The organism is Blastococcus sp. SYSU DS0669, assembly GCF_054050895.1.
In genome coordinates this window covers 1-57,364 of the sequence record NZ_JBJHAE010000002.1, presented here as the reverse complement: position 1 = coordinate 57,364, position 57,364 = coordinate 1, and the positions used below count along the sequence as shown (strand labels likewise).

54 protein-coding genes, 1 tRNA gene, 1 pseudogene and 1 riboswitch (1 of these 57 cut by a window edge) are annotated in these 57,364 nt (G+C 74.9%); of the genes and pseudogenes, 44 read left to right on the top strand and 12 right to left on the bottom strand.

Going from position 1 to position 57,364, the window contains the following annotated elements:
• The 4 genes in view from ACI792_RS02735 to ACI792_RS02720 are tightly spaced (each overlapping or abutting the next) and all read left to right on the top strand, a layout consistent with a single transcriptional unit that may run on beyond the window.
• A protein-coding gene (locus ACI792_RS02735) for an ABC transporter permease (protein ID WP_456601214.1) crosses the window boundary here: on the top strand, window positions 1-575 show its 3' portion. It extends 529 nt beyond the left edge of the window; the window shows 575 of its 1,104 coding nt (coding positions 530-1,104); its start codon lies beyond the left edge, outside the window; it ends in the stop codon at window positions 573-575.
• Window positions 572-1,432, top strand: coding sequence for an ABC transporter permease (locus ACI792_RS02730; RefSeq protein WP_456601213.1), 861 nt, complete (start codon window positions 572-574; stop codon window positions 1,430-1,432). Before ACI792_RS02735 ends, ACI792_RS02730 begins: the two co-directional genes overlap by 4 nt.
• The gene (locus tag ACI792_RS02725; protein WP_456601212.1) at window positions 1,429-2,235 is read left to right on the top strand and encodes an ATP-binding cassette domain-containing protein; all 807 of its coding nucleotides are present in this window, start codon (window positions 1,429-1,431) and stop codon (window positions 2,233-2,235) included. The genes ACI792_RS02730 and ACI792_RS02725 overlap by 4 nt, the downstream gene beginning before the upstream one ends.
• Entirely contained in the window at window positions 2,235-2,858 is a 624-nt protein-coding gene (locus ACI792_RS02720) for an ABC transporter ATP-binding protein (protein WP_456601211.1), read from the top strand. Before ACI792_RS02725 ends, ACI792_RS02720 begins: the two co-directional genes overlap by 1 nt.
• Before the next feature lie 61 nt (window positions 2,859-2,919).
• Here ACI792_RS02720 and ACI792_RS02715 read toward each other — a convergent pair whose 3' ends face one another.
• Window positions 2,920-3,303, bottom strand: a complete 384-nt coding sequence (locus tag ACI792_RS02715) for a hypothetical protein (protein WP_456601210.1) — start codon at window positions 3,301-3,303, stop codon at window positions 2,920-2,922.
• 101 nt (window positions 3,304-3,404) lie between these two features.
• Here ACI792_RS02715 and ACI792_RS02710 point away from each other — a divergent pair, with 101 nt between their 5' ends.
• The 7 genes from ACI792_RS02710 to clpX all read left to right on the top strand — a co-directional run bounded on the left by ACI792_RS02710 (window position 3,405) and on the right by clpX (window position 10,005).
• Window positions 3,405-4,856: an amidase gene (locus tag ACI792_RS02710; RefSeq protein ID WP_456601209.1), complete on the top strand. Its 1,452-nt coding sequence runs from the start codon at window positions 3,405-3,407 to the stop codon at window positions 4,854-4,856.
• Complete coding sequence (locus tag ACI792_RS02705) at window positions 4,823-5,155, top strand: YciI family protein (protein WP_456601208.1); 333 nt, start codon at window positions 4,823-4,825, stop codon at window positions 5,153-5,155. Before ACI792_RS02710 ends, ACI792_RS02705 begins: the two co-directional genes overlap by 34 nt.
• Before the next feature lie 55 nt (window positions 5,156-5,210).
• Window positions 5,211-5,284: transfer RNA gene (locus ACI792_RS02700), tRNA-Pro, on the top strand.
• 96 nt (window positions 5,285-5,380) lie between these two features.
• Window positions 5,381-6,844 (top strand): trigger factor, encoded by a 1,464-nt coding sequence (tig, locus tag ACI792_RS02695; RefSeq protein ID WP_456601207.1) that lies wholly within the window; start codon window positions 5,381-5,383, stop codon window positions 6,842-6,844.
• 299 nt (window positions 6,845-7,143) lie between these two features.
• Complete coding sequence (locus ACI792_RS02690) at window positions 7,144-7,782, top strand: ATP-dependent Clp protease proteolytic subunit (RefSeq protein ID WP_456581708.1); 639 nt, start codon at window positions 7,144-7,146, stop codon at window positions 7,780-7,782.
• 20 nt (window positions 7,783-7,802) lie between these two features.
• Window positions 7,803-8,432 (top strand): ATP-dependent Clp protease proteolytic subunit, encoded by a 630-nt coding sequence (locus ACI792_RS02685; protein WP_456601206.1) that lies wholly within the window; start codon window positions 7,803-7,805, stop codon window positions 8,430-8,432.
• Window positions 8,433-8,730: 298 nt separating this feature from the next.
• Window positions 8,731-10,005 carry an ATP-dependent Clp protease ATP-binding subunit ClpX gene (gene clpX / locus ACI792_RS02680; protein ID WP_456581706.1) on the top strand — a complete coding sequence of 425 codons (1,275 nt, stop codon included), beginning with the start codon at window positions 8,731-8,733 and terminating at the stop codon, window positions 10,003-10,005.
• Window positions 10,006-10,070: 65 nt separating this feature from the next.
• Here the strand turns inward: clpX and ACI792_RS02675 are convergent, their stop codons facing one another.
• On the bottom strand, window positions 10,071-10,991 hold the full coding sequence (locus ACI792_RS02675) for a DUF559 domain-containing protein (RefSeq protein ID WP_456601205.1): 921 nt from the start codon (window positions 10,989-10,991) through the stop codon (window positions 10,071-10,073).
• A gap of 106 nt (window positions 10,992-11,097) precedes the next feature.
• Here ACI792_RS02675 and ACI792_RS02670 point away from each other — a divergent pair, with 106 nt between their 5' ends.
• Window positions 11,098-11,421 carry a DUF1697 domain-containing protein gene (locus ACI792_RS02670; RefSeq protein WP_456601204.1) on the top strand — a complete coding sequence of 108 codons (324 nt, stop codon included), beginning with the start codon at window positions 11,098-11,100 and terminating at the stop codon, window positions 11,419-11,421.
• A gap of 44 nt (window positions 11,422-11,465) precedes the next feature.
• Window positions 11,466-12,389 (top strand): oxygenase MpaB family protein, encoded by a 924-nt coding sequence (locus ACI792_RS02665; RefSeq protein ID WP_456601203.1) that lies wholly within the window; start codon window positions 11,466-11,468, stop codon window positions 12,387-12,389.
• A gap of 30 nt (window positions 12,390-12,419) precedes the next feature.
• On the opposite strand, the gene valS is transcribed toward ACI792_RS02665, so the two are convergent.
• Window positions 12,420-15,005 (bottom strand): valine--tRNA ligase, encoded by a 2,586-nt coding sequence (valS, locus tag ACI792_RS02660; RefSeq protein ID WP_456601202.1) that lies wholly within the window; start codon window positions 15,003-15,005, stop codon window positions 12,420-12,422.
• Window positions 15,006-15,084: 79 nt separating this feature from the next.
• On the opposite strand from valS, the gene ACI792_RS02655 reads away from it, so the two are divergent.
• From ACI792_RS02655 to ndk, 4 genes are read left to right on the top strand one after another with little or no spacing between them, the layout of a single operon-like run.
• A complete protein-coding gene (locus ACI792_RS02655; protein ID WP_456601201.1) occupies window positions 15,085-15,540 on the top strand; it encodes a YccF domain-containing protein in 456 nt (151 codons plus the stop codon).
• A 21-nt stretch (window positions 15,541-15,561) separates the two neighbouring features.
• Window positions 15,562-16,914: a bifunctional folylpolyglutamate synthase/dihydrofolate synthase gene (locus tag ACI792_RS02650; protein ID WP_456601200.1), complete on the top strand. Its 1,353-nt coding sequence runs from the start codon at window positions 15,562-15,564 to the stop codon at window positions 16,912-16,914.
• Window positions 16,911-17,318, top strand: coding sequence for a DUF4233 domain-containing protein (locus tag ACI792_RS02645; protein WP_456601199.1), 408 nt, complete (start codon window positions 16,911-16,913; stop codon window positions 17,316-17,318). Before ACI792_RS02650 ends, ACI792_RS02645 begins: the two co-directional genes overlap by 4 nt.
• An 11-nt stretch (window positions 17,319-17,329) precedes the next feature.
• Complete coding sequence (gene ndk / locus ACI792_RS02640; protein ID WP_269190806.1) at window positions 17,330-17,740, top strand: nucleoside-diphosphate kinase; 411 nt, start codon at window positions 17,330-17,332, stop codon at window positions 17,738-17,740.
• Window positions 17,741-17,849: 109 nt separating this feature from the next.
• Here ndk and ACI792_RS02635 read toward each other — a convergent pair whose 3' ends face one another.
• Together ACI792_RS02635 and ACI792_RS02630 are read right to left on the bottom strand one after the other, a co-directional pair.
• The gene (locus ACI792_RS02635) at window positions 17,850-18,356 is read right to left on the bottom strand and encodes a hypothetical protein (RefSeq protein WP_456601198.1); all 507 of its coding nucleotides are present in this window, start codon (window positions 18,354-18,356) and stop codon (window positions 17,850-17,852) included.
• Entirely contained in the window at window positions 18,353-18,619 is a 267-nt protein-coding gene (locus tag ACI792_RS02630) for a helix-turn-helix transcriptional regulator (RefSeq protein WP_456581697.1), read from the bottom strand. Before ACI792_RS02630 ends, ACI792_RS02635 begins: the two co-directional genes overlap by 4 nt.
• 168 nt (window positions 18,620-18,787) lie before the next feature.
• Between ACI792_RS02630 and ACI792_RS02625 the strand changes: the two genes are divergently transcribed.
• The 9 genes from ACI792_RS02625 to ACI792_RS02585 all read left to right on the top strand — a co-directional run bounded on the left by ACI792_RS02625 (window position 18,788) and on the right by ACI792_RS02585 (window position 29,218).
• On the top strand, window positions 18,788-20,710 hold the full coding sequence (locus ACI792_RS02625; RefSeq protein WP_456601197.1) for a TIGR03960 family B12-binding radical SAM protein: 1,923 nt from the start codon (window positions 18,788-18,790) through the stop codon (window positions 20,708-20,710).
• Window positions 20,710-21,477 (top strand): TIGR03936 family radical SAM-associated protein, encoded by a 768-nt coding sequence (locus ACI792_RS02620; RefSeq protein WP_456601196.1) that lies wholly within the window; start codon window positions 20,710-20,712, stop codon window positions 21,475-21,477. Before ACI792_RS02625 ends, ACI792_RS02620 begins: the two co-directional genes overlap by 1 nt.
• 321 nt (window positions 21,478-21,798) lie before the next feature.
• Window positions 21,799-24,888 carry an Rne/Rng family ribonuclease gene (locus ACI792_RS02615; protein WP_456601195.1) on the top strand — a complete coding sequence of 1,030 codons (3,090 nt, stop codon included), beginning with the start codon at window positions 21,799-21,801 and terminating at the stop codon, window positions 24,886-24,888.
• Between the two features lie 238 nt (window positions 24,889-25,126).
• The gene (gene rplU / locus ACI792_RS02610; RefSeq protein ID WP_456581693.1) at window positions 25,127-25,438 is read left to right on the top strand and encodes a 50S ribosomal protein L21; all 312 of its coding nucleotides are present in this window, start codon (window positions 25,127-25,129) and stop codon (window positions 25,436-25,438) included.
• Between the two features lie 7 nt (window positions 25,439-25,445).
• A complete protein-coding gene (gene rpmA, locus ACI792_RS02605; RefSeq protein ID WP_456581692.1) occupies window positions 25,446-25,700 on the top strand; it encodes a 50S ribosomal protein L27 in 255 nt (84 codons plus the stop codon).
• A 158-nt stretch (window positions 25,701-25,858) separates the two neighbouring features.
• Complete coding sequence (gene obgE / locus ACI792_RS02600) at window positions 25,859-27,379, top strand: GTPase ObgE (RefSeq protein ID WP_456601194.1); 1,521 nt, start codon at window positions 25,859-25,861, stop codon at window positions 27,377-27,379.
• On the top strand, window positions 27,376-28,500 hold the full coding sequence (proB, locus tag ACI792_RS02595) for a glutamate 5-kinase (RefSeq protein ID WP_456581690.1): 1,125 nt from the start codon (window positions 27,376-27,378) through the stop codon (window positions 28,498-28,500). Before obgE ends, proB begins: the two co-directional genes overlap by 4 nt.
• 30 nt (window positions 28,501-28,530) lie before the next feature.
• Window positions 28,531-29,013, top strand: a complete 483-nt coding sequence (locus tag ACI792_RS02590) for a peptide deformylase (protein ID WP_456601193.1) — start codon at window positions 28,531-28,533, stop codon at window positions 29,011-29,013.
• A gap of 37 nt (window positions 29,014-29,050) precedes the next feature.
• Window positions 29,051-29,218: a hypothetical protein gene (locus tag ACI792_RS02585; RefSeq protein ID WP_456601192.1), complete on the top strand. Its 168-nt coding sequence runs from the start codon at window positions 29,051-29,053 to the stop codon at window positions 29,216-29,218.
• Window positions 29,219-29,236: 18 nt separating this feature from the next.
• On the opposite strand, the gene ACI792_RS02580 is transcribed toward ACI792_RS02585, so the two are convergent.
• Genes ACI792_RS02580 through ACI792_RS02565 form a run of 4 tightly spaced genes read right to left on the bottom strand, consistent with a single transcriptional unit; the run spans window position 29,237 to window position 32,547 of the window.
• The gene (locus ACI792_RS02580; protein WP_456581686.1) at window positions 29,237-29,653 is read right to left on the bottom strand and encodes a Fur family transcriptional regulator; all 417 of its coding nucleotides are present in this window, start codon (window positions 29,651-29,653) and stop codon (window positions 29,237-29,239) included.
• Window positions 29,650-30,678, bottom strand: coding sequence for a metal ABC transporter permease (locus ACI792_RS02575; protein ID WP_456601191.1), 1,029 nt, complete (start codon window positions 30,676-30,678; stop codon window positions 29,650-29,652). Before ACI792_RS02575 ends, ACI792_RS02580 begins: the two co-directional genes overlap by 4 nt.
• A 1-nt stretch (window position 30,679) precedes the next feature.
• Window positions 30,680-31,534 carry a metal ABC transporter ATP-binding protein gene (locus tag ACI792_RS02570; protein ID WP_456601190.1) on the bottom strand — a complete coding sequence of 285 codons (855 nt, stop codon included), beginning with the start codon at window positions 31,532-31,534 and terminating at the stop codon, window positions 30,680-30,682.
• A complete protein-coding gene (locus ACI792_RS02565; RefSeq protein ID WP_456601189.1) occupies window positions 31,531-32,547 on the bottom strand; it encodes a metal ABC transporter substrate-binding protein in 1,017 nt (338 codons plus the stop codon). Before ACI792_RS02565 ends, ACI792_RS02570 begins: the two co-directional genes overlap by 4 nt.
• 85 nt (window positions 32,548-32,632) lie before the next feature.
• Between ACI792_RS02565 and ACI792_RS02560 the strand changes: the two genes are divergently transcribed.
• The 10 genes and pseudogenes from ACI792_RS02560 (at window position 32,633) to holA (ending at window position 43,792) form a co-directional block, all read left to right on the top strand.
• Window positions 32,633-33,886, top strand: coding sequence for a glutamate-5-semialdehyde dehydrogenase (locus tag ACI792_RS02560; protein ID WP_456601188.1), 1,254 nt, complete (start codon window positions 32,633-32,635; stop codon window positions 33,884-33,886).
• 25 nt (window positions 33,887-33,911) lie between these two features.
• The gene (locus ACI792_RS02555) at window positions 33,912-34,799 is read left to right on the top strand and encodes an AAA family ATPase (protein WP_456601187.1); all 888 of its coding nucleotides are present in this window, start codon (window positions 33,912-33,914) and stop codon (window positions 34,797-34,799) included.
• Window positions 34,799-36,226 (top strand): vWA domain-containing protein, encoded by a 1,428-nt coding sequence (locus tag ACI792_RS02550; RefSeq protein ID WP_456601186.1) that lies wholly within the window; start codon window positions 34,799-34,801, stop codon window positions 36,224-36,226. The genes ACI792_RS02555 and ACI792_RS02550 overlap by 1 nt, the downstream gene beginning before the upstream one ends.
• Window positions 36,227-36,509: 283 nt before the next feature.
• A complete protein-coding gene (gene nadD, locus ACI792_RS02545; RefSeq protein WP_456601185.1) occupies window positions 36,510-37,253 on the top strand; it encodes a nicotinate-nucleotide adenylyltransferase in 744 nt (247 codons plus the stop codon).
• The gene (rsfS, locus tag ACI792_RS02540; protein ID WP_456581678.1) at window positions 37,250-37,681 is read left to right on the top strand and encodes a ribosome silencing factor; all 432 of its coding nucleotides are present in this window, start codon (window positions 37,250-37,252) and stop codon (window positions 37,679-37,681) included. The genes nadD and rsfS overlap by 4 nt, the downstream gene beginning before the upstream one ends.
• Complete coding sequence (locus ACI792_RS02535; protein WP_456601184.1) at window positions 37,678-38,427, top strand: histidine phosphatase family protein; 750 nt, start codon at window positions 37,678-37,680, stop codon at window positions 38,425-38,427. The genes rsfS and ACI792_RS02535 overlap by 4 nt, the downstream gene beginning before the upstream one ends.
• Before the next feature lie 56 nt (window positions 38,428-38,483).
• Complete coding sequence (locus ACI792_RS02530; RefSeq protein WP_456601183.1) at window positions 38,484-39,377, top strand: DegV family protein; 894 nt, start codon at window positions 38,484-38,486, stop codon at window positions 39,375-39,377.
• 137 nt (window positions 39,378-39,514) lie between these two features.
• Window positions 39,515-40,354, top strand: a complete 840-nt coding sequence (locus ACI792_RS02525; protein ID WP_456601182.1) for a helix-hairpin-helix domain-containing protein — start codon at window positions 39,515-39,517, stop codon at window positions 40,352-40,354.
• A 689-nt stretch (window positions 40,355-41,043) separates the two neighbouring features.
• A pseudogene (locus ACI792_RS02520) lies at window positions 41,044-42,402 on the top strand (ComEC/Rec2 family competence protein); the annotation flags it as partial.
• Window positions 42,403-42,790: 388 nt separating this feature from the next.
• Window positions 42,791-43,792: a DNA polymerase III subunit delta gene (holA, locus tag ACI792_RS02515; RefSeq protein ID WP_456601181.1), complete on the top strand. Its 1,002-nt coding sequence runs from the start codon at window positions 42,791-42,793 to the stop codon at window positions 43,790-43,792.
• 172 nt (window positions 43,793-43,964) lie between these two features.
• Here holA and rpsT read toward each other — a convergent pair whose 3' ends face one another.
• Window positions 43,965-44,225 carry a 30S ribosomal protein S20 gene (gene rpsT, locus ACI792_RS02510; protein WP_091933029.1) on the bottom strand — a complete coding sequence of 87 codons (261 nt, stop codon included), beginning with the start codon at window positions 44,223-44,225 and terminating at the stop codon, window positions 43,965-43,967.
• A gap of 210 nt (window positions 44,226-44,435) precedes the next feature.
• Here rpsT and lepA point away from each other — a divergent pair, with 210 nt between their 5' ends.
• The 4 genes from lepA (at window position 44,436) to ACI792_RS02490 (ending at window position 49,471) form a co-directional block, all read left to right on the top strand.
• Complete coding sequence (lepA, locus tag ACI792_RS02505) at window positions 44,436-46,286, top strand: translation elongation factor 4 (protein ID WP_456601180.1); 1,851 nt, start codon at window positions 44,436-44,438, stop codon at window positions 46,284-46,286.
• A gap of 23 nt (window positions 46,287-46,309) precedes the next feature.
• Window positions 46,310-46,939, top strand: coding sequence for an MOSC domain-containing protein (locus tag ACI792_RS02500; RefSeq protein WP_456601179.1), 630 nt, complete (start codon window positions 46,310-46,312; stop codon window positions 46,937-46,939).
• Window positions 46,940-47,043: 104 nt separating this feature from the next.
• On the top strand, window positions 47,044-47,748 hold the full coding sequence (locus ACI792_RS02495) for an LppX_LprAFG lipoprotein (protein WP_456601178.1): 705 nt from the start codon (window positions 47,044-47,046) through the stop codon (window positions 47,746-47,748).
• A gap of 34 nt (window positions 47,749-47,782) precedes the next feature.
• Window positions 47,783-49,471, top strand: a complete 1,689-nt coding sequence (locus tag ACI792_RS02490) for an MFS transporter (protein ID WP_456601177.1) — start codon at window positions 47,783-47,785, stop codon at window positions 49,469-49,471.
• On the opposite strand, the gene ACI792_RS02485 is transcribed toward ACI792_RS02490, so the two are convergent.
• Entirely contained in the window at window positions 49,449-49,985 is a 537-nt protein-coding gene (locus ACI792_RS02485; RefSeq protein ID WP_456601176.1) for a Clp protease N-terminal domain-containing protein, read from the bottom strand. The genes ACI792_RS02490 and ACI792_RS02485 overlap by 23 nt on opposite strands.
• A gap of 2 nt (window positions 49,986-49,987) precedes the next feature.
• Entirely contained in the window at window positions 49,988-50,221 is a 234-nt protein-coding gene (locus tag ACI792_RS02480) for a helix-turn-helix domain-containing protein (protein ID WP_456581668.1), read from the bottom strand.
• Between the two features lie 63 nt (window positions 50,222-50,284).
• A riboswitch (guanidine-III (ykkC-III) riboswitch) is annotated at window positions 50,285-50,349 on the top strand.
• Between the two features lie 11 nt (window positions 50,350-50,360).
• Between ACI792_RS02480 and ACI792_RS02475 the strand changes: the two genes are divergently transcribed.
• The 4 genes from ACI792_RS02475 to ACI792_RS02460 all read left to right on the top strand — a co-directional run bounded on the left by ACI792_RS02475 (window position 50,361) and on the right by ACI792_RS02460 (window position 57,241).
• A complete protein-coding gene (locus tag ACI792_RS02475; protein WP_456601175.1) occupies window positions 50,361-50,675 on the top strand; it encodes a DMT family transporter in 315 nt (104 codons plus the stop codon).
• 81 nt (window positions 50,676-50,756) lie between these two features.
• On the top strand, window positions 50,757-54,356 hold the full coding sequence (locus tag ACI792_RS02470; protein WP_456601174.1) for a BTAD domain-containing putative transcriptional regulator: 3,600 nt from the start codon (window positions 50,757-50,759) through the stop codon (window positions 54,354-54,356).
• Complete coding sequence (locus ACI792_RS02465; protein ID WP_456601173.1) at window positions 54,353-55,759, top strand: FAD-binding oxidoreductase; 1,407 nt, start codon at window positions 54,353-54,355, stop codon at window positions 55,757-55,759. Before ACI792_RS02470 ends, ACI792_RS02465 begins: the two co-directional genes overlap by 4 nt.
• Window positions 55,760-55,846: 87 nt before the next feature.
• Entirely contained in the window at window positions 55,847-57,241 is a 1,395-nt protein-coding gene (locus ACI792_RS02460; protein ID WP_456601172.1) for an FAD-binding oxidoreductase, read from the top strand.
• Window positions 57,242-57,364 lie beyond the last annotated feature (123 nt).

The following is a 57,364-nucleotide window of genomic DNA, read 5'->3' as shown; positions in this document are numbered from 1 at the left end:
TCCCGGTCGGCACGCTCGCCGAGGACGTCACCCTCCTCGACCGGCTGCACCACCTGGTCCTCCCGGCGCTGACATTGTCGATCGTGGGCGTCGCCCCGGTCGTGCTGCACACCCGGTACGCCGTGGTCGAGGCGCTGGCCAGCGACTACGTCGCCTTCGCCCGCGCGCAGGGGGAGTCGGTGCCCGGGGTCGTCCTCCACCGGGTGCTGCGCAACGCCGCCGCCCCGGCCGTGCTGCTGCAGTTCAGCTCGCTCGGCGAGCTCTTCGGCGGCGCGGTCCTCGCCGAGCAGGTCTTCTCCTATCCCGGGCTCGGCGCCGCCACCACCGCTGCCGCACTCGGCCAGGACGTCCCGCTGCTCCTCGGCATCGTCCTGTTCACCACCGTCTTCGTCTTCGTCGGCAACCAGCTCGGCGACCTCGTCCACGCCCGGCTCGACCCGCGGGTCACCACGGACCTCGCCGCCGCCCGGCGGGGTCGGCGTGCCAAGGCCGCCCCGTACGGGCCGCCGGAGGTCGGGGACCACCGGCCGGCTGCTTCGTCCGACCCCGCCGTCGTCGGGCAGGCGGTGCGATGAGCGCCGTCGTCGCCGAGCCCGCCGCCCGGGCCCGGTTCCTGGGGGACCGCCGCCGCCGGACCCTCGCCTGGGTCGCGGTCTCGTCGCTGGTCGTGCTCGGCGTCTTCGTCGCCGGCGGCCTCGCGGGCGACGCCGCCTCGACCACGGCGCTGGCCGACCGCAACCTCGGTCCCTCGACCGCGCACCTGTTCGGCACCGACCCGCTGGGCCGCGACCTGCTGGCGCGCGTCCTGGCGGGGCTGCGGCTCAGCCTCGTGGTGGGGACGACGGCGGCGCTGATCTCCGCCGTCATCGCGCTGGTGCTGGCCTCCGCGGCGGCGGTGTTCGGCGGCGTCGTCGACCGGGCGGTGAGCTGGCTGGTCGACCTCTTCCTCGCGCTGCCGCACCTGGTGCTGCTGATCCTGCTGGCGTTCGTCTTCGGTGGCGGCACCGAGGCCGCCGTCCTCGCCGTCGCCCTCACCCACTGGCCGACGCTCACCCGGGTGCTGCGCGGCCGGGCGCGGGAGATCGTCTCGTCGGACTACGTCGCCGTCTCCCGGCAGCTCGGGCGCGGCCGCGGCTGGATCGCCCGCCACCACCTGGCCGGGCACCTCACGGGCCACTTCCTCGTGGGCGCCGTCCTGCTCTTCCCGCACGCGATCCTGCACGAGGCGGCGCTCTCCTTCCTGGGGCTCGGCGTCGACCCCGGCGAGCCCTCGATCGGCGTGCTGCTGGCCGAGTCGATGCGCTACCTCAGCGCCGGCGCCTGGTGGCTGGCGGTGCTGCCTGGCCTGTGCCTGCTGGTCGTGGTCAAGCTGGTCGACACGATCGGCGAGAACATCCGGGCGCTGCTGGACCCGCGGAGCGCCCACCTGTGAGCACGTTGCTGGAGGTGCGCGACCTCGAGGTGGACTTCGTCCAGTACGAGCGTGGCCTGCGCCGCCGCACGGTCACCGCGCTGGCCGGCATGGACCTGACCGCAGCGCCGGGCGAGGTCGTCGCGCTGGTCGGGGCCAGCGGCGCCGGCAAGTCGCTGCTGGCGCACGCCGTCCTCGGGCTGCTGCCGCCGAACGCGCTGGAGCGTGGGACGGTGACCTACGACGGCGTGGAGGTCGACCCGGCCGGGCGCAGGGAGGTGGCCGGGCGGGAGATCGCGCTGCTGCCGCAGTCGGTGAGCTTCCTCGACCCGCTCAGCCGGGTGGGCCGCCAGGTGCAGCGGTCGGCCCGGCTGGCCGGTCGTCCGGACGCGCGCCGGGCCGCAGAGGCGGCGCTGGCCCGCCGCGGCCTGGGGCCCGAGGTGCTGCACCGGTACCCGCACGAGCTCTCCGGCGGCATGGCGCGGCGCGTGCTGGTCGCCATGGCCACGATGGGCCGCCCCCGGCTCCTGGTGGCCGACGAGCCGACCAGCGGCCTGCCGGCCGCGACCGTCCGGTCCACCCTCGCGGAGTTCCGCGCGATGGCCGACGACGGCGGTGCGGTCGTGCTGGTCACCCACGAGCTGCTGGCCGCCCTCGAGGTGGCCGACCGCGTGGTCATCTGCCGCGACGGGCGCACCGTCGACGTCGCCGACCCGCAGGCCTTCACCGGTGACGGCGCACAGCTCCAGCACCCGTACACCCGCGCGCTCTGGCAGGCGCTGCCGGTCAACGGCTTCCGGCCGCCCGCGGCGGTGGAGGCCTGATGCTGCACGCCGACGACGTCTGGTTCCGCTACGGCACCGGGCAGCCATGGGTCCTGGCCGGGGTGGACCTCCGCGTCGGGGCCGGGGAGGTCGTGGGGCTGTGCGGGCCGAGCGGCGGGGGCAAGAGCACCCTCGCCCGGGTGCTCGCCGGCTTCGCCGAGCCGGTCCGCGGCCGGGTGACCGTGGACGGGCAGCTGCCGAGGGCCGGGCGCGGGCCGCACCCGGTGCAGCTGGTGCTCCAGCACCCCGAGCGCGCGATGGATCCCCGCTGGACGGTGCGCCAGGTGCTCGCCGCCACGGGCGCTCCGGACGACGACGTCGCCGCGCTGGACCGGCGGCTCGTCGCGCCGAGCTGGCTGGACCGCCACCCGCACGAGATCAGCGGCGGCGAGCTGCAGCGGGTCAACCTGGCCCGGGCGCTGCTGGCCCGGCCGCGCTACCTGGTCGCCGACGAGATCACCGCCAGCCTGGACGCCGTCACGCAGGTGGGCATCTGGGACCTCCTGCTGGGGCACTGCCGGGCGGCCGGGATCGGGCTGCTCGCCGTCTCCCACGACCGGCCCCTCCTGGACGCCGTGGGCGCCCGCGTCGTCGACTGGGAGCCCGTGGACGTCAAGCCCTGAGCTGAGCCTCCGTACGAGGGACGGGTCCTCCGCCGGCCGTCGGACGGTCCCGGGCGCGCGGTCAGCCGGGTCCGCGGTCCTCCGCGGGGTCGAGGTCGACGGTCAGGAGGCGTTGCCGCTCGACCTGGGCCCGCACGGCGGCCAGGTCACCGGCCGACCGCAGCGCATGGGCGAGCGCCCCCGCGCTGTCCGCCCGGGCTGCGCGGGCCAGCGAGTCGAGGAGCTCCTGCAGCGCGCCTCCCCGTTCACCGTGGTGCACCAGCCGGGCGACGTCGTTGACCGTGCTGCGCACGTCCTGCACCAGCAGCGGGAGCTCGCGCACCGTGCAACCGACCAGGACCGCCAGGTCGAGCGGCAGGCGGAGCAGCGCCGTGGTCGCGGGCAGCAGGCCGAACCTGGGCGGCGGAGGGGGAGTGGCCGGGCCGAGGCCGTCGTCGCTCGCCACGGCGGGGCCTCCCTGTCGGGCCGGTGGTACGTCGGGGCCGGGTGCGCGGGCCCGGCCGGCTCCCCGGCAGGCCGGCGGCCCTCGCCGCTACGGTGCCCGATGTGATCGAGACCACCTGGATGGACGCCACCGCGCAGGCCGAGCTGGTCCGCACCGGCCAGGCCACGGCCGCCGAGCTCGTCGACGCCGCGATCGAGCGGATCGAGCGCGTGAACCCGCGGCTGGACGCGGTGATCCGCGAGCGGTTCGAGGCCGCCCGCGCCGAGGCCGCCGGCGACCTGCCGGCCGGGCCGTTCCGCGGCGTCCCGATCCTGCTCAAGGACCTCGGCTGCCACGTCGCCGGCGAGGCGACGCACTACGGCACCTCCTTCCTGCGGGACGCAGACGTGCGCTGGTCCGTCGACAGCCACCTCGCGCAGCGGTTCCGCGCGGCGGGCTTCGTCGTCCTGGGCCGCACCAACGTGCCGGAGTTCGGCACGACGATCACCACGGAGCCGGCCGCGCACCCGCCGGCCCGCAACCCGTACGACACCAACCGGTCGGCGGGTGGCTCCAGCGGAGGATCGGCGGCCGCGGTCGCCGCCGGCCTGGTCCCGGTGGCCCACGCCAACGACGGCGGCGGCTCGATCCGGATCCCGGCGGCGGAGTGCGGCCTCGTCGGGCTCAAGCCCACCCGGGCGCGGGTCAGCCAGGGCCCCGAGGTGGGCGAGGGCTGGGCCGGCGCGACCATCGACGGCGTCGTCACCCGCACCGTCCGCGACACCGCCGCCGTCCTCGACTGCATCGCCGGACCGATGCCCGGCGACCCGTACGCCGCCCCGCCGCTGGCTCGTCCGCTCGCCGAGGAGGTCGGGGCGCCGGTGGGCCGGCTCCGCGTCGGCCTGCTGGACGCCGAGCCGGGGGAGCAGTACCTCGACGACCCCGCGTGCCGGGAGGCGGTGGAGCGCACCGGGCGGCTGCTCTCCGACCTCGGCTGCGACGTCGGGCCCGGGACGCCGGCCGCGATGTTCGAGCCCGAGTTCCCTCGCCGGTTCACGACCACCATCGCGGCGGACGTGGCGCTGACCCTCTCGGCCCTCGAGCGGTCGCTGGGCCGGCCGATCGAGGACGGGGAACTGGAGCCGCGCAACGTCTTCTACCGCGCCGTGGGGCGGAAGCTGTCGGCCGAGGAGTACGTCGGCGCCCGCACGTGGCTCGGGTCGTGGAGCCGCCGCATGGCGGGGTGGTGGGCTCCGGCCGAGCTGGGTGGTCAGGGCTACGACCTGCTGGTCACGCCCACCATCGCGGCGCCGCCGCCGGAGCTCGGCTGGATGACCGCGGCCGGGCCCAGGGAGGAGGGGCGGCGGATCAACAGCCTCATGCCCTACACCGCGCAGTTCAACGTCACCGGCCAGCCGGCGGTCAGCCTGCCCCTGCACCGGACGGCGGAGGGGCTGCCCGTGGGAGTCCAACTCGTCGCCGCCGTCGGCCGGGAAGACCTCCTCGTCCGCGTGGCCGCCGCCCTCGAGGAGGCCGCACCGTGGACGGACCGCCGTCCGCCGGTGTCGGCGTGAGCGGCCCGTACTTCCTGGTGCTGCTGACCGCGGCACCGGGTGGGGAGGCGCCGCTGCCCGACCACGAGGCGTTCGTCGACTCGCTCGTCGACCGGCAGCTGGTGCTGCTCGGTGGCCCGCTCGGGGAGGGGGACGCCGCCTACGTCCTCCGCTGCGGCTCCCTGGACGAGGCGCGCGACGTGGTCGGGGCGGACCCGCTGGTGACCTCCGGCGCGTGCACCGCCGCCGTCACGTCGTGGGACCTCGTCGGGGTGGACCTGCGGCTGGTCGACCCAGACCTGGTCGTCGACGACGGGTGACCGCCCGACCGCGCCCACCCGGCGTCCGGTCGGTCCGCCTAGACTCGGGCGGCCACGGGGTGTGGCGCAGCTTGGTAGCGCACCCGCTTTGGGAGCGGGGGGCCGTGGGTTCAAATCCCGCCACCCCGACCGTGCCCCGACGTCTCTAGACTCGGGGGTCGACCCGGCGTACCGAGATCGAGCGGGCGCATGCAATCCACTGTCTCACCGAGGAGCACTGCCGCTGTGAAGAGCACCATCGAGGAACTGGGCCCCACGCGGGTCCGGATGGCGATCGAGGTGCCGTGGGGGGACCTGGACCACGCCTTCGGTGAGGTCTACAAGGAGCTGGGCAAGCAGGTCCGCGTTCCCGGGTTCCGTCCCGGCAAGGTGCCCAACCGCGTGCTCGACCAGCGCCTCGGCCGCCCCGTGGTCCTGGAGCAGGTCGTCCAGCACGCCGTCCCGGAGATCTACTCCGAGGTCATCCGCGAGAACCAGGTCCGCGTCCTGGGCCAGCCCGACATCGAGGTGACCCGCCTCGACGACAACGACACCCTCGCCTTCACCGCCGAGGTCGACGTCGCTCCGCAGCTCGAGCTGCCGGAGCTGGACTCCCTCGCCGTGACCGTCGACGACGTCGAGGTCACCGACGAGGAGATCGACCAGCAGATCTCGGTCATGCGCGAGCGGTTCTCCATGCTCACCGGCGTCGAGCGCGCCGCGCAGGACGGCGACTTCGTCTCCATCGACCTCGAGGCCACGCTCGACGGCGAGGTCCTCGAGGACGGCTCGACCACCGGCATGTCCTACGAGGTCGGCTCCGGCAGCCTCATGGAGGGCCTCGACGACGCCGTCCGCGGGCTCTCCGCCGACGAGTCGAAGACCTTCCAGACCGCCCTGCTCTCGGGCCCCGACGCCGGCAAGATGGCCGACGTCACCGTCACCGTCCGCTCGGTGAAGGAGAAGGAGCTGCCGGAGCTGGACGACGACTTCGCCCAGACCGCCAGCGAGTTCGACACCCTCGAGGAGCTGCGCGAGGACGCCCGCACCCGGCTGGCCCGCACCAAGGTGATCCAGCAGGGCGCCCAGGCGCGCGACAAGCTGGTCGAGCACCTCATCGAGACCATCGAGGTGCCGATCCCCGAGACGCTGGTCGAGCGCGAGGTGCAGTGGCGGAACCAGGCGTTCGAGCGGGAGCTCGCCCAGGCCGGCATGGACTGGGACGCCTTCCTGCAGATGTCCGGCGTCGACAGCCGCGAGGAGTACGAGGCCGACCAGCGCACGAACGTCGAGCAGGCGGTCAAGACCCAGTTCATCCTGGACGCCATCGCGGACGCCCGTGAGGTCACCGTCGGCAACGACGACCTCTCGGCGCAGATCATGGCGCAGGCCCAGCGCAACCGGATGAGCCCGGAGCAGTTCGCCCAGCAGCTCCAGCAGAGCGGCAACATCGCGGAGTTCGTCGCCGACGTCCGCCGCACCAAGACGCTCGCCCAGCTGCTCGAGCAGACGACGATCACCGACGCCTCCGGCCGCACCGTCGACCTCGACGCCCTGCGGCCCAAGACGGTGCAGGCGGCCGCCGAGGAGACCCCTTCCGAGGAGTCCGAGGAGGCCGCGGCCGAGGGCGACGACATCGCCGTCCAGTCCGTCGCCACCGAGGCCGCCGAGGGGGCGACCGAGGACACCGAGGACGTCAACAAGGCCTGAGAGAAGCCCACGTCCTCCCCGCGACTCGCGAGCTCGCCGCGGGACCCTGGACGGGGCTGAACAGCATCGGCGACGCCGTCCTGCCCACCCGGGCGGGGCGGCGTCGTCGCCGTTCCGGGGCTTCGCTGCGCCGACGGCGAACACCGGCCGCACGGGGAGTGTCCCGTCGCAGGTCCGCGTTAGGGTCGACAGGACTCAGGCGATCACCGGGGGGTAGCCCCTCCCGGAGGGCCGTTCCGGGCCCCGCACCACACGAGACCGACTGCCACGACACGCGTCCTACGGAGGTCACCGCACCCGTGAGCACCACCGACCCGAACCTGGCCAGTGCGCCGCTGCTGCGCGCCAACGGCGGGGGGATGAACCTCGGCGACTCGGTCTACGAGCGCCTGCTGCGTGAGCGGATCATCTTCCTGGGCACCCAGGTCGACGACGTCATCGCCAACCAGCTCGTCGCCCAGATGCTGCTGCTCTCGGCCGAGGACCCGAAGCAGGACATCCACCTCTACATCAACTCGCCCGGTGGCTCGGTCACCGCCGGCATGGCCATCTACGACACGATGCAGTTCATCGACTGCGACGTCGCCACCTACGGCATGGGCCTGGCCGCCTCGATGGGCCAGTTCCTGCTGACCGCCGGCACCAAGGGCAAGCGCTACGCCCTGCCGCACGCGCGGATCCTCATGCACCAGCCCTCGGCCGGCGTCGGCGGCACGGCTTCCGACATCGCCATCCAGGCCGACCTCTTCCGGCGGACCAAGCAGGAGCTGTCGGAGTTGCAGGCCCAGCTCACCGGGCAGACCGTCGAGCGGATCCTCGAGGACTCCGACCGCGACCGCTGGTTCACCGCGCAGGAGGCCCTGGAGTACGGCTTCGTCGACCACGTCGTCAGCCGCGCGACCATGACCGACAGCGCCAACCCGGTCTCCGACAACTGAGCTCCCGAGGACAGACACAGATGAGCTTCCAGATGCCCTCCAGCCGGTACATCCTGCCCTCCTTCGTGGAGCGCACGAGCTACGGCATGAAGGAGTCGAACCCGTACAACAAGCTCTTCGAGGAACGCATCATCTTCCTCGGGGTCCAGGTCGACGACGCGTCGGCGAACGACGTGATGGCCCAGCTGATCACGCTGGAGTCCGCCGACCCCGACCGCGACATCACGATCTACATCAACTCGCCCGGTGGCTCGTTCACCTCGCTGATGGCCATCTACGACACGATGATGTTCGTCCGGCCCGACATCCAGACCGTCTGCATGGGCCAGGCCGCCTCGGCCGCCGCCGTCCTGCTCGCGGCCGGCACGCCGGGCAAGCGCCTGGCGCTGCCGTACTCCCGCGTGCTGATCCACCAGCCCTCCGGCGAGTCCGGCGGTCAGGTCTCCGACCTGGAGATCCACGCCGCCGAGATCGAGCGGGTGCGGGTGCAGATGGAGGAGATCCTGGCCCGGCACACCGGCCGCAGCCAGGAGCAGGTCCGCAAGGACATCGACCGCGACAAGATCCTCACGGCCGCCGAGGCCAAGGACTACGGGATCGTCGACCAGGTGATCCAGAGCCGCAAGCTCAACGCCCTGCCGACTTCGTGATCCGGTACGGGCCGGGGACGCGCGGGACGCGTGTTCGGCCCGTACCGTCGGGGGTCCGAGGGCACGACGGGACAGAAGTGGAACGGCCTCCGGCGATCCGGGTGAGTCATTGCCCGACCGCATCGGAGGCGGCGGGTACGTTCGGCGAACGCCCGATCCCCGGCCTGCATCGCCGGGAGGAGAGCTTCGCGGGGCAGCCTGTCAGCGAAGCCGAGCAGCGGCGCAAGACAACCAAGCAGGGTCCAACCCGCGGGTACCTGGCACCAGGACCGGCGACTGTCGAGGTGGAGGTCAGCAGGTGGCACGAATCGGTGAGAGCGGTGACCTGCTCAAGTGCTCGTTCTGCGGGAAGAGCCAGAAGCAGGTCAAGAAGCTCATCGCTGGCCCCGGGGTCTACATCTGCGACGAGTGCATCGACCTCTGCAACGAGATCATCGAGGAAGAGCTCTCCGAGTCCTCGGACCTCAAGTTCGACGAGCTGCCCAAGCCCAAGGAGATCCACGACTTCCTCGACCAGTACGTCATCGGCCAGGACAAGGCCAAGAAGACGCTCTCGGTCGCGGTCTACAACCACTACAAGCGGATCCAGGCCGGCGGTGACCGCGCCTCCCGCGAGGACGCCGTCGAGCTGGCGAAGTCCAACATCCTGCTGATCGGCCCCACCGGCTGCGGGAAGACCCACCTCGCGCAGACCCTGGCGCGGATGCTCAACGTGCCGTTCGCCATCGCCGACGCCACCGCCCTCACCGAGGCCGGCTACGTCGGTGAGGACGTCGAGAACATCCTGCTGAAGCTGATCCAGGCCGCCGACTACGACGTCAAGCGCGCCGAGACCGGCATCATCTACATCGACGAGGTCGACAAGATCGCCCGGAAGAGCGAGAACCCGTCGATCACCCGCGACGTCTCGGGCGAGGGCGTGCAGCAGGCGCTGCTGAAGATCCTCGAGGGGACGACGGCGTCGGTGCCGCCGCAGGGTGGCCGCAAGCACCCGCACCAGGAGTTCATCCAGATCGACACCACGAACGTGCTGTTCATCGTGGGCGGGGCCTTCGCCGGCCTGGAGCAGGTCATCGAGGCCCGCGCGGGCAAGCAGGGCATCGGCTTCGCCGGCGAGATCCGCGGCAAGCAGGAGATCGAGGACGCCAACGCCTTCGCCGAGGTCATGCCCGAGGACCTGCTGAAGTTCGGCATGATCCCCGAGTTCATCGGCCGGCTCCCGGTCATCACCAGCGTCCGCAAGCTGGACCGTCAGGCGCTGATCAACATCCTGACCCAGCCGAAGAACGCCCTGGTGCGCCAGTACCGGAAGCTGTTCGAGCTCGACGGCGTGGAGCTGGAGTTCACCGAGGACGCGCTCGAGGCCGTCGCCGACCAGGCGATCCTCCGCGGCACCGGTGCCCGCGGGCTCCGGGCGATCATGGAGGAGGTGCTCCAGTCGGTCATGTACGACATCCCCAGCCGCGAGGACGTCGCCTCCGTGGTGATCACCAAGGAGGTCGTGCTGGAGCACGTCAACCCGACGATCGTGCCGCGCAAGCCCACCCGCGCCCCCCGCGAGAAGTCGGCCTGACCCGACGCGCAGCTGGCGTTGCACGCCCGAGGCCCAGAACCCACGCGGTTCTGGGCCTCGGGCGTTCACCGGGCAAGCCGCGCGAGGACCACGGCGACGATCTCGCGGCGGCAACCCTCCGGGTCGCTCATGAGGCGGGCGTAGCTGAAGCGCAGCACGACCCAGCCGAGCGCCGCCAGTGCCGTGTCGCGGCGGAGGTCCCGTTCCCGCTGCTCTCGGCTGCCGTGGAAGGCTGCCCCGTCCAGCTCGACGGCGACCCGGGCCCCGGGCCACGCGGCGTCCAGCCGCACCCACCTGCCACTCGCCAGCCGCACCGGGTGCTGGCGCACCGGCAGCGGCACGTGGGGTGGGCCGGGGAGCACCCGCAGGGCACCCCAGATCTCCAGCTCGCTCTGGCAACCGTCCGCGAGGAGGTCGAGGAGTGCGAGCAGCGGCGACCGGCCGGGATGGCGTGGTCGCCGATCGGACTCCCGGCGCAGCGCCTCAGGGTGGACGTCGCGGCGACGTGCCCCCTCGATCAGCGCCTGGCGCACGACGGGAGCCTCCTGGCGGCTGCGCGGGTTCCGACCGGGGGAGTGCGCGAACGCCCAGGCGTCGACCAGGCTGCGGACCGGCTCGACGACGTCCACGGCACCGTGGCGGACGGTGACCAGGGGACGGGTCGTGCGGTGGGCGACCACGTCGGGCCGTCGCTCCGGTGAGCGCGCGTACGGGACGGTCACGTGCACGGGGCCCGGCTGGGGTGCCGTCATACCGCACGCGGTGACGGCAGACAGGTGGCTGAGGGGACCGTCGGCCCAGAGCGACGCGGCGCGCGACCGGATCGCCCACTCGCCGATCCGGTCGGGGAGCACCAGCACCCCTGGGTGGAGCTGCACCAGGTCCCCCCGGCGCAGCCAACGGGTGACGCTGCTCGCGCTGCTGGCCCGCGCCACGTCGGCTCGCCGGGCGACGCCGTCGGGCAGGAGCGTGGGCAGCCGGTGCACGGCGCAGAGGGTGGCGCACTCGAGGCCCCGGCCGCAGATGCCCTGTGGACCCAGCCCACCGTTGACCGCTGGAGGGTCGAACCGGGCAGCATTCTGGGCCGCCGGCGTGCAACGCTCGCGCGTCGTCGTCCGGACGGCCGAGCAGCTGGCCGACGTGCTGGCCGCCGACCCGCTCGGCCACGTCGCCACCAACCCGGCCCGCTACTCGGTCACCTTCTTCGCCGAGCCGCTGGACCCCGATCGCGTCGCGGCGCTCCCGCCGGCCGAGGGGTGGGAGTACGTGCCGAGGGGCCGGGAGGTGTACGTCTGGCTGCCCGACGGCGTGCAGAGCGACCGCAGGACCGAGCGGACCTGGACGCAGCTGCTCGGCGCCACGGGCACGAACCGCAACTGGAACACGGTGCGCAAGCTGGTCGAGCTCACCCGCTGACCGCCCGACGACCCGTGGCGGCGCCGCGTGGCACATTCGGACGCGTGCGCGCCCTGACCTCCCTGCCCCAGCAGGCGCGGGAGGCCTTCCGGGCCCGCGTCTCCGGTGACCCGACCGGCGCGCCGGACTGGGTCCGCGACATCGCCCTCGTCGGCACCGGCCCCGGCTGGTTCGAGCCCGACGGCGTCGTCTGGCGCGTGCACGGCGACCTCTCCACGCTGGTCGGCGGCGTCGCGGCGCTGCTGGGCCAGGGCGCGCACCCGCTCGCGCTGGCCGGCGTCCAGCGGCACTCGGCCTACCGCGAGGACCCGTGGAAGCGGCTGGCCGGGACCGCCCGCTGGCTGGTGGTCAGCACGTTCGGCTCGGTCGAGCTGGCCGAGCGCGAGGCGGCGCGGGTCCGGGGCATGCACGAGCGGGTCCGCGGCCGGGTCGGAGGCACCCCCTACTCGGCGTCCGACCCGGCGCTGCTGCGCTGGGTGCACCTGGCCTTCACCGACGCCTTCCTCGCCGCCCAGCAGGCGGTCGGCAGCGACCTGACCTGGCGGCTCGGCCGCGGCTGGCCCGACACCTACGTGGGGGAGTGGGCCCGCGCTGCGGAGGAGCTGGGCGCCACCGACCTGCCGCTCACGAGGGCCGAGCTGGCCGAGGCGCTCGCGGCGCACGGCTCCGAGCTGCGGCCCGTCCCCGGGGACCTGCGCGCGTTCCTCGCCGCCCCGCCTGGCCTGAGCGCCCCGGAACGGGTCGTCTACCGCGGGCTGTCGGGTGCGGCGGCGCACGTGGTGTCGCCGTCGATCGCCGGGTGCGCGGGGGTCCCCGGGCGGGGCCGTGGCGGCGCGGCGCAGCTCGCCGTCACCCGCGCCCAGCTGCGGGCGCTGCGCCTGGCGCTCGGCCCGTTCAGCCCGTCCGAGGAGGCGGCGCGCTGGCGGCTCGGCATGGGCCCCGCCCCGGCGTGGGCCGACGCCGGCTGACGGCCGACGACGCCGGCCGTCAGCCCGAGGTCAGCTCTCGGGGACCTCGGCCAGGACGACGTCGACCGTCAGCTCGCCCTCACCCGGCCGCACGACGAGCGTGCGGATCCGGCCGGCGTCCACGAGGTCCGACTGCCCGGCCTCGACCAGGGGCAGCTGGTCGGGCGCCGCCGTGACGGTCGCCGTCTCCACCTCCGCGCGCATCGACTGCTTGGCGTCGGACTTCGCCTTGCGCACCCCGGCCAGCGCCGCCGCCGTCACCGCGACGACCGCCGGGTCGCCGTCGGCCGGCAGCTCCGCGGCGGCCGGCCACGGGGCGCGGTGCACCGAGCCGGTCTGCCACCAGGACCAGACCTCCTCGGTGACGAACGGCAGCACCGGCGCGAACAGCCGCAGCTGCACGTCCAGCGCGATCGCCAGCGCCGCCTGGGCGGAGGTGGCGGCATCACCGGAGCCGTACGCGCGGGACTTCACCAGCTCCACGTAGTCGTCGCAGAACGACCAGAAGAACGCCTCGGCGACCTCGAGCGCCCGCGTGTAGTTGTAGGACTCCAGCGCGGCCGTGGCCTCCTCGACGACGGCGGCCAGCCCGGTCAGCAGCGCCCGGTCGATCGGCTGGGTCACCTGCTCGGCGGTCAGCGAGGCCGAGGCCCCCAGCCCGAGCACGAACTTGCCGACGTTGAGGATCTTCATGGCCAGCCGCCGGCCGACCTTCATCTGGGCCTCGTCGAACGGCGAGTCCGCACCCGGGCGCGCACCGGCGGCCCGCCAGCGGACGGCGTCGGTGCCGTACCGCTCGAGCACGTCGATCGGCGTCGTCGCGTTGCCCTTGGACTTCGACATCTTCTTGCGGTCGGGGTCGACGACGAAGCCGGAGATGGTGGCGTGCGTCCAGGGCACGGTGCCGTGCTCGAAGTGCGCCCGGACGACGGTGGAGAACAGCCAGGTGCGGATGATGTCGTGCGCCTGCGGCCGCTGGTCCATCGGGAAGACCGTGGCGAACAGCTCGGGGTCGGTGTCCCAACCCGAGGCGACCTGCGGCGACAGCGACGACGTCGCCCAGGTGTCCATGACGTCGGGGTCGGCCATGAACCCGCCCGGCTTGCCGCGCTGCGACTCGTCGAAGCCGGGCGGGACGTCGGAGGACGGGTCGACCGGCAGCGACTCCGCGGCGGCCAGGATCGGGCTCTCGAAGTCGGGCTCGCCGGCCTCGTCGAGGCGGTACCAGACCGGGAAGGGGACGCCGAAGAACCGCTGGCGGCTGATCAGCCAGTCGCCGTTGAGGCCCTCGACCCAGTTGTCGTAGCGGTGCCGCATGTGCTCGGGCACCCACTGGATCTCCCGCCCGCGGGCGACCAGGGCGTCGCGCAGGTCGGCGTCGCGGCCGCCGTTGCGGATGTACCACTGGCGGGTCGTGACGATCTCGAGCGGGCGCTCGCCCTTCTCGAAGAACTTGACCGGGTGGGTGATCGGCTTGGGCTCGCCGTCGAGGTCGCCGGACTCGCGCAGCATCTCGACGATCCGCTGCTGGGCGCTGAACACCGTCTTGCCGGCCAGCTCGGCGTACGGCTCCGCGGGGACCTCGGCCGGGGGGTCGGCCAGGATCCGGCCGTCCCAGCCCACGATCGCGCGCGTGGGCAGCTGCAGCTCGCGCCACCAGGTGACGTCGTTGAGGTCGCCGAAGGTGCAGATCATCGCGATGCCCGAGCCCTTGTCCGGCTCGGCCAGGCGGTGCGCCACCACGGGCACCTCGACGTCGAACAGAGGCGTCCGCACCGTCGTCCCGAACAGCGGCTGGTAGCGCTCGTCGTCGGGGTGGGCGACCAGGGCGACGCAGGCCGGGATCAGCTCGGGCCGGGTGGTCTCGATGAAGACGGGGCCGGCGGGGGAGTGGAAGGCGATCCGGTGGTAGGCGCCGGGGCGCTCGCGGTCCTCCAGCTCGGCCTGCGCGACGGCGGTGCGGAAGGTGACGTCCCAGAGGGTCGGTGCCTCCTGCGCGTAGGCCTCACCGCGGGCGAGGTTGCGCAGGAACATCCGCTGGGCCGTGGCGCGGGAGGACTCGGAGATCGTCCGGTAGACGTTCGACCAGTCGACCGACAGGCCGACGCGGCGCCAGAGCTTCTCGAACTCGGCCTCGTCGTCCTCGGTCAGCTGCATGCACAGCTCGACGAAGTTGCGCCGCGAGATCGGCACCTGGTCCTTGCCGGGTTTCGCGGGCGGCTCGAACGACGGGTCGTAGGGCAGCCCCGGGTCGCAGCGCACGCCGTAGTAGTTCTGCACCCGCCGCTCGGTGGGCAGGCCGTTGTCGTCCCAGCCCATCGGGTAGTAGACGTGCTTGCCGCGCATCCGCTGGTAGCGGGCGACGATGTCGGTGTGGGTGTAGCTGAAGACGTGGCCCACGTGCAGCGAGCCGCTGGCGGTCGGCGGGGGCGTGTCGATCGACCAGATCCGCTCGCGCGGCGCGGCGAGCGCGGCCTCGCGGTCGAAGCCGTAGGTGTCCTCGGCCGCCCAGCGGGCGATCCACTTCTCCTCGAGGCCGTCGATGGTCGGCTTGTCGGGTACGCCGACGGTCGCAGCCGGGGCAGTCGTGTCCGGGGTCGCGATGTCGGGAACCATGCGCCCATCCTAGGAAGGGCGGGCAACGAGGCTCCGCCCCGCCGGGGAACGCTGCGCCGGTGTCGTCCGTGGACATGACGTGGACACGCTTCGCCTCCTGCTCAACCTCGTCTGGCTGCTCCTCCAGGGCTGGATCCTCGCGCTGGCCTACCTGCTGGCCGGGGTCATCGCCTGCCTGCTGGTCGTCACCATCCCGTTCGGCATCGCCGCGTTCCGGCTGGCCGGCTTCGTCGTCTGGCCGTTCGGGCGCACGACGGTGCGCGCGCCGGGCGCGGGGGTGGCGTCCGCGGTCGGCAACCTGCTGTGGTTCCTCGTCGCCGGCTGGTGGCTCGCGGTCCTGCACGTCGTCGCGGGCATCGGGTTCTGCCTGACGATCATCGGGATCCCCTTCGGCATCGCCTCGTTCAAGCTCGCCGCCGTCGGGCTCTTCCCGCTGGGCAAGCGCGTGGTGGAGACGGCGCCGCCGGGGAACTGGATGCACGCGGGCGGCGGCGTGGTCGGCGGCGCACCCCCGCGGCGCGCCGCGGCGTACTGAGCGGCTGGCATCCTTGACCGGGTGAGCAGCAGCACCGGTGACATGGCCCGGGTCGAGAAGGAGCTGCTGGCCCGCTGGCCGGAGAGCCGGCTGGAGCCCTCGCTCACCCGCATCTCGGCGCTGGTCGACCTGCTCGGGTCCCCGCACCGCGCGATGCCGGTCGTCCAGGTGGCGGGCACCAACGGCAAGACGACGACGGCCCGGATGATCGACGAGCTGCTGCGCGGCTTCGGCCTGCGCGTGGGCCGGTTCACCAGCCCGCACCTGGAGTCGATCCGGGAGCGCATCGTGCTCGACGGCGAGCCGGTCAGCGCCGAGCGCTTCGTCGAGACCTACCAGGACATCGCGCCCTACGTGCGGATGGTCGATGCCGCCGGCGAGACGCCGATGAGCTTCTTCGAGGTCATGGTGGGCATGGCGTACGCGCTCTTCGCCGACGCGCCGGTCGACGTCGCCGTCATCGAGGTCGGCATGGGCGGCACCTGGGACGCGACCAGTGTGGCCGACGCCCGCGTCGCCGTCGTCACGCCCGTCGACCTCGACCACGCCGAGTACCTCGGCCCCGACGTCGCGACGATCGCGGGGGAGAAGGCCGGGATCATCAAGGCCGACGCGATCGCCGTCCTCGCCCACCAGCAGCCCGGCGCGCTGGACGCCCTCGTCCGCCGCGCCGTCGAGGTGGAGGCGGTGGTCGCCCGCGAGGGCACCGAGTTCGGCGTGCTGGAGCGCCGCGTCGCCGTCGGCGGGCAGCAGGTCCGCCTGCAGGGCCTGGGCGGGGAGTACGAGGAGGTCTTCCTCCCGCTGTTCGGCGCCCACCAGGCGCAGAACGCGGTGACGGCGCTGGCCGCGGTCGAGGCGTTCCTCGGCGCGGGCGCGGCGACCGGGCCGATCGAGCAGGAGACCGTCCGGGCCGCCTTCGCGGCCGTCCGGTCGCCGGGCCGCCTGGAGCGGGTGCGCACCAGCCCCACCGTGCTGGTCGACGCGGCGCACAACCCGGCCGGCATGCGCGCGACGGCAGAGGCGATCCGGGAGTCCTTCGACTTCACCCGGCTCGTCGGCGTCGTCGGCTGCGTGCACGGCAAGGACGTCGCCGGGATGCTCGCCGCGCTGGAGGAGATCTGCGCGGAGCTCGTCGTCACCCAGAACGGCTCGCCGCGGGCGATGCCGGCCGACGAGCTCGGGGCGCTCGCCGTCGACGTCTTCGGCGCCGACCGGGTGAGCGTCTCCCCGCGGCTGACCGAGGCGCTCACCGAGGCGATGGAGCTCGCCGAAGCCGGGCCGGACGACGCGCTGGGTGGCTCCGGCGTCCTGGTGACCGGCAGTGTGATCACCGCCGGCGAGGCGCGGACCCTGATGGCGCGGGGCTCGCGGTGACCGCCCCGGACCCGGTCCGCGCGGCCAAGGCGCTGCGCGGCGCCGCCGCCGCGGTGCTGGTCCTCGAGGGCATCGCCGTGCTCTTCGTGCCGCGCGGCATCGCCCAGACCGACGAGGGCCTCGGCGGCGGCCTGCTCGCGGCCCTGCTCGTGCTGGCCGTCGTCCTCATCCTGGCCAGCGGGATCCAGCGCCGTCCCCGTGGGCTGGCGATCGGGACGGCGCTGCAGGTGCCCCTGCTGGCGACCGGGCTGATCAACGGTGTCATGTGGTTCGTGGCGGGGGCGTTCCTGCTGATCTGGGCCTACCTGCTGCAGGTGCGCAAGGAGCTCATCGGCAGCGCCTTCGGCGACGTCGAGACGCCCGACCGCACCGACGGCGGCGGCGACGCTCCGGCCACCCCGTAGGCTGCCGCCCCGTGACCGAACGCACTCTCGTCCTCGTCAAGCCCGACGGCGTCTCCCGCGGCCTGGTCGGCGAGGTGATCACGCGGCTCGAGCGCAAGGGCCTGCGCCTGGTCGCCGCCGAGCTGCGCACGCTGGACCGCGAGACCGCCGAGACCCACTACGCCGAGCACCGGGAGCGGCCGTTCTTCGCCGACCTGGTGGAGTTCATCACCGGCGGCCCGCTCATGGCGCTGGTCGTCGAGGGGCCGCGGGCCATCGAGGCGTTCCGCGCCCTGGCCGGCGCGACCGACCCGGTGAAGGCCGGCCCCGGCACCATCCGCGGCGACTTCGCCCTCGAGGTGCAGAACAACATCGTGCACGGCTCCGACTCGCCGGAGTCGGCCGCTCGCGAGGTGAAGCTGTTCTTCCCCGACCTGGGCTGAACTGCCGCTGGGATCAGGGAACCTGATCATCGAGCGTCCTCCCTCACCGTGCACCGTGAGGGAGGACGCTGCAGGATCAGGGGGCTGATCGTGGCGTACCCGGCGGCGGTCAGGTGTCGGCGTCGGCCGGCTCCTCGGGCGCGGTCCAGGCCAGGTGCCAGTAGGACAGCAGCCCGGCGGCGAGCCACAGCAGGAACCCGAAGCACAGCGCCAGCGGGACGTGCCCGCTCAGCGCGACGATCGCGACCGCGCCGGTGAAGGCGAGCAGGTGCAGCCCCGTCGCCGGCCACGCCATCGCGGTGAAGGACCGGTCGCGCAGCGACTGCTGGTGCTCGTCGAGCGACCGGGCGCTGCGGTCGAACACCCCTCGGATGCCCAGGTTGAGCAGGGAGTGCAGCGGGATGAACGCGAGCATCCCCACCGTCCAGACGACGAAGAACCACGTCGACCAGCCCTCGGTCGAGGTGGCGCACACGAGCGTCGCGGTGACGAGCGCGGCGAACAGCGCTGCCTCGGCGAGCACCGCCCGGCGCCGGGTCGGGCGGCTGCGCGCCCAGTCGTAGCGGCTGTCGTCGAAGGTCCGGGCGAGGTAGGTCTGCTGCGGGTGCGTGCTCACGGCGTCCTCCTGAGGAGCTCCTCGCTGAGCGAGGGCAGCGGGTCGAGGGAGAAGACCGCCTCGACGGGCAGGTCGAAGAAGCGGGCGATGCGCAGGGCCAGGGCCAGCGACGGGCTGTACTCGCCGCGTTCGACGTAGCCGATCGTCTGCGGGTGGACGCCGACGGCGTCCGCGAGCTCCTTCCGGCTGACGCCGCGGTCGGCGCGGAGCACCGCGATGCGGTCGTGCACCTTGTCCGCCTCGGACTTCGGCTGTCGTCCCATACGACGAAATGTAGCAATAATGCTACGACGGCTCGAGCCTCCGCCCGCCCTCCCTCGTCGCAGCGCGTCCTCCCTCGGCGTCTGCGGTGCGGGAGGACGCTCGACGATCAGGTGACCTGATCGTCGACGGCGTGGGCGGCGGGCGGCGGCGGCTACCCTGGAGGGGTCATGACTGGTGAGACCCTCTACCCCCGCCTCGAGCCGCTGCTGGCCCAGATCCAGAAGCCGATCCAGTACGTCGGCGGCGAGCTCAACGCCCAGACCAAGCCGTGGGAGTCCGCGGCCGTGCACTGGGCGCTCATGTACCCCGACGCGTACGAGGTGGGGCTGCCGAACCAGGGCCTGATGATCCTGTACGAGGTGCTCAACGAGCGCCCCGACGCCCTGGCCGAGCGCACCTACGCCGTCTGGCCCGACCTCGCCGCGCTCATGCGCGAGCACGGCGTCCCGCAGTTCACCGTCGACGGCCACCGCTCGGTGCGCGACTTCGACCTCCTGGGCGTCAGCTTCGCCACCGAGCTCGGCTACACCAACCTGCTCGAGGCGCTCGACCTCGCCGGGGTCCCGCTGCACGCGGTGGACCGCGACGAGACCCACCCCGTCGTCGTCGCCGGCGGGCACGCCGCCTTCAACCCCGAGCCCGTCGCGGACTTCGTCGACTGCGCGGTCCTGGGCGACGGCGAGCAGGCCGTCGGCGACATCACCGACGTCGTCAAGGCGTGGAAGGCCCAGGGCCGCCCCGGTGGCCGCGAGGAGCTGCTGGCCCGCCTCTCGCGGGTCGACGGCGTCTACGTGCCCCGCTTCTACGCCTTCTCCTACGGTCCGGACGGCGCCATCGCCGCCGTCGCCCCCACCCGCGACGACGTGCCCGCCAAGGTGGGCAAGCGCACCGTCATGGACCTCGACGAGTGGCCCTACCCCAAGCAGCCGCTGGTGCCCCTGGCCGAGAGCGTGCACGAGCGGATGAGCGTGGAGATCTTCCGCGGCTGCACCCGTGGCTGCCGGTTCTGCCAGGCCGGGATGATCACCCGCCCCGTGCGCGAGCGGACGATCACCGGCATCGGCTCGATGGTCGAGCAGGGCCTGAACGCCACCGGCTACGAGGAGGTCGGGCTGCTCTCGCTGTCCAGCGCCGACCACTCCGAGATCGGCCAGGTGGCCAAGCAGCTCGCCGACCGCTACGAGGGCACCAACACCGGCCTGAGTCTGCCGAGCACCCGCGTGGACGCCTTCAACGTCACGCTGGCCAACGAGCTCTCGCGCAACGGGCGGCGCTCGGGCCTGACGTTCGCCCCCGAGGGCGGCAGCGAGCGCATCCGGCGGGTGATCAACAAGACGGTGTCCAAGGAGGACCTCGTCCGCACGGTCACCACCGCCTACGCCAACGGCTGGACGCAGGTGAAGCTCTACTTCATGTGCGGCCTGCCCACGGAGACCGACGAGGACGTGCTCGAGATCGCCGAGCTCGCGGTCGAGGTGATCCGTGCCGGCCGCGAGGCCAGCGGGCGCAAGGACATCCGCTGCACCGTGTCGATCGGCGGCTTCGTGCCCAAGCCGCACACCCCCTTCCAGTGGGCCGCCCAGGCGAGTGCGGAGACCATCGACTCCCGGCTCAAGCTGCTCCGGCAGGCGATCAACAGCGACCGCCGCATCGGCCGCTCCATCGGCCTGCGCTACCACGACGGCAAGCCCGGGATGATCGAGGGGCTGCTGTCCCGCGGTGACCGCCGGGTCGGCCGCGTCATCGAGCGGGTGTGGCGCGAGGGCGGGAAGTTCGACGGCTGGAGCGAGCACTTCTCCTACGAGCGGTGGACGAAGGCCGCGGCCGAGGAGCTGGCCGCCTTCGGTGTCGACCTCGACTGGTACACGACCCGCGAGCGCACGGAGCACGAGATCCTGCCCTGGGACCACCTGGACTCCGGGCTGGACAAGGAGTGGCTCTGGGAGGACTGGCAGGAGGCCCTCTCCGAGGAGGAGGTCGCCGACTGCCGGTGGACCCCCTGCTACGACTGCGGCGTCTGCCCGACGATGGGCACCGAGATCCAGATCGGGCCCACCGGCCGCACCCTGCTCCCGCTCACCGTCGTCTGATGGCCCGCCAGCCCGAGGGGCCCCCGCCGCCGCCCACCGTGCAGAAGCTGCGCATCCGCTACGCCAAGCGGGGCCGGCTCCGGTTCGCCTCGCACCGCGACCTCGCCCGCGCGCTGGAGCGGGCGCTGCGCCGGGCGCGGGTGCCGATGGCGTTCTCCGCCGGGTTCAGCCCGCACCCCAAGATCTCCTACCTCGGCGCCGCGCCCACGGGCTCGGCCAGTGAGGCCGAGTACGTGGAGATCGGGCTCGCCGAGCGCCGGGACCCCGAGGCGGTGCGGGCCGCGCTGGACGCCGCGCTGCCGGAGGACATCGCCGTCCTGGAGTGCGTCGAGGCGGTCCAGGGGACCGGCTCGCTGGCCGAGCGGATCGACACCTCCGTGTGGCGGGTGGAGCTGCCCGGCGTGCGCCTGGAGGAGCTCGCCCCGGCGGTCGAGAAGTTCCTGGCGGCCGACGTCGTCACCGTCGCCAAGCGGACCAAGAACGGCCTCAAGGACGTCGACGCGCGCCCCGCCGTCGCCAGCGCGTCGGCGGCGGAGGAGGCAGGTTGTGCCATACTGCACATGGTCGTCCGGCAGGTGACGCCCGCTGTACGACCCGATGACGTGTTGGCCGCCCTGGCTGCCGTCGCCGACCTGCGCCCGCCGTTGCCCCCCCGGGCCGTGCGTGAGGCGCAGGGCCGGCTCGACGACACCGGGACCGTGGCCGATCCGCTCGGTCCTGACCGTGCGGCGCGCACCCGCTGCCAGGGGGAGCACGCGACGGTCTGACCGGCGGACGCCCGGAGACCGCGCGCTGTCGAGCGGCACGGCTGCCAGACGTGACGCGCCAGTCCCGGGTCAGCCCGGCCGGGACGCCCAGACCACCGCAGGACCCGCACCACCGCCCCCGGCGTCACCGGAGACGGGCACCACCGCACACCGGCTCCCTGCCGCGGCAACCGTCGCGCGGGAGCCGCCCACAGACTTCGCAGGGCGAGCCCGTCCGCCGTACCCCGCGCGGCGGCCCGCCCCGCCCAACCCCGTGCTCCTGCGCGGCCGCCAGTCCCTCCGGATCGGCGCCCGGGAGCAGCACAGGAGGCGAGAGCCCTCGTGGCTGACACCGACCACCCGACCACCGAGACCGACGACACCACGGCCGCCGCCGTGCCGCCGGGCACACCGCAGCCCGCCGAGGCGGAGGCCACCGGGATGCCGGCCACCTCCGAGGAAGGGGCTCCGGAGACCGGCGCCACCGACGAGGACGACGAGGCGACGGCGGAGCCCGAGGACGCGGCCGAGCCCGAGCCCGACCCGGAGCCCGAGCCCGCCGGGCCCCGCTTCGGCGCCCAGTTCAGCTCCCCGGAGCCCACCGCGGTCGTCGCCCGCCCGCGCCGCCGGGCCACCCGCCCGGCCGGTGCGGCCGCCCCCGACCCCGAGCCGGTCGATCCGGTGCGTCCGGTCACCGCCGCGGCGATCCCGGCCTTCGTCAGCTTCATGGCACCGCCCGACGACGCACCCCCGGCGCCGCGCCGGCGCAGCCGCCGCCCCGTCGAGTCACCGGACGCCAACGCGGCCGACGACACCGCGGCCGAGCGGTCCGGCGACGAGGACGCCGCCGAGGAGGCGCCCCGCTCCCGCCGCAGCCGCTCGCGCCGCCGCCCCGCCGAGGAGCAGTCCGAGCCGGCCGAGGTCGACACCGACGACGAGCAGACCGAGGACGCCGAGGACCGCGACGAGTCCGGCGAGGACCGCGACGAGGGCGGCTCCTCGAGCCGTCGCCGCCGCCGTGGCCGTCGCGGCCGGGGCCGCGGTCGCAGCGGCGAGGACTCCTCGGACTCCCACGACGACACCCCCGACGAGCGCCCGCGGGTCGAGGACACCGAGGACGAGGACACCTCCGGCGAGACGGCCGACACCGACGAGGACGAGGACACCGAGGACGAGGGGTCGACCGGCTCGGGCACCCGCCGCCGCCGCCGTCGTCGCCGCCGCAGCGGGAGCACCGGCGGGGACGAGTCATCCGACGACACCGACGACGACGACCGCCCGGAGCGGGCCGGCCGCAACGGCCGCCTGACGAGCGACGACGACGTCCGCGGCATCGCCGGCTCCACGCGGCTGGAGGCCAAGCGCCAGCGCCGGCGGGACGGCCGCGACACCGGGCGCCGGCGCACGCCGATCCTCACCGAGAGCGAGTTCCTCGCCCGCCGGGAGGCCGTCGACCGCAAGATGGTCATCCGCCAGCGGGGCGAGCGGACGCAGATCGCCGTTCTCGAGGACGACGTCCTCGTCGAGCACTACGTCACCCAGGCCTCGGCGACCTCCTTCGCGGGCAACGTCTACCTGGGCCGGGTTCAGAACGTGCTGCCCAGCATGGAGGCGGCGTTCGTCGACATCGGCAAGGGGCGCAACGCCGTCGTCTACGCCGGTGAGGTCAACTGGGACGCCGCCGGCCTCTCGGGCAAGCAGCGCTCGATCGAGCAGGCGTTCAAGTCCGGGGACAAGATCCTCGTGCAGGTCACCAAGGACCCGATCGGCCACAAGGGCGCCCGGCTGACCCAGCAGATCAACCTGCCCGGTCGCTTCCTCGTCTACGTGCCCGGCGGCTCGATGACCGGCATCAGCCGCAAGCTGCCCGACACCGAGCGGCAGCGGCTCAAGGACATCCTCAAGAAGATCGTGCCCGAGGACGCCGGCGTCATCATCCGGACCGCAGCGGAAGGCGCCTCGGAGGAGGAGCTCACCCGCGACGTCAACCGGCTCACGGCCCAGTGGGAGGTCATCAAGCAGAAGTCGGAGTCGACGTCGAACGCGCCGACGCTGCTCTACGGCGAGCCCGACCTCGCGATCCGGGTCATCCGCGACGTCTTCAACGAGGACTTCAAGGAGCTCGTGGTCCAGGGCGACGACGCCTGGGACACCGTCGAGGCCTACGTCGCCCACGTCAGCCCCGAGCTGACCGAGCGGCTGACCCGCTACACCGGCCAGGGCGACGTCTTCCACGACCTGCGGATCGACGAGCAGCTGACCAAGGCGCTGGACCGCAAGGTGTGGCTGCCCTCGGGCGGCTCGCTGGTGATCGACCGCACCGAGGCGATGACCGTCGTCGACGTCAACACGGGGAAGTTCACCGGCTCCGGTGGGAACCTCGAGCAGACCGTCACCCGCAACAACATGGAGGCGGCCGAGGAGATCGTCCGCCAGCTCCGGCTGCGCGACATCGGCGGCATCATCGTCATCGACTTCATCGACATGGTGCTCGAGAGCAACCGCGACCTCGTGCTGCGGCGGCTCACCGAGTGCCTGGGCCGCGACCGCACCAAGCACCAGGTCGCCGAGGTGACCTCGCTGGGCCTGGTGCAGATGACCCGCAAGCGGGTGGGCCAGGGCCTGCTCGAGGTCTTCTCCGAGGCCTGCGACCACTGCCGCGGCCGCGGCATCGTCGTGCACACCGACCCGGTGGACGAGAAGCGCCGGGGCGGTGGCTCGGGTGGCAACGCCTCCTCGGGCAAGGAGGCCGCCAAGGACCCGGGTGTCAAGGACTCCGGGAACGGGCGCGGCCGAGGCAAGGAGAGCAAGGAGACCTCCGCCCAGGAGGCTCCCGCCGTCGAGCCGGCCGAGGAGGACGCGCAGCCGGTCCCCGCGGAGACCCCCGCCGGCGACGGCGAGGCGCCCGAGGGTGGCCGCAGCGGCGGTCGCCGCAGCCGTGGCCGGCGCAACCGCGGGCAGTCGGGGGAGGAGCGCGCGGCCGAGGACGCCGCCGTGCTCGCCGGCACCCGCGCCGAGGACGGCGCGCCCGTTGGCGAGCCCGTGGCCGACGGCTCGGCGGACACGGTCGAGGAGGTCGCCCCGGTGGCGCCCGAGCCGCCGCCGGTCGAGGCGTCGGTGACGACGGTCCCGCCGCTGCCCGGCACCACGCCCGCAGCGGCGGCGACAGACGCCGACGACGTGCTGCCGGCCGGTGAGGTCGCCGCCGTGGAGGCTCCCGAGCAGGACGCGATGCCGATCACCCCGGTGACGACGACCGCCGACGCCGTCCCCGGGACGGTGGCGCACGCCGCCGACGCCGGTGCCGAGGCGGCGCCGGCCGAGGAGATCCCGATGGCACCGGCACCCGCGAACGGCGAGGCCCCTGCCGCGGCGACGCGGCCGCGGCGCCGCCGGGCGGCCAGCCGGCCGGCCGGCCCCCCGGTCTCCTAGCACCGAGGCCCCCGTCCCGGGTTCCGCACGCGGCGCCCGGGACGGGGTCACGGTCACAGGGGACCACGTTCGACCGCCCGGCACGGCTCGGGTACGCTGGTCGGGTTGCTGCGCCACCGCGCAGGCGCCTCCGGGCGCCGCCGGGACGGCGTGCGCAGCCCGTCCAAGCACCCGGCGCCCCCCGGTCGTGCGCGCCGGACACAGAGCTCGACGTGAGTAACGCGAACAGGAGTCAGTGGTGTACGCAGTGGTGAAGGCTGGCGGCAGCCAGCACAAGGTGGCCGTGGGCGACACGTTCACGATCAACCGTCTCGCCGGTGAGGCTGGCGACTCCGTCACCCTGCCGGCCATCCTCCTGGTCGACGGTGACACCGTCACCAGCGATGCGGCGGCCCTGGCGAAGGTGACCGTGACGGGTGAGATCCTCGCCCACGGCAAGGGTCCCAAGATCCACATCCACAAGTTCAAGAACAAGACCGGCTACCACAAGCGTCAGGGGCACCGTCAGCGCCTCACCGACGTCGTGGTCCGCGACATCACGAAGGGCTGACGCCGACATGGCACACAAGAAGGGCGCCTCGTCCTCCCGGAACGGCCGCGACTCGAACGCCCAGCGCCTCGGCGTGAAGCGCTTCGGCGGCCAGGTCGTGAAGGCCGGCGAGATCATCGTCCGCCAGCGCGGCACCCACTTCCACCCCGGCCTCGGTGTCGGGCGCGGCGGCGACGACACGCTGTTCGCGCTCGCGCCGGGTTCGGTCACCTTCGGCACGCGGCGGGGACGCAAGACCGTCTCCATCACCGCGGTCGACTAAAGGACCCCGTCCTCCCATCCCTCGCACGCTCGGGACGAGCCTCGGGACGGGGCCGTTCCACCACATTCGTCTCGCCTACGAGCGCACGGGCCGATCGGCCCGTGCGCTCGTGGCGCTTGTCAGCTAGCTAGGAGGCGGCGGACACCCGCCCCACGACTATGGCCGCTTTCGTCGACCGCGTGACCATCCACGTCGCCGCCGGCAACGGCGGGCACGGGGTGTCCTCCGTGCACCGCGAGAAGTACAAGCCGCTCGGCGGCCCCGACGGGGGCAACGGCGGGGACGGCGGCGACGTCGTCCTCGAGGTGGACCCCAGCGTGCACACGCTGCTGGACTTCCACCACCGCCCGCACCAGAAGGCGGCCAACGGCCGCCCTGGCGCCGGCAGCAACCGGCACGGCGCGCGCGGCGAGGACCGGGTGCTCCGCGTTCCCGAGGGCACGGTCGTGAGCACGCCCGACGGCCGCCAGATCGCCGACCTGGTCGGCGCCGGCACCCGCGTCGTCCTGGCCCACGGCGGCAAGGGCGGGCTGGGCAACGCCGCGCTCGCCAACAACCGCCGCAAGGCTCCCGGCTTCGCGCTGCTGGGCGAGCCGGGCGAGACGTTCGACGCGGTGCTGGAGCTCAAGAGCATCGCCGACGTCGGCCTGGTCGGGTACCCGTCGGCCGGCAAGTCCTCGCTGGTCGCCGCGATGTCGGCCGCCCGGCCCAAGATCGCCGACTACCCGTTCACCACGCTGGTGCCCAACCTGGGCGTCGTCCGCTCCGGCGACACCGTCTACACGATGGCCGACGTGCCGGGGCTGATCCCCGGGGCGTCGGCCGGCAAGGGCCTGGGCCTGCAGTTCCTGCGGCACGTCGAGCGCTGCGCCGTCCTCGTGCACGTCATCGACATGGCCACCATGGAGCCCGGCCGCGACCCCGAGACCGACATCGACGCGCTGGAGCACGAGCTCGCGGAGTACGGCGGCGACGAGCTCGACCTCGTCGGCCGGCTCCGCATCGCCGTGCTGAACAAGATCGACGTCCCCGACGGCCGTGAGCTGGTCGACCTGGTCCGCGGCGCCCTGGAGGCGCGCGGGCTGCAGGTCTTCCCGATCAGCGCCGTCACCGGCGAGGGGCTGCCCGCCTTCGGGTACGCGCTCGCCGCGGCCGTGGAGGAGCACCGGGCCGCGCTGCCCGCGCCGGCCCCGGTGCGGGTGACGCTCACCCCGCGCGCCGTCGACGACTCCGGCTTCACCGTCGAGCGCGACCCCGACGACGCGGAGGCGTTCGTCGTCCGTGGCGTGAAGCCCGAGCGCTGGGTGCGGCAGACCGACTTCACCAACGACGAGGCCGTCGGCTACCTGGCCGACCGGCTCAACCGGCTCGGTGTCGAGGAGGAGCTGGCGAAGGCCGGTGCCCGCGAGGGCGACGCCGTCACGATCGGCGACGTCACCTTCGACTGGGCGCCGACTCTGCCCGCCGGCACGCTCACCGTCGAGGAGTCCGCGGGCCTCGGGGGGCGCGGCACCGACACCCGGCTGGAGAGCAACGAGCGGGTCGGGGCGTCCGAGCGGCTGGCGGCCAAGCGGGCCCGCCGGGTGCCCTTCGAGGTCTCCGAGGACGGCTGGACCGACGAGGACCTCGAGGAGCTGGCCGACGACCTGCCCGGTGGGGCCGGCGAGGAACCCCGGTGACCCGCGCCGCCGCCCGCCCCGCGATCGCCGGGGCGGGGCGCGTCGTGGTCAAGGTCGGCTCCTCGTCGCTGACCACCCTGCCCGGCGGTCTGGACGTCGAGCGCCTCACCGCGCTGGTCGAGGCGCTCGCCGCCGTCCGGGCGTCGGGCCGGGAGGTCGTGCTCGTCTCCTCCGGGGCGATCGCCGCGGGGCTGGCGCCGCTCGGCCTGGACGGGCGGCCCCGCGACCTGGCGACCGCGCAGGCCGCGGCGAGCGTCGGGCAGCTGCGCCTGGTGCAGACCTACGCGGACGCGTTCGCCCGGCACGGGATCACCGTCGGCCAGGTGCTGCTCACCGCCGACGACCTGACCCGCCGCAGCCACTACCGCAACGCCCGCCGGACGGTCGACCGGCTGCTCGACCTCGGGGTGCTGCCGATCGTCAACGAGAACGACACGGTGGCCACCGAGGAGATCCGCTTCGGCGACAACGACCGCCTCGCCGCCCTGGTCGCCCACGTCTCGCAGGCCGGCGCTCTGGTGCTGCTCTCCGACGTCGACGGCGTGTACGACGGCGACCCGCGCACCGGGCCGGCGCAGCTGGTCGACACGGTGCGCGACCCCGCGGACCTGGCGTCGGTCACGCTCGGCTCGGCCAGCCGCAACGGCGTCGGCACCGGCGGGATGGCGACCAAGGTCGAGGCGGCGTTCATCGCCGCGCACGCCGGCGTCCCGGTGGTGGTGACCTCCACGCCGCAGGCCGCCGGCGCCCTGGACGGGGAGCGGGTGGGCACGCTGTTCGCGCCGATGGGCAAGCGGCCCAGCGCCCGTCAGTTCTGGCTGCGCTACGCCAGCCGCCCGCGTGGCCGGCTGCTGCTGGACGACGGCGCGGTCGAGGCGCTCCGGGAGCGGCACGCCTCGCTCCTGGCGGCCGGCATCACCGGGGTCGCGGGCGAGTTCCTCGCCGACGACCCGGTGGAGCTGGTCGGGCCGGACGGCGTGGTGGTGGCCCGCGGGCTCGTCGCCTACGACGCCCGCGAGCTGCCCGCGCTGCTCGGTCGCAAGACCGGGGACCTGCCGCCCGAGCACCGCCGCGAGGTGGTGCACCGCGACGAGATGGTGCTGGTCGGACGCCTGCGCTGAGCCGTCCGGCCCGGCTGAGAGACTGCACGGGTGACGATCCGCCCCATCCGCGAGCTCGGTGACCCCGTGCTGCGCACCCCCGCCGACCCGGTCCGCGTCTTCGACGACTGGCTCGCCGCGCTGGTCCGCGACCTGGAGGACACCGTCGACCACCCCGGCCGGGCCGGGGTCGCGGCGACGCAGATCGGGGTGGGCGTGCGCGCGTTCTCCTACAACGTCGACGGCGTCATCGGGCACATGGTGAACCCGGTGATCGTCGAGCGCTCCGAGGAGATCCAGGACGGCGACGAGGGCTGCCTGTCGGTTCCGGGCATCTGGGCGCCGACGGTGCGGGCGATGCGCTGCGTCGCCGAGGGGTTCGACGTGCACGGAGCGCCCCTGCGCCTGGAGGGGGAGGGGCTGATGGCCCGCTGCCTGCAGCACGAGGTCGACCACCTCGACGGCAAGGTGTTCCTGGACCGGCTGACCGGCGACGCCCGGAAGGCTGCCCTGCGGGCGCTGCGCGACCGCTGACGCGTCCTCACCACGTTCGCCGCGAACGTGTGGCGGAGTGCTCCGCGCCCAGTCCGGGGGGCCGGAGGACCTGGCGGAGGGGTTCGAGGTGGTCGGCCGCTGGGCGCCGCCCCGGGAGAACGCCGGCGGCGGGTACCCGGAGCCGGTGGCCGCGGCCCGGTCGGTGGTCAGGATCGAGGCGCCGGCGACCCCGTACGAGAGCTGACCGACCGTGGGGTGCGGGTCAGCTTCGCGCGGTGGCGCAGGGCCCGCAGGTGCCGAAGACCTCGAGCTCGTGCTGGACGTCGGCGAATCCGTGCTCCGCGGCGACCTTGGCCGCCCAGCGCTCCACCGGCGGGTCGGCGACCTCCACAGTGCGGCCGCAGGAGCGGCACACCAGGTGGTGGTGGTGGACCGGGGAGCAGCGGCGGTAGGCGGCCTCGCCCTCGCCGCTGCGCAGGACGTCGACCAGGCCGTCGTCGACCAGCGCCTGCAGGGCCCGGTAGACCGTCGCCAGACCCACCGAGTCCCCGCGCTCGCGGAGCAGGGCGTGCAAGTCCTGCGCGCTGCGGAAGCCGTCGAGCTCGTCGAGCAGGTCGAGGACGGCGGTGCGCTGGCGGGTCTGCCGGCGAGCGGGTGGCGCGACCTCGGGGTGGCTCACGGGCGGCCTGCCTTTCCTTCCGCCGGCGTGGTCACCGGGTGCTCGCCGTGCTCGTCGTAGTGCACGCCCGACCCGGTCCGGTGCGGCGCGTGCAGGTGGCCGTCGTGGTCGTAGTCCACGTGGTCGCCGTGCGAGACCGCCCGGTGGCCGCAGTCCTCCCCGTGCTCGTGGGGGTGGGCGACGTGCAGATCGACCCTACGCCGGTGCCGCCGACGGGCCGTGGTGTCCCGGATCGCGACGGCCAGCGTGACGACGAGGAACAGCGCGATGGCCAGCAGCACGATCGTGCCGCCCGACGGCGTGCCCGTGTAGTAGGAGGCGGTGGTGCCGCTGACGCTGACCACCAGGCCGATACCGCAGGCGAGCAGCAGCGCCTGGCGGAAGCTGCCGGCCAGCAGCTGGGCCACCGCGCTGGGGAGGATCATCAGCGCGCTGATCAGCAGCAGCCCGACCACGCGCATCGACAGGACGACCGTCGAGGCGACCAGCGCGGCCAGCACGACGTTCAGCGCCAGCACCGGCAGGCCGACGGCGCGGGCGTACTCCTCGTCGTCGCTCACCGCGTACAGGCGCTGCCCGAGCAGCCACACGACCGAGAGGATGACCACGGTGATGACGCCGAAGGCCACCAGGTCCCCGGCGCTCGTGGTCGTGATCGCCCCGAACAGGTAGGCGTCGAGGTTCGTCGCCTGGCCGGGGGGCGCCAGGCTGAGCAGGACCACTCCGCCGGCGATGCCGCCGTAGAAGAGGACGGCGAGCGCCACGTCGCCGCTGGTGCGTCCGCGCGCGCGGACGAGCTCGATGAGCACCGCCCCGGCGATGGCGGCCACGAGGGCGGCGCCGACCGGCGCGGTGGAGGTGAGGACGCCGATCCCGACGCCGACCAGCGCCACGTGGCCGAGGCCGTCGCCCAGCAGTGACAGCCGGCGCTGCACCAGGAAGATGCCGACCGCGGGCGCGGCCAGCCCCACCATCAGGGAGGCGAGGAGCGCCCGCTGCATGAACTCGTACTGGAGGATCTCCACGTCACAGCTCCCCGTCGTGGGTCCGGACGGGGCGGGACGGCGCCCACGGCTGGTGCTGTCGGTACCCGGTCGACGGCAGCTCCTGGTCGTCACCCGGATGGTGGTGGTGGCCCGCGTCCCCCGCGAGGGGGCCCGCCTCGGCCAGGGGGCCGTCGTAGCGGATGCGGCCGTGGTCGACGACCACCGCGCGGGTCAGGACCCCGGCCAGCGGGCCGGCCTCGTGCGTGACGACCAGCAGCGTGGTGCCGCTCGCCGACACGTCGGCCAGGACCCGGGCGAGGGTGGCCTGGTTGGCGGCGTCGACCCCGGCGGTCGGCTCGTCCATGATCAGCACCTCGGGCTCGGCGGCGAGGGCGCGGGCCACGAGCACGCGGCGCTGCTGGCCACCCGACAGGGAGGCGACGGGGTCGCGCGTCCGGTCGTTGAGCCCCACCGCGGCGATGGCGTCGGCCACGGCCGCGCGGTCGGCGGCCGTCGGGCGGCCGAACAGCCCGCGCCGGGCGAGCCGGCCCACGCCGACCACCTCGCGGACGGTGGCCGGGACCGCGCCGCTCACCGTGTGCCGCTGCGGCACGTAGCCGACCCGGCCGCGCTCCCGGAGCCGTCCCACGGGCGCGCCCAGCACCGTCACCTCGCCGCCCAGCACGGCGGCGAGCCCGAGGAGGCCGCGGGCGAGGGTGGTCTTGCCGGACCCGTTGGACCCGAGGACGGCGATCGCCTCGCCGGCCCGCACCGACAGGTCGACGTCCCGGACGACGGGGACGTCGCCGTAGCCGATGCTGGCGCCGCGGAGCCCGACCGCGAGCGCGTGACCGGGCTCCGCCGGGAGCCGTTCGGCGGTGGTCCGGCCGGTCACGAGCAGTTCTGACCCTCCTGGAGGGTGGCCAGGTTGGCGCGCATGACCTCGAGGTAGTCCTCCCCGGCCGACTCGTCGGTGAGGCCCTCGATCGGGTCGAGGACGGCGGTCTCGACGCCCGCCTCGGCGGCCACGGTCTCGGCCACCGCCGGGTCGACCAGGGTCTCGGTGTAGACGGTGGTGATGCCGCGGTCGTCCACCAGCTCGGTGATCTCGGCCAGCTGGGCCGCGCTGGGCTCCTGCGTCGGGCTGAGACCGTTGATGCCGACCACCTCGAGACCGTAGCGCTCGCCGAGATAGCCGAACGCGTCGTGGCTCGTCACCAATGTGTCCACCGCGCAGCCCGAGAGCGCGGCGGCCATCTCCGCGTCGAGGGCCTCGAGGTCGGCGCGCAGCGCGGCGGCGTTGTCCGCGTAGGTGTCCGCGCCGTCCGGGTCCAGCTCGGTGAGCCGGTCGGCGAGGGCGTCGGCGACGTCGGCCAGGCGGGTGGGGTCCAGCCAGAAGTGCGGGTCGACCGTCTCGCCGCCCTCGGCGTGGGCCTCCTCCTCGGCGTGGGCTTCCTCCTCGGCGTGGGCTTCCTCCTCGGCGTGCTGCTCCTCCTCGTGGGCGTGGTCGTGCTCGCCCGCGGTGGTCAGCGAGAGGTCGGCGGCCTGCCCGGCGTCCCAGGCGGCGTCGGCGGCCTCGGAGGCGACCGCCTCGTCCAGGCCCGGCTGGAAGCCCTCCAGGTGGACGACCAGGTCCGCCTCGGAGATCGCGGCGACGTCCCGGGGGGTGAGCTCGAGGTCGTGCGGCTCGGCGCCGGGCGGGGTGGCCGAGGAGACCGACACGCGGTCGCCGCCGACCTGCTCGGCGGCCCACTGGAGCGGGTAGAAGCCGGCGAGCACGGACAGCTCGCCCTCACCCGCTGCGCCGGAGGCCTCGTCGGTCCCCGTGGTGGAGCCGCAACCGGCCAGGAGCAGGCAGGCGGCCGAGCCGAGGACGGCGGCGCTGCGGCGGAGCGAGGAGGTGTGCATGGGAATCATTCTCACACAGGATCCGGTGTGACCGGCGCCCGGTCGCACCGGGGAGCCCGTGCGGACGCGCGCGTATCCTCTCGGTGTGTCCGACGTCTCCGGCCTGCCGCTCATCGGTGCCGCCGCGCTCCGCGCGAAGGCCGCCGCCCGGGTGCTGCGCACCCTGCCGACCGACACCAAGGACGCCGCGCTGGCCGCGATGGCCGATGCGCTGGTCGAGCGCGCCGACGCGATCCTGACCGCCAACGCGGCCGACGTCGCCGCCGCGCGGGCCGACGGCACGCCTGAGGCGATCGTCGACCGGCTGCGGCTGGACGCCGGCCGGATCGCCGGGGTCGCCGACGCGCTGCGCCAGCTGGTCGCCCTGCCCGATCCGGTGGGCGACGTCGTCCGCGGGTCCCGGCTGCCCAACGGGCTGGAGCTCAAGCAGGTCCGCGTGCCGCTCGGCGTCGTCGGGATCGTCTACGAGGCCCGCCCCAACGTCACCGTCGACGCCGCGGGGCTGTGCCTGAAGAGCGGCAACGCGGCCCTGCTGCGCGGCTCGGCCTCGGCGTTCGGCACCAACACCGCGCTGCTCGCCGTCCTCGCCGAGGCGGGGGAGAAGGCGGGCCTGCCGGCCGGCTTCGTCGAGCTCCTCCCGGCCGACCGCGCGTCGGTGGGGGAGCTGCTGAACGCCCGGGGCCTGGTCGACGTCGTCATCCCCCGCGGCGGTGCCTCGCTCATCCAGCGGGTGGTTCGGGAGTCGCGGGTGCCGGTGATCGAGACCGGCGAGGGGAACTGCCACGTGTACGTGGACGCCTCGGCCGACCCGGAGATCGCCGAGGCGGTCGTGCTGAACTCCAAGACCCACCGGGTGAGCGTCTGCAACAGCGCCGAGACGCTGCTCGTGCACCGTGACGTGCCCTTCCTTCCGCGGCTGCTCGCCGCGCTGGCCGACGCCGGCGTCGCGCTCCACGGCGACGACGCGGCGCGCTCGGCCCACGGCGGCGTCGTCCCGGCCACCGACGAGGACTGGGGCACCGAGTACCTGTCGATGGACATGGCGGTGCGCGTGGTCGACGACCTGCCGCAGGCGCTGGACCACATCGCGCGCTGGAGCACCGGCCACACCGAGGCGATCGTCGCCGACTCCGCCCGCGCCATCGCCGAGTTCACCGCCGGGGTGGACGCCGCGGCCGTGCTGGTCAACGCCTCGACCCGGTTCACCGACGGCGGCGAGTTCGGCTTCGGCGCCGAGATCGGCATCTCCACCCAGAAGCTGCACGCCCGGGGCCCGCTCGGCCTGCCCGAGCTGACCTCCACCACCTACGTCGTCACGGGGTCCGGCCACACGCGCTGACCCCGCCCCCAGCACGAGGAGCCGCATGCCCCGCCCGCCGTCCCAGTCCCCGCACTTCTCGTCGGTCGCGGACGTCAGCAAGCGGCTGTCCACCGCGGGGTACCTGCCCGACGCGCAGATCGCGACGACGGTCTTCCTCGCCGACCGCCTCGGCAAGCCGCTGCTCGTCGAGGGGCCGGCGGGCACGGGCAAGACCGAGCTGGCCAAGGCGCTGGCGACGGCGACCGGGTCGGAGCTGATCCGGCTGCAGTGCTACGAGGGCCTGGACGAGGCCCGGGCGCTGTACGAGTGGAACTACAAGAAGCAGCTGCTGCGCATCCAGGCGTCCCAGGCCGAGGGCGGCGCGGACTGGGACACCGTCCACGACGACATCTTCGGCGAGGAGTTCCTGCTCGCCCGCCCGTTGCTCACCGCGATCCGCCGCACCGAGCCGACCGTGCTGCTCATCGACGAGACCGACAAGGCCGACGTCGAGGTGGAGGGCCTGCTGCTCGAGGTGCTCAGCGACTTCCAGGTGACCATCCCCGAGCTGGGCACGGTGACCGCGACCCGCCGGCCGACCGTCGTCCTCACGTCCAACGCCACCCGCGAGCTCTCCGAGGCGCTCAAGCGGCGCTGCCTGTACCTGGCGCTGGACTACCCGAGCGCGGAGCGGGAGCGGGAGATCGTGCTCTCCCGGGTGCCCGACCTCGCATCAGGGCTGGCCGACCAGCTGGTGGCCACCGTCCGGGCGCTCCGCGGGCTGGAGCTGAAGAAGTCGCCGTCGATCTCGGAGACCCTCGACTGGGCGCAGACCCTGCTCGAGCTCGGTCTGGACACCCTCGACGAGCCGGCCATGGCTGCCACGCTGGGCGTCGTGCTGAAGCACGCCAGCGACCAGACCCGGGCCGCGGCCGAGCTGCGGCTGAACTGATGGACGCTGCTCCGCAGGGGATCCGGAGGGAGCCCGGGGGGCTCGCCGGGCACCTGGACGGGTTCGTGCGGGCGGTGCGCGAGGCCGGCATCCCGGTCGGCATCAGCCAGGCCGTCGACGCCGCGGAGATCCTCACCGTCGTCGACCTGCTCGACCGGGAGCAGCTGCGCCACGGGCTGGCCGCCGTGCTGCTCCAGCGCGCGGCCCAGCGGCCGACGTACGACGTGCTCTTCGACCTGTGGTGGCCGCTGGGCGACCGGCCGGCACCGGAGGCCGAGGACGGCGAGGGCGCGGGGGAGCCGGGGGAGTCCACGCTCGACGTGCCGGACGACGCGGCGCTGGCCGAGCTCATGCGTGCCGAGTTGCTGCGATTGCTGCAGGACGGCGATCCCGAGGCGCTGCGCCGGTTCGCGCGGGACGCCGTCGACCAGCTCGGCCAGGGGCAGCCGACGCCCTCGGGGCAGTCCTACTTCAGCTACCGGGTCATGCGGGCGCTCTCGCCGGACACGCTCGTGGCCCAGCTGCTCGCCGGGCTGCTCGGTGGCGGCGACCGCGGTGGGCTGGCCGAGCAGGTGGCGCGGCAGACCGTGCGCGACCGGCTGGCGGCGTTCCGCACCGCGGTCGAGGCCGAGGTGCGGCGGCGGACGGCGGCGGAGAAGGGCCGCGACCGCGTCGCGAAGAACGCCGTGCGCCCGCTGGCCGACCAGGTGGACTTCCTCCGCGCCCAGTCCTCCGACCTGGCGGAGCTGCGGCGCGCGGTCGCCCCGCTGGCCCGCCGGCTCGCCGTCCGGCTCTCGGCGCGCCGGAAGATGGGACGCCAGGGCCGGCTCGACTTCCGCAAGACGGTCCGGGCCTCGCTCGGCACCGGCGGGGTCCCCGTCGTCACCCACCACCGGCCGCGCAAGGTGCACAAGCCCGAGCTGGTCGTGCTCTGCGACGTCAGCGGCTCGGTGGCCGGCTTCAGCCACTTCACCCTGATGCTCACCCAGGCGCTGCGGGAGCACTTCACCGGCGTGCGGGCGTTCGCGTTCGTCGACTCCACCGACGAGGTGACCCGCTTCTTCCGGCCGGGCGTCGACGTCGCCGACGCCATCGCGCGGATCGGCCGGGAGGCGCAGGTGGTCGGCTTCGACGGGCACAGCGACTACGGCACCGCGTTGGACGTGTTCGCCGACCGCTGGGCGTCGGCGGTGGGGCCGAAGACCTCGCTGCTCGTGCTCGGCGACGGGCGGACCAACTACCGGCAGCCGGGCGTCCCGGTGCTGGCGGGCCTGGTGGGCAAGGCCCGGTCGGCGCACTGGCTGAACCCCGAGCCGCGCCGGCTGTGGGGCAGCGGGGACTCCGCCGCGGACCGGTACGGCGAGGTCATCGACATGGTGGAGTGCCGCAACGCCGCCCAGCTGGCCGACTTCGTCACCACGCTCTGACGCGCCGGCAGGCTCAGCTCCGTCGACGTGCGGGCACTCGAGCTGTCGACGTGTCGACGTGTCGGCCCTCCGGCACTGTCACGAACGGCGTGCACAGCGTGGTTCCCGGCGTGCCGGCCGTAACCGGGAGCCGTCGCGGCCGTTGGTCAGCCCGGTGTCGACATGTCGACCACCCGCCGGCCGCGCGGTGCGGCCGGACGGCGACCGGCTGCACGGGGGAGCCGGTCGCCCGTGCAGCCGGTCCTCGCGGCGCGGTTCCGCGCGTCCCGGATACGCTCGCGCGGTGGCGGGACGACGAGTCGGCGTGATGGGTGGGACCTTCGACCCCATCCACCACGGGCACCTGGTCGCCGCCAGCGAGGTCGCCGGGCTGTTCGGGCTCGACGAGGTCGTGTTCGTGCCCACCGGCGAGCCGTGGCAGAAGAGCGACCAGGTGGTCAGCCCGGCCGAGGACCGGTACCTCATGACGGTCATCGCGACGGCGTCCAACCCGCGGTTCTCCGTGAGCCGGGTCGACATCGACCGCGGCGGGCCCACCTACACCTTCGACACCCTCACCGATCTGCAGGCCCAGCGCCCGGGGGCCGAGCTCTTCTTCATCACCGGAGCCGACGCCCTGGCGCAGATCATGACCTGGCGCGACGGCGCCCGGTGCTTCGAGCTGGCGCACTTCATCGGGGTGACCCGGCCCGGGTACACGCTGGCCGACAGCCACCTGCCCGAGGGCGGGGTCAGCCTCGTGGAGATCCCCGCGCTGGCGATCAGCTCGAGCGACTGCCGCGACCGGGTGGGCCGCGGGATGCCGGTCTGGTACCTCGTGCCCGACGGCGTCGTGCAGTACATCGAGAAGCGCGGCCTCTACCGGAGCCCCGCGCGGCGCCCGGCCCCAGGGCCGGGCCGCGACGGCCGCCCGGTGGGCGACCGCCCCACCTACGACCGCCCCCCGGCCGGCTCGGGGAACAGCCCCGACAGCGCCGGCGTGCGCACCGCACCCACGACGTCCCACCTCCAGGAGGTGCCCGAATGACCGCCTCGCCCGAGGCCCGGGAGACCGCGCTGCGCGCCGCCCAGGCGGCCGCGGACAAGCTCGCCACCGACGTCACGATCGTCGACGTCAGCGAGCGGCTCGCCATCACCGACGCCTTCGTCCTCGCCTCCGCACCCAACGAGCGGCAGGTCCAGGCGATCGTCGACGAGGTCGAGGAGCGGCTCCGGGAGCACGGCGTGAAGCCGGTCCGCCGCGAGGGCGTCGCCGAGGCGCGCTGGGTGCTGCTGGACTTCGTCGACGTCGTGGTGCACGTGCAGCACGCCGAGGAACGGGCCTACTACGCCCTCGAGCGCCTGTGGAAGGACTGCCCGAGCATCCCCTTCACCGACGCCTCCCTCCCCGCCTCCGCCACCGGCGACGCGGCGGACCCCGGCTCCCCGTCCGTCGCGGAGACGGCCGGCCAGTGACGGCCCCGGCCCTGCCCGAGCTGCCGGTGACCCGCCTCGTCGTCTGGCGGCACGGGCGGACCGGGTGGAACGCGGCCGGGCGGTTCCAGGGGCAGCTCGACCCGCCGCTGGATGCGGTCGGCCGGGCCCAGGCGGCCCACGCCGCGCCGCACCTGGTGGTGGCCGCCGGGCTGACCGGCCGGTCCACCGCGGTGGTGGCCAGCGACCTGGAGCGGGCGGCGGACACCGCGCGGGCCCTGACGTCGGTGCTGGACGTGCCGCTGCGGTTGGACCCCCGGCTGCGCGAGCACGGCATGGGCTCCTGGGAGGGGCTGACCCGCGAGGAGGTCGCCGACCGGTACCCCGAGCAGTACGCGGACTGGCTGGCCGGGCGCCCGGTGCGCGGCCGCGGCGGTGAGGAGGCCCCGGCCGTCGTCGCCCGGGTGCTCGCCGCGCTCGCCGACCTGCCGCCGGCCGAGGTGGCCGTCGTGGTGACCCACGGCGGCACGAGCGGCCGGCTGATCGAGGCGCTGCTGGAGCTCGGCCCCGACCACCGGCGGGTGTTCGGCCCGCTGGGCAACTGCGCGTGGAGCGAACTCGCCCGCCAGAGCGGCCGGTGGCGGCTCCTGCGGCACAACGCGTCGGCCGGCCCGCTCCCGGAGGGCCTGGTCGTCCCCGGGGCGGAGCAGCGCCGCGCCGACCCGGAGCAGGGTGCTCCGGGCGCCGCCGGCGACGGGCCGGCCCAGGATGCCGACGCCGTCGGCTGACCCTCCCCGCTCCGACCGTGCACGCCCCGGTGGAGCGCGGCAGCTAGCCTCGCCGGGTGCCCGTCGCCGTCCTCACCGATTCGACGGCCTACCTGCCGCGAGCGATCGCCGACGAGTACGGCGTCCGGGTCGTCCCGCTCTACGTCGTCCTGGCCGGCCGGTCGGGTCGGGAGGGCGAGGACGTCAGCTCCGAGGACGTCGCGAAGGCCCTGTCGACGCGTGGCCAGCGGGTCTCCACCTCGCGGCCCACGCCCGGGGACTTCGTCGCCGCCTACCGGGCCGCGCTGGAGGCGGGGGCCGACCGGCTGGTCTCGGTCCACCTGTCCGCGGACCTCTCGGGCACCTGGGACGCCGCCCGCGTCGCCGCTTCGCAGGTGGGGGAGCACGTCGTCTCCGTCGTCGACTCCCGCTCGGCCGCGATGGGCACCGGGTTCGCCGTCCTGGACGCCGCCCGGGCGGCCGCGGGTGGCGCCGACCGGGACACGGTGGCGCGGGTGGCGCGGGAGGCCGCGGCGCGCACCCGCACGTTCTTCGTCGTCGACACGCTGGAGCACCTGCGCCGGGGCGGGCGGATCGGCTCCGCGGCCGCCGTCCTCGGTTCGGCGCTGGCGGTCAAGCCGGTGCTGCACGTGGTCGACGGCCGGGTGGTGCCGCTGGAGAAGGTGCGCACCTCGGCGCGGGCGCTGGCCCACCTCGTCCAGCACGTCGTCGAGCACGCGGGGGAGCGCGAGGTGTCGCTCGCCGTGCACCACCTCGCGGCGGCCGAGCGCGCGGACCGGCTCGTCGCCGAGCTGCGGGCGCGGGTGCCCCGGCTGCGCGAGCTGCACGTGAGCGAGCTCGGGGCCGCGATCGGCGCGCACGTCGGGCCGGGAGCGGTCGGGGTGGTCGTCGCCACCGGGCCGGAGCCGTCGGACGACGCTGCCGAGCAGGCGGACGAGAGCGCGGACTGAGCGCGGGCGGGGCTGCACCGGCACAGGATGAGGTGGCCCGCCCGGAACCGGGCTCTGCCCGTCCACAGCCGGCGGTCTCGTCCACAGGTCCGCCGTGACCCGGTGCGGAGGAGGCGCGGCTCCCTAGCGTCGCCGGGGTGCGCCTGCTTGCCCGCCGCGACGACGACGCGGACGTCATCCGTGCCCGGCTGCGCGCCGTCCTGGCCGAGCCCCGCCCGGTCGAGGGCGGCTGGCTGCCCGGGGACGACGACGACCTCGCCTGGCGCGTGGACGACCGGATCACGGTGCCGGTGCACGTCCAGGCCCCCCGGGACCGGCCAGCCCGCGGAGGGCGGCACCGGGCGCCGGGGACGACGCCGCGCTGGGACGCCGGCCGGGTGGGCGGGCGCGCCGTCTGGACCGCTGCTGTGGGCGCGGTCCTGCTCCTGCTCGCCTGGACCTGGGCGGAGCGGCCCCGGGTGGAGCCGGCAGCTGCTCCTGTGCCTTCTCCGGCCGCGACGAGCGGCGCCGCACCGGCCGGGGCCCCGGTGGGCGAGGTGGCCGGGACGTCCCACCCCGTGGTGGTCTCGGTCGTCGGTCAGGTGGCCCGCCCCGGCCTGGTGACGCTGGCCGCCGGGTCGCGGGTCGCCGACGCCGTCGAGGCGGCCGGTGGGCTGCTGCCCGAGGCCGACCCCGCCTCGGTGAACCTCGCCGCACCCCTCGCGGACGGGCAGCAGATCGCCGTGGGCGTCCCCGGGGCAGCTGCCGGCGGGCCGCCCGCCGCGCCAGGTGCCGGGGGTGCCGGGGGACGCGTGGACCTGAACACCGCGGGCGTTGCCGAGCTCGACGCCCTGCCGGGGATCGGCCCGGTGCTGGCCCAGCGGATCATCGACCACCGGGCCCGCATCGGCTCCTTCCGCAGCGTCGAGGAGCTCGACGAGGTGCCGGGCATCGGGCCGGCCAAGGCCGCGGAGCTCGCCGAGCTGGTGCGGGTGTGAGCGCACCCGCCCTCCGCCCGCGGGTGCTGGACCTGCGGCTCTGGCCGCTCGCGGCCGCGGTGTGGGGCACGGGCCTGGCCGCCCCGCTGCTGCGGTGGCCCGCGCTGGCCGCGCTCGCCGGGGCGGCGCTGGTCGCGGCCGCGGTCCTGGTGCGCGGCCGGGGTCCGGCGGGAACGGTCGCCCTCGTCGTCCTGGCCGGCGTCGCCGCCGGCGCAGGCACCGGGGCCGTGCGGGCAGCGGCCCGGGACGCGTCCCCGCTGCGGGCGGCTGCCGAGGCGGGCGGCAGCGTGCAGGTGACCCTCGCGGTGCGCGCCGACCCGCACGTGCTGGCGGCCGGCGCCGGTCCGCCGCGCGTGCTCCTCGAGGCCGACGTGACCACGCTGGCCGGCGGCGGCACCGTGCACCACCTGGACGACGCGGTCCTGGTCTTCGCACCTGCCGAGGGCTGGGCGGGTCTGCTGCCCGGGCAGGAGCTCCGGGCGCGCGCGGGCGTCGCGCTGCCCGAGCCCGGCGACGACGTGGTGGCGGTGCTCTCCGCCCGCGGCCCGCCGGAGCCGGTCGGCGGGCCGGGAGCGGTCCAGCGCGTCGCGGGCGACGTCCGGCAATCCCTGGGTGCCACCTCGGGACGGGTGCTCGACGACCGGGCGGGTGGTCTGCTGCCGGGGCTGGTGGTCGGCGACACCAGCCGGATGGACCCGGTGCTGGACGAGGAGTTCCAGCGGGCCGGCCTGGCCCACCTCACCGCCGTCTCGGGCGCCAACGTGGCGATCGTGATCGCCGGCGTGCTCCGGCCGCTGCGGCGCCGCGCGGTCGACCGTCGGGTCCAGGCGCTGGCGGGCGCGCTCGCGCTGGTCGGGTTCGTGGTGCTGGCCCGGCCGAGCGCGAGCGTGCTCCGGGCGGCCGCCATGGGGGCGGTCACCCTGCTCGCGCTCGCCTCCGGTCGCTCCCGGGCGGCGCTGCCGGCGCTGGGTGCCGCGGTGACCGTGCTCCTCCTGGTCGAGCCCGGGCTCGCGCGCGACCCGGGCTTCACGCTGTCCGTCGTGGCGACCGCGGCCATCGTGCTGCTCGCACCGCCGTGGGCGCGCAGGCTCCGGGAGCGGGGCTGGCCCGCGTGGGCGGCCGATGCCGTCGCGGTGAGCGTGGCCGCCGGGCTCGCGACCGCCCCGGTGATCGCCGGCCTGACCGGCACGGTGAGCCTGGTGTCGGTACCGGCCAACCTGCTCGCGGCGCCGGCCGTGCCACCGGCGACGGTCCTCGGGCTGCTGGCCGCCCCGGCCGGTCTGGTGCTGCCCCGGGTCGGTGACGTGCTGGTCGGGCTCGCCGGGTGGCCGGTGCGCTGGATCGTGCTCGTGGCCGAGCGCGCCGCCGCGGCGCCGGACGCCGTCGCCGGCTGGCCGGCCGGCACGGTCGGGGCGCTGCTGCTCGCCGTCCTCCTGCTGGCCGCCGGCCTCCTGCTGTGGCGCTTCCCCCGGGCGCGGCCGCTCGCACTGGCCGCTCTGCTCGGGCTGGTGGTGGTGGGCTGGCCGCTGCGCCAGCAGCTCGACGGCTGGCCACCGGCCGGCGCGCTGCTGGTGGCGTGCGACGTGGGGCAGGGCGACGGGCTGGTGCTGCCGGTCGGGGGCGGGCGAGGGGTGCTGGTCGACGCCGGCCCGGATCCCGCCGCGATCGACGGCTGCCTCGACCGGCTGGGCATCGACGCGCTGCCCCTGGTGCTCCTCTCGCACCTGGACGCCGACCACGTCGGAGGCCTCGCCGGCGCGTTCGGGGGCCGCACGGTGGGCGTGGTGGCCGGCGGCGCCCTCTCGCCGGTCGACGACCGGGCGCCGGTCGTCGACGGCCTCGTACGGCGCGCCGGCGGCACCCGCGAGGTGCTCGTCCCCGGGGACCGCCGCACCGTGGCCGGTGCGGTCCTGGAGGTCCTCGCACCCGACCCGCGCCGGATCACCGCGGCCGACGACCCCAACGGGCTCTCCCTCGTCGTCCGGCTGACCGTCGCAGGGGTGCGGGTGCTGCTCACCGGCGACATCGGCGCCGACGAGGAGGCCGCGCTGCTGCGCGCCGGCGTGGACCTGCAGGCGGACGTGCTCAAGGTCCCCCACCACGGCAGCGGCGACGCCGACCCGGCGTTCCTGGCGGCCGTCGGGGCCCGCAGCGCGCTCGTCTCCGTCGGCGCCGGCAACGGCTACGGCCATCCGGCGCCGCGGCTGCTCGACTGGCTGGCCGCCGCCGGCACGCGCGTGCACCGCACCGACCGGGAGGGCGACCTCGCGGTGGTCGGCGCGGCCGGGGGCTGGGGGATCGCCGCCCGGGGCGCGGACAGCGGCGGCCAGGCGTCGGCAGCGGTGCCCGCGCCGCCGGCGCCCGGGCTCCCGGACGTGCTCGCGGGGCCCCGGGCGGTCGCCGCGGGCCGTCGGTGGCGCGTGCGACCATGCGGAGGTGCCTGCCACCCCCGTCGAGCCCACGTCGCGCCTGCGGGTGGTGATCGGCGAGGAGGAGCTGCTGCGCTCCCGCGCCGTCGCGGCCGTGCGCCGGGCGGTGCTCGCCCGCCACCCCGACGGCGAGGTGCACGAGCTGGCGGCGACGGGGCTGCCCGTGGGGGAGCTGGCCGACGTGCTGGCGCCGTCCCTGTTCGGCGGTCACCGGCTGGTCGTCGTCACCGGCGTCCAGGAGTCCGCCACCGCGCTGGCCGATGCGCTGGCCGGCTACGCGAAGGTGCCCGACCCCGACCTGACGCTCGTCATCGTCCACAACGGCGGCAAGCGGAACGAGGCGCTGGTCAAGGCGTTCAAGGCCGCCGGCGCCGCGGTGGACGAGTGCCCCAAGGTCTCCTCCGTCGGCGACCGCATCGCCTTCGTCAGGAACGAGGTGCGCCAGCTGGGCGGGCGGATCACCCCCGACGCGGTGACCGCCCTGGTGGACGCCATCGGCGCGGACCTGCGGTCGCTGTCGGCCGCCGCGGGCCAGCTGGTCTCCGACTTCGGCGGCAGCATCGACGCCGAGGACGTCGCCCGGTTCCACCGCGGCCAGGCCGAGGTCACCGGGTTCACCGTGGCCGAGCGCGTGCTGACCGGTGACCGCGCCGGCTCGATCGAGATGCTCCGCTGGGCGCTCGAGCGAGGGGTCGCGCACGTGCTCATCGCCGACGCGATCGCCGACGGCGTGCGCACCGCCGCACGGGTGGCCTCGCTCAGCTCGACGAACCCCGGCGACCTCGCGCGCACGCTGAAGATGCCGCCGTGGAAGGTGAAGAAGGCCCAGGCGCAGGCGCGCGGCTGGAGCATCGAGGGGCTGCAGCTGGCCCTGGGCGTGGCCGCGGATCTGAATGCCGACGTCAAGGGCGCCGCGGCCAGCGCCGACTACGCCCTGGAGCGGGCCATCCGGCGCATCGTCACCATCCGGACGGAGACCGGTCGGGGGCGGGTGCGCGCCGGCCGGTGAGTCGGCACGGGCGTCCGGCGCCGGTCAGCCGCGGGACGTCAGGCGGCTGGCGGGTCCGGACACCACTGCTCGAGGGCCGGCGGCGAAGGCGGGCAAGGACGCGACGAGCCCCCGTCCCGCGAGGGGAGGGGGCTCGTCGTGGAGCGTGCGCGTCCGGCGGGACGCGGGCCGATCAGAGACCGGTGGTGAGCTTCGCCAGACCCGACTTGCGGTTGGCGGCCTGGTTCTTGTGGATGACGCCCTTGCTGGCGGCCTTGTCCAGCTGCTTGGCGGCGGCCTGGTAGGCGGCGGTCGCGGCCGCGGCGTCCCCGGACTCGGCGGCGGTGCGCACCCGCCGGACGGCCGTCTTGAGGGCGGACTTGACCGCGACGTTGCGCTGGCGCGCCTTCTCGTTGGTCTTGATCCGCTTCATCTGGGACTTGATGTTCGCCACGCGTGAGCCTCGGTGTCTCGACAGGAGGGAGTACTTCTGACAGTCGTTCGTGCGTCCGGGCGGCGTGCGCCACAGGACCGGCCTGCAAAGATACCAGCGCCCCCGCGGCCACCCCAACCCGCCGTCCGGCGACGTCCAGCACACCCTGGACGCACCCGGGGACGCGCCCGTCTCCGACCCGGCGCGCGGACGTGGGACGATGGCGGCACTGTGACGACTCCTGCTGCCACCGATCCGGCCCGCATCCGGAACTTCTGCATCATCGCCCACATCGACCACGGCAAGTCGACGCTGGCCGACCGGATGCTGGAAGTCACCGGAATCGTCGAGGGCCGGAAGATGCGCGCCCAGTACCTCGACCGCATGGACATCGAGCGCGAGCGCGGCATCACCATCAAGGCGCAGAACGTCCGCCTGCCGTGGACGCCGCGGACCGGCGAGGACACCAGCACCGAGTTCGTGCTCGACATGATCGACACCCCCGGCCACGTGGACTTCACCTACGAGGTGTCCCGGTCGCTGGCCGCCTGCGAGGGCGCGGTGCTGCTGGTCGACGCGGCGCAGGGCATCGAGGCCCAGACGCTGGCGAACCTGTACCTGGCGCTGGAGAACGACCTCACGATCATCCCGGTCCTCAACAAGATCGACCTGCCGGCCGCCCAGCCGGAGAAGTACGCCGCGGAGATCGCGCACATCATCGGCTGCGACCCCGACGACGTCATGCGGGTCAGCGGCAAGACCGGAGCGGGCGTCCCGGAGCTGCTCGACCGGATCGTCACCGACATCCCCGCTCCGACCGGCGTGGCCGAGGGGCCGGCCCGGGCGATGATCTTCGACTCGGTCTACGACATCTACCGCGGCGTCATCACCTACGTCCGCGTGGTCGACGGCCGCATCTCGGCCCGCGAGAAGATCAAGATGATGTCCACCGGCGCCACGCACGAGCTGCTGGAGATCGGGGTCATCTCGCCCGAGCCCAAGCCGGTGGACTCCCTGGGTGTCGGCGAGGTCGGCTACTTCATCACCGGCGTGAAGGACGTCCGCCAGTCCCGCGTCGGCGACACGGTCACGCTCCAGCACAAGCCCGCGACGGAGTCGATCGGTGGCTACCGCGACCCCCGGCCGATGGTCTACTCCGGGCTCTACCCGATCGACGGCAGCGAGTACCCGCTGCTGCGCGAGGCGCTGGACAAGCTGCTGCTCAACGACGCCGCGCTGGTCTACGAGCCGGAGACCTCGGCGGCCCTGGGCTTCGGCTTCCGCGTCGGCTTCCTCGGCCTGCTCCACCTGGAGATCGTGCGCGAGCGGCTGGAGCGCGAGGCGGGCATCAGCCTGATCTCGACGGCGCCCAACGTCGTCTACCGGGTGATCATGGAGGACGGCACCGAGCACACGGTGACCAACCCCAGCGACTGGCCCGAAGGCAAGATCGACCGCGTCTACGAGCCGGTCGTCAACGCCACCGTCATCGCGCCCAGCGACTACACCGGCGCGATCATGGAGCTCTGCCAGGGCCGCCGGGGGCAGCTCGGGGGGATGGACTACCTGAGCGAGTCCCGGGTCGAGCTGCGCTACACCCTGCCGCTCGGCGAGATCATCTTCGACTTCTTCGACGCGCTGAAGTCGCGCACCCGCGGCTACGCCTCGCTGGACTACCAGGAGGCGGGCGAGCAGGAGTCCTCGCTGGTCAAGGTGGACATCCTGCTGCAGGGCGAGGCCGTCGACGCGTTCAGCGCGATCGTGCACAAGGACAAGGCCTACAGCTACGGCGTGATGATGGCCGGCAAGCTGCGCGAGCTCATCCCGCGGCAGCAGTTCGAGGTGCCCATCCAGGCCGCCGTCGGCTCCCGGGTCATCGCCCGCGAGACCGTCCGCGCCATCCGCAAGGACGTCCTCGCCAAGTGCTACGGCGGTGACATCACCCGCAAGCGGAAGCTGCTGGAGAAGCAGAAGGAGGGCAAGAAGCGGATGAAGATGGTCGGCCGCGTCGAGGTCCCCCAGGAGGCGTTCGTCGCCGCGCTCTCCACCAACGAGTCCACCGCGTCGGCCAAGCCGAAGTGACCGGGCGGGTCGACGCCGTCTGCGTGTCCGGGGCCGACCTGCTGCCGCTGCCCGACCGGAAGCCGAACCGCAGCGGCATCGCCAAGCGACCGGTGCCGGGGCGGGTCGCCGTCGGGGAACTGGGGCTCGCCGGCGACGTCCAGGTCAACCGCAGGTACCACGGCGGGGACGGCCAGCAGGTCTACGCCTACGCCCAGGAGGACGCCGACTTCTGGATCGCGGAGCTCGGCCGCGAGCTGCCGCCGGGGATGTTCGGCGAGAACCTGCGGACCACCGGGCTGGACCTCACATGCGCCGTCCTGGGCGAGCGGTGGCGGGTCGGGACGGCGCTGCTCGAGGTGACCGCCCCTCGCATCCCGTGCGCCAACTTCGCCCGGTTCTGGGACGAGCGCCAGCTGGTCCGGCGCTTCACCGCGCGGGGCGCCCCGGGCGCCTACCTCCGGGTGATCGAGGCCGGTGAGCTGGGCGCCGGCGACGCCGTCGAGGTGGTCGCGCGGCCGGACCACGGCGTCACCATCGGCCTCGTGTTCCGCGCCTGGACGACGCAGAAGCACCGCCTGCCCGAGACGGCGGCCGCCCTCGACGTGCTGCCGGAGCGCAACCGCGCGAAGGTCGCCGCGAAGATCGCCGCGCGGGCGGCCACCGTCCGCTGACCCGGGCCGCCTCGCCGCACGGTGTCCCGCGCGGGGCCCGGGGCGGCGCCGCGCTAGGGTCCGTCGTCGGTACGCCGGCACGCCCGGTCCACGGAGGGGGCACCATGTCGCTGCGTCGAGGAGCCGTCCCGCTGCTGGCGCTGGCCCTGCTGGCCGGCCCGGGGCTCGCTGCCTGCGGATCCGACGAGCCCGCCGAGTCGGCGGCCGAGCTGCTCGACCGCGCCAAGCGGACGCTCGACGAGGCGGAGAGCGCGCACTTCGTGCTCGACAGCGACGGCGCCCCGGCCTCCGGGACCGTGCTCGTCGGCGGTGAGGGTGACATCGCCCGCCCGGCGTCCTTCGACGGGACCCTGCAGGTGCGGGCGCTCGGGTCCAGCCTGGACCTTCAGGTGGTCTCGGTCGACGGGACCGTGTACGCGCAGCTGCCGTTCACCAGCGGGTTCAGCGTGATCGACCCCGCCCAGTTCGGCATCGGTGACCCGGGTGCGCTGCTCGACCCCGAGACCGGCATCTCCCAACTGCTCGCCGAGGCCGACTCGGCGGAACTGGGGGAGGAACGGCGGGTCGACGGCGTGGTGGTCCGCGAGGTCACCGCCGAGCTGCCCGGCGACCTCGTGCAGGACGTCCTCACCAGCCAGGACCCCAGCCAGCCCGTGCAGGCGCGGTTCTCGGTCGCCACGGAGAGCGGTGAGCTGCGCCGCGCGGAGCTCACCGGCCCGTTCTTCGAGGCCGGCACCGACGCCACCTACCTCCTCGAGCTCAGCGACTTCGGGGCCGATGTCGAGATCAGCGCGCCGCCGACCGGCTGAGCCCGCGGCCGCGCCTCCCCGGCCGCAGCCGGGGATGGCTGCGATCGTCCTCGCCACCCTCGCCGTGCTGGTCACGGCGGCCGACACCTACGTCGTCGTCCTGGCGCTCCCCGACATCCTCACGGGGGTCGGGGTGGGGCTGGACGAGCTGCAGCGGGCGACGCCCATCGTGGGTGGGTTCCTCCTCGGCTACACAGCCACCCTGCCGCTGCTCGGCCGGCTGGCCGACCTGCGGGGGCGGGCCCCGGTGCTCATCGGCTGCCTGCTGCTGTTCGCCCTCGGCTCGCTCCTGACGGCGACGGCGACGGCGCTCGGCCCCGCCGTGGCCGGCCGCGGCCTGCAGGGCATCGGCGCCGGTGGCCTGGTGCCGGCCACCCTCGCGCTCGTCGCCGACCGCTGGCCGCCGGAGCGCCGGGCGGTCCCGCTGGGCGTCGTGGGGGCGGTGCAGGAGGCCGGTGCGGTGCTGGGGCCGCTGGCGGGCGCCGCGGTGCTGGCGGTGGCCGACTGGCGGGCCATCTTCTGGCTCAACCTGCTGCTGGGGGTGGCGCTGGCCGCGGGAGTCGTCGTCACCGGCCGGGTCCGCCGCCCCGACCCCGTCGGGCTGGCGCTCGCCGTCCTCGCCGCCTGCGCGCTGGGCCTGCTGCTCGCCGAGCCGCCATGGCTCGCCGAGGACGTCACCCTGGGGTTGCTGTACGTCCCCCTGCTCGACGGAGCGGCGTGGACGGCGCCGCTGCTGCTGGCCACCGTCCTGCTCGTGCTCGCCCTCGTCGTCCGTGGGGTGGTGCGGCCCGCGGGCGCGGTGCTCCCGCTCCGCGGGCTGGGCCGGCTGGCGCGGGAGGTGGACGTCGTCGGCTCCCTGCTGGCGGTGGTGTCGCTGGGCGCCCTGGTGTGGGCCTTCGCCGCCGCCGACCCGGCCCGCGAGGTGGTCGCCCACGGCCGGCTGCTCCTGCCGATCGCCGCCGTCGCCGGTGTGCTCTTCGTGCTGCACGAGCGGCGCGCCCCGCAACCGGTGCTGCCGCTGGCGGCGCTGCGGCCGGTGGGGGCCTGGGGCGCCCTGCTGGTCAACCTCTTCGTGGGGGCCGCCCTGGTCGCCGCGCTCGTCGACGTCCCGCTCTTCGCCCGCGCGACCACGACGCCCGGTGACCAGCTGGGGGCGGCGCTGGTGCTGCTGCGGCTGCTGGTCGCCGTGCCGGTCGGCGCGGTGGCCGGGGGCTGGCTGTGCCGGGTCGTCGCGCCGCGCGTCGTCGCCGGGGCCGGGATGGCGCTGACGGCGGCTGCCTTCACCGCGATGACCGAGTGGGACGAGCGGGCCCTGGACGGCGCCTGGTCGACCGTCGTCCTCGTCGCCGCGGGCCTCGGCTTCGGGCTGGCCATCGCGCCGGTCAACGCGGTGCTGCTCGCGGTCACCCCGCCGCGGGTGCACGGGAGTGCCAGCTCGCTGGCCGTCGTCGCGCGGACCGTCGGGATGCTCGCGGGGCTCTCGCTGCTCACCGCCGTCGCGCTGCGCCGCTTCACCGCCGAGGTGACGGCGATCGGGACCCCGATGGAGCTCTGCCCCACGAGCCCGGCCGACTGCGCGGCCTACGACGCCGCCACCGAGGCCGCGGTCCTCACCCAGCTGCACACCGTCTTCGCCGGTGCGGGGATCGCCGCCGCGCTGGCCGCGGTCGCGGCGCTGGTCCTGCTGCGCGGCGGGCCGCTCAGGGGTCCAGGGCCAGCCTGAGGTCCTCGCGCAGGGCCGGCACGTCGACGCCGCGGTCGTGCAGCAGCTTCATCGCCAGACCCTGGCCCTCGCGGATCAGGCCGAGCGCGATGTGCCCGTCGGTGATGGTGCGCGACTTCAGCGCGATGGCCTCGCGCAGCGCCAGCTCCAGGACCTTCTTCGCCCGCGGGCCGAAAGGGACGTGCCCGCCGGTGCGCCTGCCCCGCGGGTCGTCGAGGGCGCCCGGGCCGAACGCCTCCTCGACCCGGTCGCGGACTGCGTCGAGGTCGATGCCCAGGCTGCTCAGCGCGTCGGCGTCGAGGTCACCGGCCGCGACGGTCGTGCGCACCGCGGTGACGGCGACGTCGTGGGTGACGCCGTGGCCGGCCAGCACGCGGGCCGCCGTCGACCCCGGTGCGGCCAGCATGCCCAGGAGCAGGTGCTCGGTGCCGACGCGCCCGTGCCGGAGCGCCCGCGCCTCGGCCTGCGCGCCGACGACGACGTCGCGGGCCTCCTGCGTGAAGCGTTCGAACATCGTCAGTCCCTCCGTCGGAGCGGCCCGCGGCCGCGCGCGTACTTCTTGTGCACCGCCTGCCGGCTGACGCCGAGCTGCTGGGCGATCTGCTCCCAGGTCCACCCCTCGTCGCGGGCGTTGTCGACCTGCAGCGCCTCGAGCCGCTCGACGAGGACCCGCAGCGATCGGACCGCTGTCAGCCCCACCGCCGGGTCCTTGCTGCTGGCAGCCGCCGCCACCTGTGCCGTGTCCGCCATGGCTGTCAACCTAGGTTGCGCCCGCCCCCGGTGTCAATCAGTGTTGACACGTGCGAGGGTGGAGGGGAGCCGTCTCCCGGCTCCCGGACGAGCGGTGCCGTACCCGGTGTGCGACAAGACGGCGCCAGAGGAGGCCACGATGGCGTGGTTGGTGCTGGTGCTGTCCGGGGTGCTGGAGGCGGTGTGGGCGACCGCGCTCGGCCGGTCGGAGGGCTTCACCCGGATCGGCCCGTCGATCCTCTTCGTCGTTGCCCTCCTGCTGAGCATGGCCGGGCTCGCCTACGCGATGCGGGAACTGCCCATCGGCACGTCCTACGCGGTGTGGGTCGGCATCGGCGCCTCGCTCACCGTGGCCTACGCGATGGTGACCGGCACCGAGCCGGTGTCGCCGGCGAAGGTGCTCCTGATCCTGGGCCTCATCGGCTGCGTCGTGGGGCTGAAGGTTCTCCACTGACCGCTGTTCGGCCCGCCGCCGGGATGCGACCGCTCCTCAGGGACCGCTCACTCGTCTAGCTTTTCCCGCGAGGGAGGCGCTGTGGGCGGCACCGGGCAGCTGCGGATCCACCTGCTGGGCTCGTGCGCGGCCTCCGCCGGAGGGGCGCCCCTGGATCTGGGAGGCCCGCGCCAGCGCGCCGTCCTCGTCCTCCTCGTGCTCGCGCGGGGCGAGGTGGTGCCGGTCGAGCGGCTGACCGAGTCCGTCTGGGGAGACCGGGCACCGGCCGACCCGGCGGGCGCGCTCCAGGCCTACGTCTCGCACCTGCGCCGACGGCTGCAGCCCGGTAGCGCGGCCCGTCACCGATCGACGGTCATCGTCAGCGAGGGGCGCGGCTACGCCGTCCGGCTGCCACCGGACGCGGTCGACGTCTGGCAGTTCGAGCAGCTGCTCGACCGGAGCGGGGCGGTGGGCGATCCGGCGGAGGTGGCGGAGCTGCTGTCCCGCGGCCTCGCGCTGTGGCGGGGGCCGGCGCTGGCCGAGTGGGCCGACGAGCCGTGGGCGGCTCCGGAGATCGGCCGCCTGGACGAGCTGCGGGCGGTGGCCCGCGAACGCCTGGTGGCCGCGCGGCTGGCGCTGGGGGACGCGGCGGTGCTCGTGCCGGAGCTGGAGGCGATGGTCGCCGAGCAGCCGATGCGCGAGGAGCGGTGGCGCCTGCTGACCCTGGCTCTCTACCGGGCGCAGCGGCAGGCCGACGCGCTCGGGGCGCTGCGCCGGGCACGCAGCACCCTCGCCGACGAGCTGGGCGTCGACCCGGGGCCCGCGCTCCAGGAGCTGGAGCGGCAGGTGCTGGCCCAGTCGCCGGAGCTGGCCGTCCCCGCGCAACGAGGCCGCCCGGAACGGTCCGACCGCGCGGCCGACCCCCCGCCGGACGACCTCCTCGACCGCGACGCCGAGCTGACCGCGGTCCGCGCCGCCCTCGACGAGCTCCTCCGGGGTGAGCCGCGGCTGCTGCTCATCGAGGGGCCGGCGGGCATCGGCAAGACCCGGCTGCTCACCCAGGCCCGGCGCATGGCCGTCGAGCGGTCCATCGGGGTGCTGTCGGCGCGGGGCAGCCCGCTGGAGAAGGCGTTCGGCTTCGGCGCGGTCAGGCAGCTGTTCGAGCCGCGGCTCACCGATCCCCGGCGCCGGGACGAGCTGCTCGCGGGGGCGGCGGCCAGTGCGCGGGCGGTGTTCGACCCCGCGGGCGGGGAGGCGCCGGACGGCTCGTTCGCCGCCCTGCACGGGCTCTACTGGCTCGCGGTCAACCTCACCGCCGACGGTCCGGTGATGCTCGCGATCGACGACGTGCAGTGGTGCGACAGCGCGTCGCTGCGCTCGCTGGCCTACCTGGTGCGCCGGCTGGAGGCGGTGCCGGTGCTCGTCGTCGGGACGGTGCGGACCGGTGAACCGCACGAGGACGAGGAGCTGCTGGCCGAGCTGGCGCTGGAGCCCGCCGCCGTCGTCCTCCGGCCGGGCACGCTCTCCGCCGGGGCCGTCACCGAGCTGGTGGCGCGGCGGCTGGGGGAGCCGGTCTCGCCGCTGTTCGCCCTCGCCTGCCACCGCACGACGTCGGGCAACCCGCTGCTGCTGCGCCAGCTGCTCCGTGCCCTCGAGGCCGACGGCGTGCGGCCCGACGCCGCCCACGCCGACGTGGTCGTGGCCGTGGGGTCGCGTGCGGTCTCGAGCATGGTGCTCCTGCGCCTGCGCCGGCTCGGCGGCGCGGCACCGGTCGTGGCGCGTGCCGCCGGGGTCCTCGGTGACGGGGCGCCGCTCCCGGTGGTCGCCGCGCTCGCCGAGCTCTCCGAGAGCGACACCGCGGCCGCCCTGGCCGGGCTGGCCCGCGCCGAGATCCTGAAGGACGAGCAACCGCTGGCCTTCGTCCACCCGCTGGTCCGCGAGGCGGTGTACCGCGACCTCCCCGCCGCGGAGCGGGCGCTCCGGCACGAGCGGGCCGCCCGGCTGCTGCGCGAGGCGGGGGCCAGCGACGAGCAGGTGGCCGCCCACCTCCTGCTCGCGCCGGTCCGAGGCGACGGCGAGGCCACCGAGGTGCTGCGCCGCGCGGCGCGGACCGCGGCCGAGCGCGGGGCCGCCGACAGCGCTGTCACGTACCTGCGCCGGGCGCTGGCGGAGCTGCCCACGGGTGAGCAGCGGTGCGACGTGCTGCGGGAGCTGGGCATGGTGGAGTCGCCCCTGGAGGGCGCGGCGGGCACCGAGCACCTGCTGCAGGCCTACGAGGGGACCACCGATCCCCGGGAGCGCGCCGGCATCGCCGTCGCCATCGCCCGCACGCAGGTCTTCGCCAGCCCACCGGGGACGGCGACGGCCTTCGCCCGCCAGGCCGCGGAGGCGCTGCCCGACGGGCTCGACGACCACCGGCAGGCGTTGCTGGCGATCGAGCTGGTGAGCGGCTACATGCACGCGCTGGACCCCTCCCTCTGGCGGCACCCGGTACCCGAGCCGTCCGGCGACGGGCACGGGGCGCAGATGCTGGCGGCGGCCCTGGCCTACGACGCGACGATCGAGGGCACCGACCGCGACCGCGCCGTGCGGCTGGCCCGCTCCGCACTCGACGGCGATCGCCTCTGGGTGGTCGACCACGGCCTGTTCTGGGTCGTCGCCGCCATCATCCGGATGCTCGCCGACGACGACCTGGGCGACTTCTGGGCCCGCGCCCGCGCCGAGGCCCACGCCCGCGGATCGCTGTTCGCGGTCCTGTCGACCAACCTGTGGCAGGGCTTCTGGCACTGGCGTCGCGGGGAGCTGGCCGAGGCCGACTCGTGCCTCACCAACGCCCTCGACGAGAGCCGGATGTGGGGCGGGGCGGGGATCGCGCCGCCCTTCGCCCACGCCTTCCTGATCGGGTGCCACCTCGACCGCGGGGACCTCGCCGCCGCTCGCGCCACCGCGGACGCGGCCGGTGGCGGTCCGGGCGTCGGCGACGGTGGCCGGCTCCTGCAGCACGCCCGGGCCCGGGTGCTCACCGCCGAGGGGCGGCACGAGCGGGCCCTCGCCCTCCTGGACACCGTGCCGACGCCGATCCCCGTCCCCAACCCGGTGTGGAACCCGTGGCGCAGCACCGCGGCCCTCGCGCTGCGCGGGCTCGGCCGGACCGACGAGGCGGTGGCGCTGGCGGAGGAGGAGGTGGGCCTGCTGCGGCGCTGGGGGGCGCCGAGCCATCTGGGCGCGTCGCTGCGGCTGCTGGGCGAGCTCCGGGGGCCGGACGGGCTGGCCGAACTGCGGGAGGCGGTCGCGCTGCTGGCTCCGACGACGGCGGCGGTCGACCTCGCCCGCGCCCGGTGCACCCTCGGCGCCCGTCCGGAGGTGACCGACCACGAGGCCGTACCGCTGCTGCGGGCCGCGGTCGAGGAGGCGCACGCCCGGGGAGCGCTCGGCGTGCGGGATCGGGCGCGGGAGGCGCTGCAGGCCCGCGGCTGTCCCGACGCCGTCCACCGGGTGGCCGTCCGATCCCCGACGGTGACCGAGCGCCGCATCCTCGAGCTGTCGGCCGCCGGGCTGGGCATCCGCGAGGTGGCCCAGCAGCTGTTCCTGACGCCGGGCATGGTCCGCTCGGTGCTCGAGCGGGCGTCGGCCGACGGCCTCAAGTTCTTCTCAAGTCCGACGGGTGAGGCTCGGACACCGGCACCCGGGAGGACCCCGTGACCCAGCAGCAGATCGCCGAGTCCGCACCGTCCAGCGCCGAGGCGCTGCGGGGGTTGTGCGGGGGCTCCGTGCAGCTGCCGGGGGATCCCGCTTACGACATGGCGCGCTCGCCCTGGAACCTGCAGGTGCGCGACCACCCGGCGGCGGTGGCCTACCCCGCCTTCCCGGACGAGGTGGCCGACGTGCTGCGCGCCGCGGCCGCCGCCGGCCTGCAGGTGGCCGCCCAGGGCACCGGGCACGGGGCGCCGCCGCTCGAGGGCCGGCTGGGGGAGGCCGTGCTGCTGCGCACCTCGGCGATGACCGAGCTGGAGATCGACCCCGACCGCCGCACCGTGCGGGCCGGCGCCGGCGTGCTGTGGGGTGACCTGGCCGAGACGGCCGGCCGCCACGGGCTGGCCGCCCGGCACCCGTCGTCGCCGGACGTCGGGGTGGTGGGCTACAGCCTGGGCGGGGGGATCGGCTGGTATGCCCGGAAGCTCGGCCTGCAGTGCAACGCGGTGACGGCGGCCGAGCTGGTCCTGGCCGACGGCACGTTCGTGCGGACGACGGCCGAGCGGGACGCCGAGCTGTTCTGGGCGCTGCGGGGCGGGGCCGTGCCGCTCGGCGTGGTGACCGCGCTCGAGTTCGACCTCTTCCCCCTCGAGACCGTGGTGGCCGGCCACCTGTCCTGGGACTGGACGGTGGTGGAGCGGGTGCTCCCGGCCTGGGTGGCCTGGTGCGCGGACGCGCCCGAGGACGTCACGACGGCGTTCCGGCTGCTCGACGTCCCGGACGACCCCTCGGTCCCGGCGCACCTGCGCGGCCGCCGGATCGCGATGATCGACGGCGCGGTCCTGGGCGACGACGCCTACGCCGCCGACGTCCTCGCGCCGCTGCGCGCCCTCCGTCCCGAGCTGGACACGGTCGCGCGGGTCCCGGCGGCGTCCCTCGTCCGGCTGCACCTCGACCCGGAGGGGCCCACCCCCGCCTACGCCAGCAGCACGCTGGTCTCCCGGCTGCCCGAGGCGGCCGTCGCCGCCATCACGGCCGCGGTGGGTCCTGGTTCGGGCACCCGGCTGGCCGCCGCGGAGCTGCGCCAGCTCGGCGGTGCGCTGGCCCGCCCGGACGCCCACGGTGGTGCGCTGTCCGCGCTGGACGGCGAGTTCCTCGCCCTCGGGCTGGGTCTCGGCGGTGGCGACGACCAGGACTGGGAGCAGCAACGCGAGGACGCCGCCCGTTTCCTGGCCGCGGTCGAGCCGTGGGCAACCGGCCGGCAGTACCTGCCGATGCTGGACGAGCGCACCGACACCCGGAAGGTCTTCCCGCCCGGTGTGCACGCCCGGCTGGCCGCCGTCCGCCGGGCCGTCGACCCGGGCGACCTCTTCGTCGCCGCGCACCACGTGGAGACCCGCCCGCCGGCTTGAGACGGCGCCTCAAGGTCGTCGCAACCGCCTGTCAAGGACGGCGCGCCACCGTTCCTCCATCAGCTCGACCCCGACCTGGAGGACCCCGTGACCGCCATCCTCGACGCCCCCGTCGTCGACACCGAGATCTCGTTCGACACCCTGCGCAGCCTGCTGACCGGTTCGGTGCACACGCCCGAGGAGCCGGAGTACGACGCGCTCGTCTCGCCCTGGAACCTCGCCGTCCCGATGCGCCCGGCCGCCGTCGTCGCCGTCCGCACGGCCGACGACGTCGCCGCCGCCGTGCGCTTCGCCGGCGCCCACGGCATGACCGCCGGCGTGCAGGCCACCGGCCACGGCGCCGAGCGGTCCCTCGCCGGGCACCTGCTGGTCCTCACCCGCGGCCTCGACGAGGTCACCGTGCACCCGGAGGGCTGGGCCCGGATCGGCTCCGGCGTGAAGTGGTCGCAGCTGGTCCCGGTCGCGGCGTCCCACGGCCTGGCCGGGGTCAACGGCTCGACCACGGACGTGAGCATCGTCGGCTACACGACCGGTGGCGGTGTCGGGCCCCTCGCCCGCACGTACGGCATCAACGCCGACCGGGTGCGTGCCTTCGAGGTCGTCACCGGCGACGGGGTGTTCCGCCGGGTGACCCCGACCGAGCACCCCGACCTGTACTTCGCGCTCCGCGGCGGGAAGGGCGCGGCCGGCATCGTGACCGCCATGGAGTTCGACCTCGTCCACATGCCGGAGTTCTACGGCGGTGCGATCTACTTCGACTCCGCGGATGCGGCCCGGGTCATTGACCGGTGGCGGGGCTGGGCGGACGACCTGCCGGAGCTGGGGACGACGTCCTTCGCCATCTTCCAGCTCCCGCCGCTGCCCGAGGTCCCGCCGCCGCTCGCCGGCCGGATGACCCTCGCGATCCGGTTCCTGTGGACCGGGGAGCCGTCGGAGGGCGCCCGGCTGCTGGACCAGCTGCGGGACGTGGCACCGGTGGTCCTGGACGACGCCCGGCTGCGGCCCTACACCGAGATCGACGCCGTGCACGCCGACCCGGTCGACCCGATGCCCGTCGTCGACCCGGCGATCCTGCTGAACGCCTTCCCGGCCGAGGCGGCCGACCGGCTGCTCGCCGTGGCCGGGCACGGGTCGGAGTCCCCGCAGGTCATCGTCGAGGTGCGGCACCTGGGCGGGGCCTACGCCCGCGAGGGCGCCCACCCCAGCGCGTTCAGCCACCGGGCGGCGCGGTTCAGCGTCCTCACCGTCGGCATGGCGATGGACGAGGAGATGGCCGCTGCTGCACTCGCGCACGCCGACCAGGTGTTCTCGGCGCTCGCCGACTGGGACACCGGGGGCGTGTGGCCGAACTTCGGGATCCCGCACGACGCGGTCTCCGCCCGGCGGTCCTACGACGAGGCGACCCTCTCCCGGCTGCGGGAGGTCGTCGACGCCTACGACCCGCAGGGGGTCCTGCAGGCCGGGGCCTACACCCGGGCGTGAGTCCCGGGCGGGGGGGGGGGGGGGGGGGGGGGGGGGGGGGGGGGGGGGGGGGGGGGGGGGGGGGGGGGGGGGGGGGGGGGGGGGGGGGGGGGGGGGGGGGGGGGGGGGGCGGGGGGGGGGCGG

Coding starts and splice junctions, on each gene's coding strand:
- ACI792_RS02730 (WP_456601213.1), top strand. CDS start 572: ATGAGCGCCGTCGTCGCCGAGCCCGCCGCCCGGGCCCGGTTCCTGGGG.
- ACI792_RS02720 (WP_456601211.1), top strand. CDS start 2,235: ATGCTGCACGCCGACGACGTCTGGTTCCGCTACGGCACCGGGCAGCCA.
- ACI792_RS02685 (WP_456601206.1), top strand. CDS start 7,803: ATGAGCTTCCAGATGCCCTCCAGCCGGTACATCCTGCCCTCCTTCGTG.
- valS (WP_456601202.1), bottom strand. CDS start 15,005: ATGGTTCCCGACATCGCGACCCCGGACACGACTGCCCCGGCTGCGACC.
- ACI792_RS02630 (WP_456581697.1), bottom strand. CDS start 18,619: ATGGGACGACAGCCGAAGTCCGAGGCGGACAAGGTGCACGACCGCATC.
- ACI792_RS02625 (WP_456601197.1), top strand. CDS start 18,788: ATGACTGGTGAGACCCTCTACCCCCGCCTCGAGCCGCTGCTGGCCCAG.
- ACI792_RS02620 (WP_456601196.1), top strand. CDS start 20,710: ATGGCCCGCCAGCCCGAGGGGCCCCCGCCGCCGCCCACCGTGCAGAAG.
- rpmA (WP_456581692.1), top strand. CDS start 25,446: ATGGCACACAAGAAGGGCGCCTCGTCCTCCCGGAACGGCCGCGACTCG.
- obgE (WP_456601194.1), top strand. CDS start 25,859: ATGGCCGCTTTCGTCGACCGCGTGACCATCCACGTCGCCGCCGGCAAC.
- ACI792_RS02565 (WP_456601189.1), bottom strand. CDS start 32,547: ATGCACACCTCCTCGCTCCGCCGCAGCGCCGCCGTCCTCGGCTCGGCC.
- ACI792_RS02555 (WP_456601187.1), top strand. CDS start 33,912: ATGCCCCGCCCGCCGTCCCAGTCCCCGCACTTCTCGTCGGTCGCGGAC.
- ACI792_RS02550 (WP_456601186.1), top strand. CDS start 34,799: ATGGACGCTGCTCCGCAGGGGATCCGGAGGGAGCCCGGGGGGCTCGCC.
- rsfS (WP_456581678.1), top strand. CDS start 37,250: ATGACCGCCTCGCCCGAGGCCCGGGAGACCGCGCTGCGCGCCGCCCAG.
- ACI792_RS02495 (WP_456601178.1), top strand. CDS start 47,044: ATGTCGCTGCGTCGAGGAGCCGTCCCGCTGCTGGCGCTGGCCCTGCTG.
- ACI792_RS02490 (WP_456601177.1), top strand. CDS start 47,783: ATGGCTGCGATCGTCCTCGCCACCCTCGCCGTGCTGGTCACGGCGGCC.
- ACI792_RS02485 (WP_456601176.1), bottom strand. CDS start 49,985: ATGTTCGAACGCTTCACGCAGGAGGCCCGCGACGTCGTCGTCGGCGCG.
- ACI792_RS02480 (WP_456581668.1), bottom strand. CDS start 50,221: ATGGCGGACACGGCACAGGTGGCGGCGGCTGCCAGCAGCAAGGACCCG.
- ACI792_RS02475 (WP_456601175.1), top strand. CDS start 50,361: ATGGCGTGGTTGGTGCTGGTGCTGTCCGGGGTGCTGGAGGCGGTGTGG.